General features: G+C 48.1%; 58 protein-coding genes and 1 other annotated feature (2 of these 59 running past the window's edge). Of the genes, 48 read left to right on the forward strand and 10 right to left on the reverse strand.

All coding sequences use genetic code 11. The annotated features are described in order from the left end of the window. On the forward strand, positions 1 to 166 hold the 3' portion of the coding sequence (locus ASG16_RS21725) for an RsfA family transcriptional regulator (protein ID WP_056485981.1). It extends 476 nt beyond the left edge of the window; the window shows 166 of its 642 coding nt (coding positions 477-642); the start codon falls outside the window, past its left edge; the stop codon is at positions 164 to 166. 86 nt (positions 167 to 252) lie between these two features. On the opposite strand, the gene ASG16_RS21730 is transcribed toward ASG16_RS21725, so the two are convergent. Further along, positions 253 to 720: an N-acetyltransferase gene (locus ASG16_RS21730; protein WP_048033769.1), complete on the reverse strand. Its 468-nt coding sequence runs from the start codon at positions 718 to 720 to the stop codon at positions 253 to 255. Between the two features lie 277 nt (positions 721 to 997). Here ASG16_RS21730 and ASG16_RS21735 point away from each other — a divergent pair, with 277 nt between their 5' ends. The 10 genes from ASG16_RS21735 to ASG16_RS21780 all read left to right on the forward strand — a co-directional run bounded on the left by ASG16_RS21735 (position 998) and on the right by ASG16_RS21780 (position 11,022). Then, complete coding sequence (locus ASG16_RS21735; RefSeq protein ID WP_056485984.1) at positions 998 to 2,353, forward strand: acetyl-CoA carboxylase biotin carboxylase subunit; 1,356 nt, start codon at positions 998 to 1,000, stop codon at positions 2,351 to 2,353. A 34-nt stretch (positions 2,354 to 2,387) separates the two neighbouring features. Further along, entirely contained in the window at positions 2,388 to 2,600 is a 213-nt protein-coding gene (locus tag ASG16_RS21740) for a biotin/lipoyl-containing protein (RefSeq protein WP_056485987.1), read from the forward strand. 51 nt (positions 2,601 to 2,651) lie between these two features. After that, positions 2,652 to 3,551 carry a hydroxymethylglutaryl-CoA lyase gene (locus ASG16_RS21745; RefSeq protein ID WP_056485990.1) on the forward strand — a complete coding sequence of 300 codons (900 nt, stop codon included), beginning with the start codon at positions 2,652 to 2,654 and terminating at the stop codon, positions 3,549 to 3,551. A 38-nt stretch (positions 3,552 to 3,589) separates the two neighbouring features. Beyond that, positions 3,590 to 4,363: an enoyl-CoA hydratase-related protein gene (locus ASG16_RS21750; RefSeq protein ID WP_056485993.1), complete on the forward strand. Its 774-nt coding sequence runs from the start codon at positions 3,590 to 3,592 to the stop codon at positions 4,361 to 4,363. Between the two features lie 17 nt (positions 4,364 to 4,380). Further along, positions 4,381 to 5,919, forward strand: a complete 1,539-nt coding sequence (locus ASG16_RS21755) for an acyl-CoA carboxylase subunit beta (RefSeq protein ID WP_056485996.1) — start codon at positions 4,381 to 4,383, stop codon at positions 5,917 to 5,919. Positions 5,920 to 6,091: 172 nt separating this feature from the next. Then, entirely contained in the window at positions 6,092 to 7,057 is a 966-nt protein-coding gene (locus ASG16_RS21760; RefSeq protein WP_056485999.1) for a ketopantoate reductase family protein, read from the forward strand. Continuing rightward, a complete protein-coding gene (locus tag ASG16_RS21765; protein ID WP_056486002.1) occupies positions 7,054 to 7,452 on the forward strand; it encodes a DUF3397 domain-containing protein in 399 nt (132 codons plus the stop codon). The genes ASG16_RS21760 and ASG16_RS21765 overlap by 4 nt, the downstream gene beginning before the upstream one ends. A 52-nt stretch (positions 7,453 to 7,504) precedes the next feature. Continuing rightward, a complete protein-coding gene (locus ASG16_RS21770; protein ID WP_007717657.1) occupies positions 7,505 to 8,062 on the forward strand; it encodes a helix-turn-helix domain-containing protein in 558 nt (185 codons plus the stop codon). Positions 8,063 to 8,185: 123 nt separating this feature from the next. Further along, positions 8,186 to 9,808, forward strand: a complete 1,623-nt coding sequence (gene bshC, locus ASG16_RS21775; RefSeq protein WP_056486004.1) for a bacillithiol biosynthesis cysteine-adding enzyme BshC — start codon at positions 8,186 to 8,188, stop codon at positions 9,806 to 9,808. 161 nt (positions 9,809 to 9,969) lie between these two features. Beyond that, positions 9,970 to 11,022 carry an S-layer homology domain-containing protein gene (locus ASG16_RS21780; protein ID WP_056486006.1) on the forward strand — a complete coding sequence of 351 codons (1,053 nt, stop codon included), beginning with the start codon at positions 9,970 to 9,972 and terminating at the stop codon, positions 11,020 to 11,022. Positions 11,023 to 11,060: 38 nt separating this feature from the next. Here the strand turns inward: ASG16_RS21780 and ASG16_RS21785 are convergent, their stop codons facing one another. Next, a complete protein-coding gene (locus tag ASG16_RS21785) occupies positions 11,061 to 12,323 on the reverse strand; it encodes an APC family permease (protein ID WP_056486008.1) in 1,263 nt (420 codons plus the stop codon). 129 nt (positions 12,324 to 12,452) lie between these two features. On the opposite strand from ASG16_RS21785, the gene ASG16_RS21790 reads away from it, so the two are divergent. The 34 genes from ASG16_RS21790 (at position 12,453) to ASG16_RS21955 (ending at position 49,082) form a co-directional block, all read left to right on the forward strand. Then, on the forward strand, positions 12,453 to 13,343 hold the full coding sequence (locus tag ASG16_RS21790) for a LysR family transcriptional regulator (protein ID WP_082517159.1): 891 nt from the start codon (positions 12,453 to 12,455) through the stop codon (positions 13,341 to 13,343). A 94-nt stretch (positions 13,344 to 13,437) separates the two neighbouring features. Next, positions 13,438 to 14,697 carry an adenosylhomocysteinase gene (locus ASG16_RS21795; protein ID WP_056486015.1) on the forward strand — a complete coding sequence of 420 codons (1,260 nt, stop codon included), beginning with the start codon at positions 13,438 to 13,440 and terminating at the stop codon, positions 14,695 to 14,697. A 151-nt stretch (positions 14,698 to 14,848) separates the two neighbouring features. Beyond that, positions 14,849 to 15,280: a division/cell wall cluster transcriptional repressor MraZ gene (gene mraZ, locus ASG16_RS21800; RefSeq protein ID WP_056486018.1), complete on the forward strand. Its 432-nt coding sequence runs from the start codon at positions 14,849 to 14,851 to the stop codon at positions 15,278 to 15,280. A gap of 17 nt (positions 15,281 to 15,297) precedes the next feature. After that, entirely contained in the window at positions 15,298 to 16,242 is a 945-nt protein-coding gene (gene rsmH / locus ASG16_RS21805; RefSeq protein ID WP_056486021.1) for a 16S rRNA (cytosine(1402)-N(4))-methyltransferase RsmH, read from the forward strand. Positions 16,243 to 16,274: 32 nt separating this feature from the next. Beyond that, positions 16,275 to 16,688: a cell division protein FtsL gene (ftsL, locus tag ASG16_RS21810; RefSeq protein WP_056486024.1), complete on the forward strand. Its 414-nt coding sequence runs from the start codon at positions 16,275 to 16,277 to the stop codon at positions 16,686 to 16,688. Between the two features lie 140 nt (positions 16,689 to 16,828). Next, positions 16,829 to 19,318 (forward strand): penicillin-binding protein, encoded by a 2,490-nt coding sequence (locus ASG16_RS21815; protein ID WP_056486027.1) that lies wholly within the window; start codon positions 16,829 to 16,831, stop codon positions 19,316 to 19,318. A gap of 64 nt (positions 19,319 to 19,382) precedes the next feature. Next, complete coding sequence (locus ASG16_RS21820; RefSeq protein ID WP_056486030.1) at positions 19,383 to 21,311, forward strand: stage V sporulation protein D; 1,929 nt, start codon at positions 19,383 to 19,385, stop codon at positions 21,309 to 21,311. 152 nt (positions 21,312 to 21,463) lie between these two features. After that, complete coding sequence (locus ASG16_RS21825) at positions 21,464 to 22,942, forward strand: UDP-N-acetylmuramoyl-L-alanyl-D-glutamate--2,6-diaminopimelate ligase (RefSeq protein ID WP_056486033.1); 1,479 nt, start codon at positions 21,464 to 21,466, stop codon at positions 22,940 to 22,942. Between the two features lie 42 nt (positions 22,943 to 22,984). Beyond that, positions 22,985 to 23,956 carry a phospho-N-acetylmuramoyl-pentapeptide-transferase gene (gene mraY / locus ASG16_RS21830; protein ID WP_007717699.1) on the forward strand — a complete coding sequence of 324 codons (972 nt, stop codon included), beginning with the start codon at positions 22,985 to 22,987 and terminating at the stop codon, positions 23,954 to 23,956. Beyond that, positions 23,953 to 25,317 carry a UDP-N-acetylmuramoyl-L-alanine--D-glutamate ligase gene (murD, locus tag ASG16_RS21835; RefSeq protein ID WP_056486036.1) on the forward strand — a complete coding sequence of 455 codons (1,365 nt, stop codon included), beginning with the start codon at positions 23,953 to 23,955 and terminating at the stop codon, positions 25,315 to 25,317. Before mraY ends, murD begins: the two co-directional genes overlap by 4 nt. Positions 25,318 to 25,382: 65 nt before the next feature. Next, positions 25,383 to 26,477: a stage V sporulation protein E gene (spoVE, locus tag ASG16_RS21840; RefSeq protein ID WP_056486039.1), complete on the forward strand. Its 1,095-nt coding sequence runs from the start codon at positions 25,383 to 25,385 to the stop codon at positions 26,475 to 26,477. Between the two features lie 81 nt (positions 26,478 to 26,558). Further along, positions 26,559 to 27,662, forward strand: coding sequence for an undecaprenyldiphospho-muramoylpentapeptide beta-N-acetylglucosaminyltransferase (gene murG / locus ASG16_RS21845; RefSeq protein ID WP_056486040.1), 1,104 nt, complete (start codon positions 26,559 to 26,561; stop codon positions 27,660 to 27,662). 102 nt (positions 27,663 to 27,764) lie between these two features. Beyond that, the gene (murB, locus tag ASG16_RS21850) at positions 27,765 to 28,670 is read left to right on the forward strand and encodes a UDP-N-acetylmuramate dehydrogenase (protein WP_056486044.1); all 906 of its coding nucleotides are present in this window, start codon (positions 27,765 to 27,767) and stop codon (positions 28,668 to 28,670) included. Between the two features lie 15 nt (positions 28,671 to 28,685). Further along, positions 28,686 to 29,942 (forward strand): UDP-N-acetylglucosamine 1-carboxyvinyltransferase, encoded by a 1,257-nt coding sequence (gene murA, locus ASG16_RS21855; RefSeq protein ID WP_056486047.1) that lies wholly within the window; start codon positions 28,686 to 28,688, stop codon positions 29,940 to 29,942. A gap of 134 nt (positions 29,943 to 30,076) precedes the next feature. Continuing rightward, positions 30,077 to 30,862: a cell division protein FtsQ/DivIB gene (locus ASG16_RS21860; RefSeq protein ID WP_056486049.1), complete on the forward strand. Its 786-nt coding sequence runs from the start codon at positions 30,077 to 30,079 to the stop codon at positions 30,860 to 30,862. A gap of 22 nt (positions 30,863 to 30,884) precedes the next feature. Next, positions 30,885 to 31,595: a DUF881 domain-containing protein gene (locus ASG16_RS21865; RefSeq protein WP_056486056.1), complete on the forward strand. Its 711-nt coding sequence runs from the start codon at positions 30,885 to 30,887 to the stop codon at positions 31,593 to 31,595. Positions 31,596 to 31,615: 20 nt separating this feature from the next. Continuing rightward, positions 31,616 to 32,362 (forward strand): DUF881 domain-containing protein, encoded by a 747-nt coding sequence (locus tag ASG16_RS21870; protein WP_048033744.1) that lies wholly within the window; start codon positions 31,616 to 31,618, stop codon positions 32,360 to 32,362. A 2-nt stretch (positions 32,363 to 32,364) separates the two neighbouring features. Further along, positions 32,365 to 32,712 (forward strand): small basic family protein, encoded by a 348-nt coding sequence (locus ASG16_RS21875; protein ID WP_007717721.1) that lies wholly within the window; start codon positions 32,365 to 32,367, stop codon positions 32,710 to 32,712. 142 nt (positions 32,713 to 32,854) lie between these two features. Further along, positions 32,855 to 34,108: a cell division protein FtsA gene (gene ftsA, locus ASG16_RS21880; RefSeq protein ID WP_007717723.1), complete on the forward strand. Its 1,254-nt coding sequence runs from the start codon at positions 32,855 to 32,857 to the stop codon at positions 34,106 to 34,108. Positions 34,109 to 34,233: 125 nt separating this feature from the next. Next, positions 34,234 to 35,382, forward strand: coding sequence for a cell division protein FtsZ (ftsZ, locus tag ASG16_RS21885; protein WP_048033743.1), 1,149 nt, complete (start codon positions 34,234 to 34,236; stop codon positions 35,380 to 35,382). 236 nt (positions 35,383 to 35,618) lie between these two features. Then, positions 35,619 to 36,581 (forward strand): sigma-E processing peptidase SpoIIGA, encoded by a 963-nt coding sequence (gene spoIIGA, locus ASG16_RS21890; protein ID WP_056486057.1) that lies wholly within the window; start codon positions 35,619 to 35,621, stop codon positions 36,579 to 36,581. Positions 36,582 to 36,583: 2 nt separating this feature from the next. Continuing rightward, positions 36,584 to 37,306, forward strand: coding sequence for an RNA polymerase sporulation sigma factor SigE (sigE, locus tag ASG16_RS21895; RefSeq protein WP_007717727.1), 723 nt, complete (start codon positions 36,584 to 36,586; stop codon positions 37,304 to 37,306). Positions 37,307 to 37,455: 149 nt separating this feature from the next. Beyond that, positions 37,456 to 38,235 (forward strand): RNA polymerase sporulation sigma factor SigG, encoded by a 780-nt coding sequence (gene sigG / locus ASG16_RS21900; RefSeq protein WP_007717728.1) that lies wholly within the window; start codon positions 37,456 to 37,458, stop codon positions 38,233 to 38,235. A gap of 161 nt (positions 38,236 to 38,396) precedes the next feature. Continuing rightward, the gene (locus tag ASG16_RS21905; protein WP_048033741.1) at positions 38,397 to 38,675 is read left to right on the forward strand and encodes a YlmC/YmxH family sporulation protein; all 279 of its coding nucleotides are present in this window, start codon (positions 38,397 to 38,399) and stop codon (positions 38,673 to 38,675) included. A gap of 81 nt (positions 38,676 to 38,756) precedes the next feature. Continuing rightward, positions 38,757 to 39,587, forward strand: coding sequence for a peptidoglycan editing factor PgeF (pgeF, locus tag ASG16_RS21910; RefSeq protein WP_056486060.1), 831 nt, complete (start codon positions 38,757 to 38,759; stop codon positions 39,585 to 39,587). A 20-nt stretch (positions 39,588 to 39,607) separates the two neighbouring features. After that, positions 39,608 to 40,306: a YggS family pyridoxal phosphate-dependent enzyme gene (locus tag ASG16_RS21915; RefSeq protein WP_056486063.1), complete on the forward strand. Its 699-nt coding sequence runs from the start codon at positions 39,608 to 39,610 to the stop codon at positions 40,304 to 40,306. Positions 40,307 to 40,348: 42 nt separating this feature from the next. Continuing rightward, positions 40,349 to 40,777, forward strand: a complete 429-nt coding sequence (locus ASG16_RS21920) for a cell division protein SepF (protein ID WP_048033738.1) — start codon at positions 40,349 to 40,351, stop codon at positions 40,775 to 40,777. Positions 40,778 to 40,808: 31 nt separating this feature from the next. Continuing rightward, positions 40,809 to 41,072, forward strand: a complete 264-nt coding sequence (locus tag ASG16_RS21925) for a YggT family protein (protein WP_048033737.1) — start codon at positions 40,809 to 40,811, stop codon at positions 41,070 to 41,072. 12 nt (positions 41,073 to 41,084) lie between these two features. Further along, positions 41,085 to 41,858, forward strand: coding sequence for a YlmH family RNA-binding protein (locus ASG16_RS21930; RefSeq protein ID WP_056486068.1), 774 nt, complete (start codon positions 41,085 to 41,087; stop codon positions 41,856 to 41,858). A gap of 100 nt (positions 41,859 to 41,958) precedes the next feature. After that, positions 41,959 to 42,450, forward strand: coding sequence for a DivIVA domain-containing protein (locus ASG16_RS21935; RefSeq protein ID WP_007717747.1), 492 nt, complete (start codon positions 41,959 to 41,961; stop codon positions 42,448 to 42,450). A gap of 90 nt (positions 42,451 to 42,540) precedes the next feature. After that, positions 42,541 to 42,808 (forward strand) — a binding site (T-box leader). 46 nt (positions 42,809 to 42,854) lie between these two features. After that, complete coding sequence (gene ileS / locus ASG16_RS21940; RefSeq protein ID WP_056486071.1) at positions 42,855 to 45,632, forward strand: isoleucine--tRNA ligase; 2,778 nt, start codon at positions 42,855 to 42,857, stop codon at positions 45,630 to 45,632. Positions 45,633 to 45,784: 152 nt separating this feature from the next. Next, on the forward strand, positions 45,785 to 46,558 hold the full coding sequence (locus ASG16_RS21945; RefSeq protein ID WP_048033734.1) for a TraR/DksA C4-type zinc finger protein: 774 nt from the start codon (positions 45,785 to 45,787) through the stop codon (positions 46,556 to 46,558). Next, positions 46,545 to 47,696: a mandelate racemase/muconate lactonizing enzyme family protein gene (locus tag ASG16_RS21950; protein ID WP_056486075.1), complete on the forward strand. Its 1,152-nt coding sequence runs from the start codon at positions 46,545 to 46,547 to the stop codon at positions 47,694 to 47,696. Before ASG16_RS21945 ends, ASG16_RS21950 begins: the two co-directional genes overlap by 14 nt. Before the next feature lie 15 nt (positions 47,697 to 47,711). Beyond that, positions 47,712 to 49,082, forward strand: a complete 1,371-nt coding sequence (locus ASG16_RS21955; protein ID WP_056486078.1) for an MFS transporter — start codon at positions 47,712 to 47,714, stop codon at positions 49,080 to 49,082. Positions 49,083 to 49,159: 77 nt separating this feature from the next. On the opposite strand, the gene ASG16_RS21960 is transcribed toward ASG16_RS21955, so the two are convergent. Beyond that, entirely contained in the window at positions 49,160 to 49,633 is a 474-nt protein-coding gene (locus ASG16_RS21960; protein ID WP_056486082.1) for an NUDIX domain-containing protein, read from the reverse strand. A gap of 14 nt (positions 49,634 to 49,647) precedes the next feature. Then, positions 49,648 to 50,577 carry an NAD(P)/FAD-dependent oxidoreductase gene (locus ASG16_RS21965; protein WP_056486086.1) on the reverse strand — a complete coding sequence of 310 codons (930 nt, stop codon included), beginning with the start codon at positions 50,575 to 50,577 and terminating at the stop codon, positions 49,648 to 49,650. Positions 50,578 to 50,813: 236 nt separating this feature from the next. On the opposite strand from ASG16_RS21965, the gene ASG16_RS21970 reads away from it, so the two are divergent. The 3 genes from ASG16_RS21970 to ppsA all read left to right on the forward strand — a co-directional run bounded on the left by ASG16_RS21970 (position 50,814) and on the right by ppsA (position 55,678). Beyond that, the gene (locus ASG16_RS21970; RefSeq protein WP_056486089.1) at positions 50,814 to 52,169 is read left to right on the forward strand and encodes an LCP family protein; all 1,356 of its coding nucleotides are present in this window, start codon (positions 50,814 to 50,816) and stop codon (positions 52,167 to 52,169) included. Positions 52,170 to 52,254: 85 nt separating this feature from the next. Continuing rightward, on the forward strand, positions 52,255 to 52,851 hold the full coding sequence (locus ASG16_RS21975; RefSeq protein ID WP_056486090.1) for an Hsp20/alpha crystallin family protein: 597 nt from the start codon (positions 52,255 to 52,257) through the stop codon (positions 52,849 to 52,851). Between the two features lie 211 nt (positions 52,852 to 53,062). After that, positions 53,063 to 55,678, forward strand: a complete 2,616-nt coding sequence (gene ppsA / locus ASG16_RS21980; protein ID WP_056486091.1) for a phosphoenolpyruvate synthase — start codon at positions 53,063 to 53,065, stop codon at positions 55,676 to 55,678. Positions 55,679 to 55,763: 85 nt separating this feature from the next. On the opposite strand, the gene ASG16_RS21985 is transcribed toward ppsA, so the two are convergent. The 6 genes in view from ASG16_RS21985 to ASG16_RS22010 are tightly spaced (at most 15 nt apart) and all read right to left on the reverse strand, a layout consistent with a single transcriptional unit that may run on beyond the window. Continuing rightward, complete coding sequence (locus tag ASG16_RS21985; protein WP_007717765.1) at positions 55,764 to 55,979, reverse strand: spore germination protein; 216 nt, start codon at positions 55,977 to 55,979, stop codon at positions 55,764 to 55,766. Between the two features lie 3 nt (positions 55,980 to 55,982). Continuing rightward, positions 55,983 to 56,375, reverse strand: coding sequence for a spore germination protein GerPE (locus tag ASG16_RS21990; protein ID WP_048033726.1), 393 nt, complete (start codon positions 56,373 to 56,375; stop codon positions 55,983 to 55,985). A gap of 14 nt (positions 56,376 to 56,389) precedes the next feature. Further along, entirely contained in the window at positions 56,390 to 56,581 is a 192-nt protein-coding gene (locus tag ASG16_RS21995; protein WP_056486092.1) for a spore germination protein GerPD, read from the reverse strand. Beyond that, positions 56,578 to 57,192, reverse strand: coding sequence for a spore germination protein GerPC (locus ASG16_RS22000; protein WP_056486093.1), 615 nt, complete (start codon positions 57,190 to 57,192; stop codon positions 56,578 to 56,580). Before ASG16_RS22000 ends, ASG16_RS21995 begins: the two co-directional genes overlap by 4 nt. A 15-nt stretch (positions 57,193 to 57,207) precedes the next feature. Next, positions 57,208 to 57,453, reverse strand: coding sequence for a spore germination protein GerPB (locus ASG16_RS22005; protein ID WP_048033724.1), 246 nt, complete (start codon positions 57,451 to 57,453; stop codon positions 57,208 to 57,210). After that, on the reverse strand, positions 57,450 to 57,671 hold the 3' portion of the coding sequence (locus tag ASG16_RS22010) for a spore germination protein (protein ID WP_016740748.1). 30 nt of this gene lie beyond the right edge of the window; 222 of the gene's 252 nt are visible here — the last part of the coding sequence; its start codon lies off the right edge, out of view; its stop codon occupies positions 57,450 to 57,452. Before ASG16_RS22010 ends, ASG16_RS22005 begins: the two co-directional genes overlap by 4 nt.

The following is a 57,671-nucleotide window of genomic DNA, read 5'->3' on the forward strand; positions in this document are numbered from 1 at the left end:
CGCTAGAAAAGAGCTGGATCAGGTTCAGGGTGTCAATGATGACTACCGTGCCTTGGTACAGATCATGGAACGTGCACGCAAGCTTGCTTTTTTACAGGAAGAGGATTCCAACAAAGCGATCTTCAAAATGGATGAAAACGGAAACTTGGAGCGCGTAGAAAAATAAGCAGAAAGCATGAAAAAAGAAGCGGACAATAATCCGCTTCTTTTTGTTTACGCATTCATTTGTCATTCGTGTTGAGAAAGGGAGAGCTAGTCTTGCAGCTCTACGCTCTCTGGCAACCATACGTACGGGTTTTCACCACGGTCACGCATGAGGTTGTATTTCACAGGCGTGAAGCCCATTTTCAACCAAAAATCGTCTGCGCGACAGCGGGAGTTGGTTTTAATAGGAGCTCCAAAGCTCTTCGCGTGGTTGACCAAAGCAGTTCCGTAATCTTTGTGACGGTAGTCGGGCAGGACTTCGAGCTTCCACAGCTCATAATAGTCTTGCGCAGGTTGGAAGTAACGGTCGTATTTCCCGTCAATTTTGTAGAGGCTCATACGTGCTACCAGAAGATCGTTATCATAAATACCGTAAAATGGAGATTCCGAATCGTTTTCCACGATGTTCGCCTCCAGGTCTTCCTTCATAGAAAGCTCCTCCAGGCCAAATTCGCGAAACTTCTGGAATTCCTCCAGTGTCTTATAGTTGATTTGCAAACGTCTTACTTCAAACATGGTTAGCCACTCCTCTCACAGCTCTTTGCCTTGGCCACCTTTTGGCCCCGCCCCTTTATTATACACGATGATTGGCTTTTCCGAAGTGTTTTTCTTTTTTTCTTGGAGGGTTTGTCAGGAAATGATTTCGCTTCCTTGGAAAAATTTAAAATTTCATCCTAGAACTATGATCATTCTCGTGGCAAAATAGAAAGTAGCATCACATGATACAAACCAGGCAAACAATTTGGAAGCGCTTACGGTTGTGGTCGGTTTGTCTAAAGAGGGGAGCGTTGCCATGAATAAGGTATTAATCGCAAACCGTGGTGAAATTGCCAGACGAATTATCCGTACATGCAAGGCAAGAGGAGTGGCTACGGTTGCTGTCTATTCGGATGCAGACAAGGATCTGCCGTTTGTTCGTGAAGCAGATGAGTCCGTCCATATTGGTCCACCACCTGTGCCACACAGCTACCTGAACGTAGAGGCCATTCTTGCAGCAGCGAAAAGCACCGGTGCCGATGCCATTCATCCAGGCTACGGTCTTTTGTCAGAAAACGAATCTTTTGCCCGCCGCGTTCTGGAGGAAGGTATTCTATTCATTGGTCCGACCCCTGAGGTCATCGGTCAAATGGGTGACAAGCTGACTGCCCGCCATATTATGGAGGCTGCCGGAGTACCAGTCGTTCCAGGGTGCGAACAGGCAATCGATTCTCCAGATGAAGCAGCGGTCATCGCGATGTCCATCGGATATCCCGTAATGCTCAAGGCCAGTGCTGGCGGCGGAGGAATCGGGATGCACATTTGTCGGGACGAGGCCGAGTTGCGCCAAGCCTACCAATCGGCGAAAGGTCGCGCAAAAGCGTATTTTGGTAACGATGCGATGTACATGGAGAAATACGTAGAACGTCCTCGCCACATCGAAGTGCAGGTCGTTGCCGATCAGCATGGAAACGTCATCCACTTATTAGAACGGGAATGCTCCATACAGCGCAGACATCAAAAGGTGCTCGAAGAAAGCCCTTCGCCCTTTTTGGACACAGCAACGAGAGAGCTTCTGTGCAATGCAGCGGTTACAGCAGCGAAAGCAGTGGGCTACTCGGGAGTTGGAACGGTTGAGTTTATCGTAGATGAGCAAAAAAACTTTTACTTCTTGGAAATGAATACACGCTTGCAAGTAGAGCATCCCGTGACGGAAGAAATGACGGGTATTGACCTCGTATTGCTCCAACTGGACATTGCCGATGGTCACCCGCTGTCGATCAAGCAAGAGGACGTCAAGGCTCTGCGCCACGCGATTGAACTGCGTGTCTATGCGGAAGACCCTGTCACCTTCCTGCCATCTCCAGGGACGATTACGTTGTACCAGCCACCTGCATTCGAACATGTACGAATTGATGATGGGGTAGAGACAGGTACACAGGTGACTCCTTTTTACGACCCGATGATTGCAAAGGTGATTGTATCTGGGGCGACAAGAGAAGAGGCTGTACAGCAGGCGCAGAACGCTATGCATCATTTTCTGATTACTGGCATTAAAACAAACATTCCGTTTTTGCAAGAAGTATTGCAGGACGAACAATTCCGAGCAGGTAACTATACGACATGGTTCGTTACTGAGCGCGGAGCTGCGTCAAGCACGGAAAAACGCTAAGCGAAAAAAATGATATGTAAGGGAGAGACCATCCATGAAACAAGTAGTAGCCAATATGGCAGGAACTGTTATTAATGTCCTGGTGCAGCCAGGTGACGAGATCACGGAAGGACAAGACGTCCTTGTACTGGAATCGATGAAAATGGAAGTTCCTGTACAGGCTCAAGCCTCAGGAAAAGTTGTGGAAGTAAAGGCGAACATTGGCGATTTTGTCAACGATGGCGATATCATTGTCGTTTTGGAATAGGATTAGAATACTTCTAAACTGAGCGACCGCTAGGTGAGGAGGTGACTTGTTGTGCGTGTGCAAATCGTGGAGGTCGGTCCTCGTGACGGGCTGCAAAATGAGAGCGCGATCGTTCCGGCAGCAGCAAAAATCGCGTTGATTCATAAGCTGATGGCAGCAGGCTTGAAGCGAATAGAAGCAAGTTCGTTTGTGAATCCGAAATGGATACCGCAATTGGCGGATGCAGATGAGGTCTTGCAGGGGATCAATCGCAGTCAAGAGGTAACGCTTAGCGCATTGGTTCCAAATATTCGCGGTCTGGAGCGGGCGCGCCAATGCGGACTGACAGAGATTGCCCTGTTCATGTCTGCCTCTGAAACGCATAATCAAAAAAACATCAATAAACGGATAGAAGACACATTTCCAATCCTGCGGGAGGTTGCCCAGGAAGCGCTGGCTCTCGGGATGAAAGTTCGCGGATATATCTCAGCTGTGTTCGGTTGTCCGTACGAGGGAAACGTACCGCTGGACAATAGCCGCAGGGTGACAGAGGCTCTTTTGGAAATGGGAGTGTACGAGATTTCTCTCGGGGATACGATAGGGGTTGCAACGCCGAAGCAGGTTCATGAGGTTTTTAGAGAGCTTGTGAAAGATGTTACGAACGAGCGCTTAGCCGCCCATTTCCACGATACGAGAGGAACTGGATTGGCGAACGTAGCAGCAGCGCTAGATGAAGGAATCCGGATCTTTGACAGCTCAATCGGCGGCCTTGGCGGATGCCCGTATGCCCCAGGAGCTGCAGGCAACATTTCGACTGAAGATTTGGTCTACATGTTGCATGGAATGGACTATGAAACGGGCGTCGATCTCGAGAAGTTGATTGAGGCTGGTGCGTATATTGGGCAGCAGTTGGGCAAAGAGCTCCCCTCAAAAGTGCTGCGGGCATCACTCGCAAGCAAACCAGATGGATGATCTGTATGTCCCACACATTCGCAAAGAGGGGGTAGAAGATGACGGTTTCCCTGCAAAGAGAGGGTGCAATTGGCGTACTAACGCTGCAACGGCCAGAAGTTTTTAACTGCCTCAATCTTGAAACGCTCGTGACACTGCGGGGCTTGATCAGTGAAATCAGCCATGATCGTGACCTTAGGACGGTTATTGTTACAGGTGCTGGTGACAAGGCGTTTTGCTCTGGGGCGGATTTAAGAGAGCGGCGCTCCATGTCACCACAACAGGTTGATGTCTATATCCAAACGATTCGGGATACGTTCACAGAGCTGGAAAAGTTACCAAAACCAGTCATCGCGGCGATTAACGGGCTGGCACTGGGGGGCGGTACAGAATTGGCGTTGGCATGCGATCTGAGGATCATGAGTGAACACGCCCAGATGGGTTTAACGGAGACATCGCTCGGGATTATTCCGGGTGCTGGCGGAACACAGCGTTTGCCTCGACTGGTTGGAAAAGGCGTCGCCAAGGAACTGATTTTTACGGCAAGGCGTGTATTTCCGGAAGAGGCACTGTCTATTGGGTTGATCAATCGGATTGTTCCCGCTGATCAGCTCATGGCGACAGCCATTTCTATGGCCGAGCAAATTTCAGCGAATGCTCCACTTGCCCTAGCCCAAGCCAAGTTTGCCATCGATTGTGGAGTGGAAGTCGAGCTAGCTAGTGGACTTCAAATTGAGAGCAACGCGTACAAACTGCTCATCCCGACGAAAGACCGCCTAGAAGGACTCGCAGCCTTTCAAGAAAAACGAAAACCGATATACCGCGGAGAGTGACGAGGGGGATTACGCTGATGACCAAACATTTGGAAGACACATTGCACGAAAAAATTGCCCAAGTAGTGCAAGGGGGCGATGCCAAGTATCATGACAAGCTCAAGGAGCAAAGCAAGCTATTCGTCCGCGATCGCCTCAAGCTATTGTTCGATGACGAGTTCATGGTTGAGGATGGTTTGTTCGCGAATGTCATGGCAGGTGATCTGCCAGCGGATGGAGTCGTGACCGCAATCGGCAAGGTAAATGGTCAAACTGTCTGCGTGATGGCCAATGATTCGACAGTGAAAGCAGGGTCTTGGGGATCGCGAACCGTCGAAAAAATCATTCGCATTCAAGAGACGGCTGAAAAAATGCGTGTTCCTCTTCTCTATCTTGTCGATTCAGCAGGAGCCCGTATCACTGATCAATTGGAGATGTTCCCAGGCCGACGGGGGGCTGGGCGAATCTTTTACAATCAAGTGAAGCTTTCCGGCAAAATTCCACAAGTGTGCATTTTGTTTGGACCATCTGCTGCTGGTGGCGCTTATATCCCGGCTTTTTGTGACATTGTCATCATGGTCGACAAGAACGCGAGCATGTACTTGGGCTCTCCGCGTATGGCGGAAATGGTGATTGGAGAAAAAGTGAGCCTGGAAGAGTTGGGCGGCGCACGCATGCATTGCTCCGTCAGCGGATGCGGCGACGTGCTGGCTGCCAATGAAGAAGAAGCGATTCAAGCAGCTCGTAGCTATCTGCGTTTCTTCCCGGCGAACTATACGTTGACGCCGCCGACTACACTGGCGAAGGCCCCTGTGCCTACAGCAAAGGAAATCACGAGCATCGTGCCAGAGAACCAAAATGCGGCTTTCAATATGCATGATGTGATTGCAGCATTGGTCGACGAGGATTCGTTCTTTGAAATCAAAAAATTATTTGCCCAAGAGCTGATTACAGGCTTGGCGAGACTAGATGGCAAGCCTGTCGGTATCATTGCCAACCAACCGCGTGTGAAGGGAGGAGTCCTGTTTGTCGATTCGGCTGACAAGGCGGCTCGATTCATCACGTTGTGCGATGCGTTTTCGATCCCACTTCTGTTCCTTGCTGATGTTCCTGGCTTTATGATCGGGACAGCAGTAGAGCGGGCAGGTATCATCAGACACGGGGCCAAAATGATCTCCGCCATGGCGGAAGCCACGGTACCGAAAATATCTGTAATCGTCCGCAAAGCGTATGGGGCCGGCTTATATGCAATGGCCAGCGCTGCGTTTGAACCAGATGCTTGCCTCGCACTGCCTGGTGCCCAAATCGCCGTAATGGGTCCAGAAGCAGCGGTCAACGCCGTCTACAGCAACAAAATTCAGGCGATTGAGGACCCGGCAGAGCGTCAAGCGTTTATTCAGGAAAAACGCAGAGAGTATCAGGAAGATATCGATCTGTACTTACTGGCATCCAACTTGATTGTTGATGCTGTTGTGCCTCCAAGTGAGCTGAGAAGAGAATTAATCCAGCGCTACGAGGTTTACAAGGAAAAGCGTCACGTTTTTTCAGACAGAAAGCATGCAGTTTATCCCGTATAAATCAGGGTTCAGGCTGTCGTCAAAAGGCGATAGCCTGATTTTTTTTACAGAAAATGTGTAAGAACCAAGGAATATTTCGATAATTTCGATCTTTTTTTGTGGCAATCAATTGAACAATCCCGAAAACTCTGTTATTCTTGAAAAATAAGCATTGATTAATGTGGGTGAACAAATGCTGCTAGAACAAAGGACGTGTCAGGTGGTAGTCATAGGTGGAGGGTCTGTCGGGCTGCTGTATGCAGCAAGGCTCGCACTTGCTGGACAACCTGTTACGATTGTTACACGCAGTTCACTCCAGGCGAATCAGCTAAATGAACGCGGGCTCAGCTTTCAAAAGCTGAATGGCGAAACAGTCACTGTTCCCGTCACCGCCAGCTCCATTGAAGAAGGATTGCCTGAAGGGAATCTGTATCTGTTAACTGTAAAGCAGCCAGATTTGCACAGCTTGCTCCCAGCCTTACAAAGGGTAGACCTTGGGGCAAGAGTGATCGCTTTGCAAAATGGCATGGGTCATTACGAATTGCTTCGAACCGTTTTAACGGAGACACAGTGCTTCTTTGCGATTAATACGGAAGGAGCAAGGAGATTGTCGCCTACAGAAGTCGTGCATACCGGTACAGGTACTTTGCGCGTAGGTTCTTGGGAGACTTCTGATTGCAGTGATCCACTGATTCGCTCATTTGTCGAGTGGGCGTTATCAACAGGCATGGAGGCTGTCTATGAAAAGACAATACAGCCCTTCGCTTGGCGCAAGCTCATCGCAAATGCGCTGATCAATCCGTTAACCGCGCTTTTTGAAATCCCAAATGGTGCTCTCCTCGAAAATTCACATACGCAACAGCTCATGCGTGCTTTATTTGTGGAAGCAGCTACAGTGGCTGCGTATGCCGGACAAAAAATCGAGGATGCAGACTTGCAGGAAATTGTCTCCATTTGCCGAAATACTTCCCGTAATCTTTCCTCCATGCTGCAGGATATAAAGAAGCGCAGACCGACGGAAGTGCAGTCTATCAACGGCTATCTCGTCCAAGTAGGACAAATGGCCGGGATCCCCACTCCGCTGCACGAAACCTTGCTTCGCGTTATCCTTCTTAAGTCAGACATGGGAATACGGAAGGAGGGAGGCGACAGTAGATGACCTTTTTGGCGAATGTCTGGGCCTATTTGTGGGGGACGCTGACGGTTGTGCCGTTTCTCGGATTTCCGATCGTTTATTTCATCTTGTATGGAATGACGCGGAACAAGAAATTGGCAGGCCGCTTCGCGATAAATATCACGAATCTTTTGGTGATTCGTTCTGCCGTTTCCGCTTACGAACTGATCTGGCCAGAGGCTTTTTCCGCTTGGTGGTGGGTATTCTGCTTTTACCTGGTGGTAATCGTGCTCCTTGGGTGGGTACAGATGAAGTGGAAGGGACGGCTCTCCCTCAAAAAGGTAGGATTTTCGGCTTGGCGGTTGTCGTTTCTCTGGTTTGGAATCGTCTACATAGTGCTGTTTACGACCGGAATTATCAAAACGATGGGTGTCGTGTAAAGCACTGTTGATACATATCGTATTTATTCCGATAAGAAAGAAGGTTGGAACTATGCGACTTCCCATCGAGACCATCGGTCATAAGATTCGAATGATTCGGAAAGAACGTGGCTTTACCTTGGAAATTATGGCAGGCAAGACAGGGTTAAGCAAAGGTCTGCTGAGCCAGGTAGAGCGTGGAATTTCGCAGCCGTCGCTGGATTCGCTGTGGAAAATCACCAAAGCTCTGGAGTCACCGATTATTCATTTTTTCGAAGATATTGATCAAAAGCAGGTGCATGTGACTCGCTTGCAAAAACGCAGACAACTGGTCTTTCCTGAATCGACGGGCACTTATTCGCTACTCTCGATGGGAGGTAGTGCCAAGCTGGGGATGCTAGAAGTGCGACTGATGCCTGGAGAAATGGCTGTCGACAAGTTCGTGCAGTCAGAGGGAGAAGAGTGCTTCACGGTCATTACTGGTAGTGTGACAGCGCGCTTCAACGATGAAGAGCATGTATTGGAAGCAGGAGACAGTATTTCATTTGACAGCAGCAAAACACACTCAATCGAAAATACAGGAGAAACGGAAGCTTTGTTAATCTGGTCCGTCACCCCTCCGCAATTTTAATGCAAGCGCGAACAAGCCTGTATTACACTTTGACAACCCATTAAAGTGGGTTGTCTTGTTTTTTGTGGCTGTGGAGCATGTTATAATTTTGGTTGACCATGGCCCTAAGAAAGGTGAGCTAGCATGAATGTTGAATGTCTCGCGCTTCCATTGGCGAATCCGCTGGCACAGGAGTACCAGCAGCAAAATGCCTCTGCATTACAGTTTTTTGCACATAATCCCTACCGTGAACAGTCCTACCGAGAACGCGTGGAATGGCTTCAAAGTCAATCCTATCCTCACCGGAACCAGCTCGTGGAAGGCTTATATCATTTTAATAAAGAGATGGGTACTCACCCTGAAGCACTGAATAATATCGAGTTGCTCAAACAGCCAGACACCTATGTGGTTATCGGCGGTCAGCAAGCAGGAGTTCTGGGTGGACCACTCTATACGATCAACAAAGCTGTTCATCTGATTCAGGCAGCGAAGAGGCTGTCTGCCGAGCTTCAGGCGAACGTCATTCCGGTGTTTTGGATTGCTGGTGAAGACCATGACATCGATGAGATCGATCATGTGTACTGGGCAGCGGACGATGGGAAGCGCCTGCAAAAAGAGCGACTGGCTCTGAACAAAAAGGGCCGCCAATCGGCAAGTACGCTCCCCTTGGACCCTGAGCTGTGTATGCAGTTCCTGGAAAAGTTTTTCCAGGGACAGACAGAGACTGCCGAAACCAAACAGATTCGTGAGTTGCTGACGCAGACTGCGGCAGATTCGCGTACAGTCGCAGAGTGGTTTGCCCGCTTGATAGCAAAACTGTTTGGCAAGCACGGTCTTGTTCTGGTTGAATCCTCGTTGCCGTTTGTTCGTGAACTACAGCAACCCATCTTTTCCCAGATCATTGAAAACAATGAGCAAATAGCAAAGGTGTTGCTACGGGCAGCGGATCGAATTTCAACGGCTGGCTATCCGCTTCAATTGCAGGTGGAAGAGCATCAAGCCAATCTTTTCGTCTATGAGGGCGATGATCGATTGCTGCTAGAACGTCACGGGGAGCGCTTTATCAATCGGAGACGTTCTTACAGTCGCGATGAATTGCTCAAGCAGGTTGCGGATTCCCCGGAGCGTTTTAGCACAAATGTCGTTACCCGTGGGTTGATGCAGGAGCATCTGTTTCCTACGCTTGCCTTCATTGGAGGTCCGGGCGAGATTGCTTATTGGGCATTTTATCGGGAGGTATTCGAGCTATTCGGGATGCAGATGCCGATCGTATTGCCTCGTATGTCCATTACCCTTGTAGAAGGTGCTCAACAGAGACTGCTGGATAGCTTGGGGCTTTCTATTGAGCAAGTCTTGACTGATTTCACGGCTTGGAAAACCGAGTGGTCCAAAAACCAGGGGCCACATCCGTTGGAACAGCAATTCGCTTCGGCAAGGGAGTCGATCATGTCGATTTATCGTCCGCTGGTTGAGGAGGTCGTTTCTCTGGATAGCGGATTGCGTGGCCTGGCTGAGAAAAATAGTAAGCTGCTGCTAGAGCAAGTATCCTTTTTGGAAGAGCGTCTGATTCGTTCGCTACAGCAAAAAGACGACGTAGAGCATGTGCGCGTCCAGCGAATTGAGACTGCTTTGTTGCCTGAAGGTGGGTTGCAAGAAAGAAAGCATTCGTTTTTCCCGTTTGCAAATAAGTATGGTCTTGGCTTGGTTGACCGATTGGTAGATGCGCCATTCGCGCATGATGGTACTCATCAACTTTATTACCTGTAAAATGCAGCGCAAAATAGTCGGATCGTCCTAGAAGAGGACCCGGCTATTTTTTTGTTGTTTAAGCTGATGGAAAACTTTTCTTCCAATTATGCCGAAACTTTTCCGACAAATTCTGCGTCTTAGTAGTAATGGATTGTTTTAGGGGAAAGGTGGTACTCGGGATGCAGATTACATTACAACAAATCGGGAAAAAAGCCACTCTATTAGTTGTTAGCTTGTCGGTTTTATTGACGGGCATTGCAACTGCAGGATTGAAAACGGCCGACGCACGGGAAGAATACGTAGCCAATTCCTCTGCATTTATCGACACAAATGGACATTGGGCAGCAAAAGAAATAGGGATTGCGACCAAAAAAGGATTGATTAAAGGCTTTCCCGACGGAACCTTTAAGCCAGAACAAACAGTGACGCAAGAGCAGTTTTTATCCCTGATTGAACGCGTCATTCCTCCCTTTACAGGTCATGAGCCTGATAGCTTTATCAAAGAGACCTACTTGCAGGCTGCTGCGGGACGTTGGTCGGAAAAAACCTATCATCATTTGGCTTCAGCGGGTATCATGCCATCTGGGAAACCGACGGAAAGCATGACGCGGTTGGAAGCAGCAAGGACCTTGCTGGCAGCTATCGGGCATCAATCAGAAGGGGAAAAATATCGGGGAACGACAGCGAAGTTTTTCACGGATCTTTCGGTCGAAAATGAAATACAGGTAATGACGGTCTACCCTGCCTATAAAATGGGGATTTTGGCTGGCTTTCCAGATGGAAGCTTCCGTCCTGATGACAAAATCAACAGAGCACAGGCAGTCGTCCTGTTAAATCGTTTGGAAACAAAAATTGATGAGCTGTACCCTGGCAATGTATCGGAAAGCGAGAAAAAGGCAATGACACAAGCGGTCTCGTCATTTGTAGGAGACGTGATGGATCAGCAGAAGATTCGTCGTTTTGATGACTTGGTCGCGTATGTAAAGAAAAACAATCTGCCTGTCAGCGAATCGTTTTTACGTGAGCATTTCTCGTTTATGCAGTATGAAGTGTATGATTATGTCCGGTTTCCGCAATTTAATGAGCTGATGTACTTTGCAAAAATCGGAATGAATAAATACAGAATGACTGTACAATATTACGCTGGAGATTTGGGAGGAAGTGTCGATCGCACGTTTTACCTTTCCTCGAGCGATGGCAAAACGTTTCGACTGATTGGAAAAGATGAATAAGAAAAGAGGCTGGGACATATCCCCAGCCTTTTTTCGTGTCAGGCATGACGTTTTTGCCAGATAAAAAGGACGAGTGCAATCACGAGCGGATAGAGAGCGGACCACCCCAAAAAAGGATAGAGTCCTACTGTACAAACGAGAGAAGTCCAGGAAGCGATACGTCCTACGCGACTATTGCGCAAGAGTCGGACCCCAGCCAGACACCCGCCGATGTAAGTCGCAAAAAAGGTAGCATTGGGCAGTTCGATGAGTCTCGACAAGTTGATTACGTTGAAATAGAGTACGCCAAGAACGACGACAAAACAAAGAGAGAGAAACAGAAGCCCTCCGGTTGGTGTCCGGTATTTGGCGTGAAGAGTACCAAACCAGCGAGGAGCGATCTTTTCTTGCGCTAACGAATAGGCGATGCGGGAAGCAGCACCAATGTAAGCGTTGGCTGTTGCGATACAAATGAACAAGGCAGTTACGGCTACAATCCATCCACCGATCGGACCCAGGGAGAATTGAACCATAACACTGAGCGAGGCAGCGGAGATGCCGACCCCGTAGCTATGCGTAGCGACTGTCATAAAGGCAACGGCAAAATACAAGAGAGCGACGATTCCTGCACTCCACAAAACCCCGCGAATCGCGTTTTTCGCAGGATCGACGAATTCCTCTGAGAGATGCGTCACGGCTTCCCACCCAATGAAGCACCAGAACATCAAACCTGCTGCTTGCACGACACTCAACCAACCGTTTGGCATAAAAGGGGTAAAGTGAGTGACAGATGCATGCGGAATGCTTGCGACGACAGCCAAAATCAAAATCGTGATAATCAGCGAGACAACAATCGTTTGGACACGTGCAGCTACATGCAAACCTACAACATTCATCATAAGGACAGCGAGAAGAAGCAGTGCAGCCGCCACATATACTTGCGACTCACTCCAGTTCAGCAGGATCGCAATGTAGTTGGCCCCTGTCACACTCAGGATCGGTGCGCCAATCGGGACAGACAAGAGAAAGAACCAGCCAACCATGTTTCCGAATTGATCTCCGTACGCTGTCCGTACAAATGTGGAGACGCCACCTGAGCTCGGATAACGAGCAGATAACAGCCCCATCGTAATGGCCATGGGCAGGACGAGAATAGACATGACGATCCAAGCTAAAATGGAAGCAGGACCAGCCTTCTCGGCTGCGAGTCCGGGGATGAGCAGTACGCCGGAACCGATCACCGCCCCGATGTATAAGGCGACGATCTGTGGAAGTCGCAGTGTTTTGGCTAGACCGGGGGCTGGCGTGGATAATTTCCCCATGGGTAGATCCCTCACTTTTTTTACTTATCATGTCGTTGGTAACTGAAGTGTAGCATAGACTTAATCATCGGAGTTATCTATAATATTAGATAATTCGAATCGATTTTTTCGATGAAAAGAGGGGGAAATCTGGATACTCGTTATTTGCAAACATTCCGTGAAGTAGCAAAATGCCAGAGCTTTACACGAGCAGCAGAAATGTTAGGCTACGCGCAGTCGAGTGTAACAGCCCAAATTCAAAATCTGGAATCGGAGTTCGGTGTCAGCCTATTCGAGCGTTGGGGCAAAAAAATCAGGCTTACCCACGCAGGTGAAGTGTTGCTCGGCTACAGTGAACAGCTACAAGCCGTATTAGATGAGGCAAAAGCGAATCTGTCAGAGCAAGCACATCTGGCGGGAACATTGAGTATCGGAACAGTGGAGTCATTGGCAGCCTTTTATTTACCCCCTTATTTGCAGAAATTTCGTCTGGAGCAGCCACGTATGCGGATCATACTTGCGCCGGGCATCTGCCAAGACTTGAGACAAGGGGTAAAGGAAGGGAAGTTCGATTTCGCCTTTGTCCTCGATTGGCTCCAAGATCAATCTGAGCTGACAAATGTCGTTTTAGGTGAGGAAAAACTAGTTGTTGTTGCTGCACCTACCCATCCGCTGGCGAAAAAAGAGAAGGTAGAAACTCACGACTTCACAGGAGAAACCTGGATTTTTACAGAAAAGGGATGCAGTTACCGAGGGATGATGGAATCGGTGCTGCGGGAAACAGGGGCCACTGTAGAGTCTTCTTTTGAATTCGGCAGTCTGGAAGCGATTAAACAGTGTGTTGCTTATGATTTAGGAATTGCATTACTTCCGAAAATTGCCGTACAAGAAGAAGTGAAAAATGGTACACTTGCGATACTCCCCTTTTTCCATCCGGATATCCGTGTTTTCCGACAGTTGGTCTACCATAAAAAGAAGTGGATGCCACAGGCTTTGCTGCGCTTTTTGGAGCTGCTTACGGTAGAAACCGCAGTGCCGTAAACTGCCGATAATAGGAAAAACAGGTGATGGTTGAACTTGCGTATGATATGATAGATAAGGTTGCTTTATGAGATAAAAGGAGGTCCATCCATACATGAACACAGTGTCTGAAAGCATCGTAAAAGATATGTCGTTGGCACACAACGGCCACCTGAAAATTGATTGGGTAAAAGAACACATGCCTGTCCTTAACCGCATTCGTGAGCGCTTTGAAAAAGAGCAGCCGTTTGCAGGCCTGAAAGTTGCGATCTCCTTGCACTTGGAAGCGAAAACGGCTTATCTGGCAAAAGTAGTTCAAGCTGGTGGCGCTGAAGTAACCATTACTGGTTCCAACCCGCTGTCCACGCAAGATGACATTTGCGCAGCATTGGTGGAAGACGGTATTCGCGTATTTGCGAAATACAACCCAGATCCTGCTGAATACAAAGAGCATCTGATCAAAACACTGGAAACTCGTCCTGACCTGATCATTGACGACGGTGGAGACCTGATCACGATTTTGCACAGCGAGCGCCGTGATCTGTTGTCTCAAGTACGTGGTGGTGCAGAAGAAACGACAACAGGTATTCTGCGTCTGAAAGCGTTGGAGAAAGAAGGCAAGCTGGAATTCCCGATGGTTGCCGTAAACGATGCATTCTGCAAATACTTGTTCGATAACCGCTATGGTACGGGTCAATCCGTATGGGATGGTATCAACCGTACAACAAACCTCGTAGTAGCTGGTAAAACGGTTGTGGTAGCTGGCTATGGCTGGTGCGGTAAAGGTGTAGCGATGCGTGCAAAAGGTTTGGGCGCAAAAGTAATCGTAACCGAAATCGACCCAATCAAAGCGGTAGAAGCTTACATGGATGGATTTGAAGTAATGCCAATGCTCGAAGCTGCGAAGCATGGTGACTACTTCGTAACAGTGACAGGTAACCGCGATATCATCAGCAAAGAGCATTTTGCAGTGATGAAAGATGGCGCAATCTTGTCCAACGCGGGTCACTTCGATGTCGAAGTAAACAAGGTCGATCTGACTGCAATGTCGACATCTTCCCGTATTGTGCGTAAAGATATTGAAGAATTTGTCTTGGCTGATGGTCGAAAAGTGTATCTGCTCGCAGAAGGCCGCCTCGTGAACCTGGCTGCTGGCGATGGACATCCGGCTGAAATCATGGATATGACCTTTGCTCTGCAAGCGGTATCCTTGGCTTATGTCAATGAACAGTACAAAAACATTGGCAAACAAGTGCTGAACGTACCATTCGAGTTGGATCAAATGGTGGCTCAGTACAAGTTGGAAGCTCTGAACATCGGAATCGACAAATTGACAGATGAGCAAAAATCCTACCTGGAAAGCTGGGTCGAATAGTCCCTCGAATCCCGTCTTTTCCCGGCAAAAAAATAAGCGAAAAAATCCTGCTTACAAACGCAGGATTTTTTTTTATAATAACAAATAGGTACCAGGTGGGGAAAAGTGGGGGAAAGTGGAGCCAAGCGACAGGAAAGTGGGGGACCAGGGCGTGTTCATGGGGGAATATCAGCACAGCATCGACGAAAAAGGCCGCCTGACGATCCCAGCCAAATTCCGCGAAGGGCTAGGCACTTCCTTTGTAATTACCCGCGGGCTGGACCAATGTTTGTTTGCTTATCCGCAAGATGAGTGGAAACAACTAGAGGAAAGACTCAAGTCTCTCCCATTTACAAAAGCAGATGCTCGCGCATTTACACGATTTTTCTTTTCAGGTGCCACCGAATGCGAGTGGGACAGGCAGGGAAGGGTAAACATACCACCCAATTTACGTGAGCATGCAGGCATGCAAAAAGAATGTGTGATCATCGGGGTGTCAAACCGTGTAGAGGTATGGAGCAAGGAACGCTGGGAAGATTATTTTGCCCAGTCAGAAGGCTCTTTTGGAGAAATTGCCGAAAAACTGGTTGATTTTAATTTGTAGCAGCGAGAAGAACAGGAGTGACGACATTGTCGTTTCATCACGTAACGGTTTTGATGGATGAGGCTGTCGCAGGGCTAAACATTCGTCCTGGCGGCATTTATGTAGACTGTACACTCGGTGGAGCTGGGCATAGCAGCTTGATTGCTTCCAAGCTGACGGAGGGCGGTCGACTTATCGCCATCGATCAGGACGACTGGGCACTGGATAATGCCCGCGAAAGACTCGCTTCCTATATGGATCGAGTCACGCTGGTAAAGAGCAACTTCCGCCATATCAAAGACATTGTGAGAGATTTAGGCTTGGCTGGTGTAGACGGGGTGTTGTTTGACCTTGGGGTATCCTCTCCGCAATTGGACGAGGGAGAGCGGGGGTTCAGCTACAATGCAGATGCGCCCTTGGATATGAGAATGGACCAACAAGCGCCATTGTCCGCCTATGACATTATCAATGAGTGGGATGAAGAAGAGATTGCCAAGATCATTTGGCTGTACGGAGAAGAGAAATTTTCCCGGAGAATTGCCCGGCAAATCGTACAACAACGCAAGAAGCAGCCGATCCAAACAACAGGTGAACTCGTTGAGTTGATCAAGGAAGGAATTCCTGCTGCTGCGCGTCGCACCGGACCCCATCCGGCGAAACGTACCTTTCAGGCAATTCGGATCGCAGTTAATGATGAACTGGATGCATTCAAAGAGGCCGTCGTCGATGCTATTGAGGTTTTGAATCCAGAAGGTCGCGTAAGTGTCATCACGTTTCATTCATTAGAGGACAGAATCTGCAAACAAATTTATCAAGACTTTTCAAAAGGGTGCACGTGCCCGCCAGCTTTTCCGATTTGCACATGCGGAAATAAAGCGGTAGTCAAAGTCATTACAAAGAAGCCGATTTTGCCATCAGAAGAAGAATTAGAAGCAAACAAGCGTGCACGATCAGCTAAACTACGGGTAGCGGAGAAGCTGTAGACCGGGATCGACGAGAAGGGGAGGGAGAAGCGATGAGTTATTACTACCGAGGAAATCTAGCTATGGAGTTGGAACAAAAATCCCGCTCTGTAACGAAAACAACAAAGCGCACGGTTCGAATCAAGCCAACGATTCCGACCGGAGAAAAATTGCTGTATCTCTTATTTATCTCGTTAACCGTTGTCGGCTTGGGTCTAGTGGGTGTCCGCTACTCGCAAATTTCTCAGTTGAATTACGAAATCCAAAGCACCAAACATGAAAATCGTGTGACGGCAGAAAAAAATTCAACCTTGAAATTGCAAATTGAACAAATGACCAACCGAGATCGCCTGCAAAAAGAAGCAGAGAAGCAGGGGATGGTATACAATCCAGCAGCTGTACATACGATTGGGAAACCAGGAGTACAAGCGAGTTCTCTGCCTCAAACACAACCCAAAAAACCTTAAATGTTACTGCTCTTACGTGCGGTAACATTTTTTCTTAGATGAACCCGAGTCTACTCCTGACTCGGCTAGGTTGCGTTCGTCTCCCCTATCAGCCTTTCTTGGGAGCCGGACGATCTTTGATGCGACGGAGTTGAATGGAGATGGAATGGAAACGAAAAGTAAATTGGCGAATTCTCGTGGTAGCCTTATGCCTGATCTTGACCTTTTCGACGTTGAGCTTTCGAATTTATTGGATCCAAACGGCAGAGGCTGCCAGAATTATGGAAACTGCACAAAAGCAGTGGGACAGAGAACATGTTTTGAAGCCAAAGCGCGGAGCGATCTATGATCGAAACGGAGAGATTTTGGCGTATGAGGGTAAGGCATATACGGTAAATGCGAGGCTGAAGCCACTTGATGCGAGAGATGAAGATGTGGTGAAAGACCCTTACTACACAGCGAATATGCTGGCTCCGATTTTGAATGCGCCTGTTCAAGAATTGGTGAAGAATTTGACCAAGCAGAACAAAGTAGTGGAATTGGGGCGCTACGGTCAAAAGATCAGTGAAGAGCAAAAGAATCGCATTCTGGAATTGCAATATCCGAAGCTTCCTAGTGGAGAGCAAGTCAAAAAGAACCAGCTCCCAGGCATCTATTTGACTGAAACGACTCGCCGAATTTATCCGAATAACGCCTTCGCTTCCCATGTGATCGGTTATCTTGATTTGTATGATGAACCGAAAATGGGGATCGAGCTGCAATTGAACCCACAATTAGCTGGCGAAAAGGGACATATTTCCTACCAGAGGGATCGTGCAGGCTATCAGCTCCCAGACGGAGAAGGGGAGTACATTCCTGCAAAAGATGGCTTAGATGTTTATCTCACCATTGATCGCCAAATACAGGATTATGTTGAACAAGCGCTTGACAAGGTGGAGCAGCAGTACAAGCCACAGGGCATGACGGTTATTGTAGCCGACCCGCAAACGGGTGAGGTTTTGGCGATGGGCAACCGCTCGCAGTTTAATCCGAATACGTACTACAACGGGATTGCTAATTACAATAACCATGCTGTCACCACGATGTTTGAGCCGGGATCTACGTTTAAGATTATTACGCTTGCGGCAGCGATTGAAGAAAAAATGTTTAATCAGAATGAAACCTATCAATCAGGTGCTTATACCATCAAGGGGCAGATTCCGATCCGTGACCACAACAATGGTGCCGGTTGGGGAACCATCACCTTTTTGGAAGGGGTTCAGCGATCCAGTAACGTATTGTTCGCTAAGTTGGGTTATGAACGGTTGAAGCTGGAAGGTCTGAAGAAATACTTCAAAAAATTCGGGATGGGTGAAAAAACCGGAATTGAGCTTCCCTACGAGAAAGAAGGAAGTTTGATCAACCTGGAAAAACCTCGGTCACCACGTGACTGGGCCGCAACAACGTATGGACAAGCAGCGACGGTCACGGCGATCCAGCAGGTTGCCGCTGTAGGGGCGATCGCGAATGGAGGAGAGCTTCTAAAGCCTCATATTGTAAAAGAAATGCGCGACCCTCACACGGGAGCAGTTGTCAATCGCACACAACGCGAGGTTGTGGAGCGGGTTGTAAGTGAAGCGACTGCGAAACAGACACGAGACATATTGGGTAAAGTTGTTTCAGAGAAACCTGGGACAGGTACACTATATCAGATCGAAGGGTACCAAGTAGCAGGAAAGACGGGAACTGCACAAAAATATGATCCCAACACCGGGAAAATTATGGATGGCCGTTACGTTGGTTCTTTCATCGGTTTTGCGCCAAAAGACAACCCGAAGCTGTTGGTTTATGTCGTCATTGACGATCCGCAAACAGATGCATGGTACGCGTTGTGGGGGCAGATGATGCTCGCTCCCATGTTTACATCCATTATGGAACGCAGCCTTCAATATTTGCAGCAGCAGCCTGATCTGTCCTTAGTCAAGAATAAACAGATTGATAAGGCGAAGCCGAAAAAAGAAGCGCAGGCAGCACTGGCATCCTCGCCTGCTACACCGAAGACATTGCCTAAGTTTGAAGGGATGTCCACGACAGCTGCGCAATTGCGAGCGAAGCAGGACAATTTGACGGTAACAGTAGCCGGGACAGGTACGAAAATCGTCAAACAGTATCCGGAAGCCTATGATCAGGTCGTTCCAGGTGAACAGATCATCCTCGTAACTGACAGGGTAAAAGGAACGAAGATGCCTGATTTCAAAGGAAAATCATTACGGGACGTCATGGAGTTCAGCTCTTTGATCAATCTCGAAATGAAATCGACTGGAACTGGCTTCGTCACCCAACAAAGTATTCCTCCGGGAACGGTACTCCAGGGCACAGAGCTGCTTCAGGTGACGCTGCAATCCGTGTCGGAACCACCTGTGCCGACCACGCCTCCTTCAGGTCAGGAGGGCAGCACAGTGCCTGCTACAACAACACCAAACAATCCAGGCCAGAATGCTACTACAAATCCAACAGGTGGAAATAATCCGGCTCCACCATCTTCCGGTCAGCAAACTGGTTCTGGTCAACAAACTGGGCAAGGTGGAGCAGCACAGCCGCCAGCATCTGGACAGGCACCTCCTCCAGACAAACCAGGAGACCAGGCAACGCAAACACCGACAACTCCATAGTTCTAACTAGTCCCCCCTGCGAATAAGGTTAAGAAGAGACAACCTATTTGAGGGGGGACTCGCTTTGCGGGTATCCAATGCTACTGTACGCCGTCGCATTTTTATCATCTTGATTGTAGGAGTCGTTTTGTATTCGGCACTTGTCACCCGTTTGGGTTATGTCCAATTGATAGAAGGACCGAAACTCTCGCAAATGTCAGATGAACTGCTCAAGCGGGAAATTAAATTTCAACCCAATCGCGGTCGCATTCTAGACAGAAGCGGCAATGAGCTCGTGACGAACATGACCGTCCCCACTTTGGTATCGGTAGGGGCGCAAATCAAAGACCCTAGAGAAACAGCGAGACAGCTCGCCGTCATTTTGGAGCAAAAAGAAGAAGATGTATTTCGCGCCATTACGAAAAAAGAAATGAGTAACAACCAGATTCCAGGTGGAAGAAAACTGTCTGTTGAAAAGGCGAGAAAAATACAAGAACTCAATTTGCCAGGTATATACTTGGCAGGGGATACGAAGCGTTTTTACCCGAACGGTAATATGGCAGCCCATATTCTTGGTTTCACAGGCATTGACAATCAAGGGCTGACAGGGCTTGAAAAAATTTACGATCCCTTTTTGATGGGGACTGAGGGGCATATCTCATTTCCGTCAGATGCCAAAGGGCGCGTACTGCCAGGTGGAACCGAAGACTACGTAGCACCCGTGAACGGCATGGACATGTATTTAACACTCGACAGTACCATCCAATCGTTTATCGAACGCGAGCTGGATCAGGCGGTCGTCGCGTATCAGCCAGATGATGTTCTGGCGATCGCTATGAATCCAAAGACAGGAGAAATATTGGGGATGGGAAGTCGCCCGACTTTTCAACCGGATGCGTACAGAGACTATCCTTCCGAGGTGTACAATAGAAATCTCCCTATCTGGAAAACATACGAGCCTGGTTCCACATTCAAGATTGTGACATTGGCAGCTGCTTTAAACGAAGGTGTCATCAATTTGAACGAGGGCTTTTACGATCCGGGATTCATAAACGTGGCCGGGAAGCGATTGCGTTGCTGGAAGCGGCAGGGGCATGGACAGGAAACGATGCTGGAAGTGGTAGAGAATTCTTGTAACCCTGGCTTCGTTACGATGGGCCAGCGACTGCAAAAAGAACGACTTTTTGACTACATCAAAAAATTTGGCTTCGGACAAAAGACAGGGATCGATTTGATCGGCGAAGAAAACGGGCTGTTATTCAACTTGAATAAAGTGGGACCGGTAGAGCTGGGTACGACTTCTTTCGGTCAAGGGGTATCAGTAACGCCGATTCAACAAATGGCTGCGGTCTCGGCTGCTATCAATGGGGGCAAACTTATGAAGCCGTTTGTCGCCAAAGAATGGCGGGATAGTGTGACACACGATGTCGTAGCCAGGACATTGCCAACGGAAGTTCGACAGGTGATTACGGAGGAGACCTCCGCCAAAGTTCGGCATGCCTTGGAAAGTGTAGTCGCTCAAGGAACGGGTAATAAGGCATATATTGAAGGATATCGGGTAGGAGGAAAGACGGGAACCGCGCAAAAAGTAAAAAATGGCCGTTACGTCGATGGGGAATACATCGTGTCCTTTATCGGCTTTGCGCCAGCTGATGATCCGCAGATCGTCGTATATTTCGCCGTAGACAATCCGAAAGCACTGGCGTTTGGTGGATTGATTGCCGCTCCGAGTGTGAAAAGTATCATGGAATCCTCCCTTCAACATTTGAATGTATCGAAACGAAAAGATGGCATCCCCAAGGAAATTAACAAAGCACTTGGAGAAAGGGCGCCAATCGAAGTACCAAACATGGTCGGACAATCCATGAGAGACGTAGTGACAACGTATGATACTCTGCCGCTAGTCGTTTCGGGTAAAGGTCAGTACGTCATCCAGCAGTCCCCTGCACCCGGAGTAAAAATTGATGAGGGCGGAAAAATTCGCATATACCTTGGTGACAAATTGACCAATTAGCTATAAAATGAGATTTCGAAGGCGGAGGGGAGTAGGCTTGTCTACGTTCGCTCTGCCTTTGTTCGTCAAGACTGCGCCTAAATGATCGGCGTAGCCAAGTACAAATGTTCAAATTTCTGTCTATACTAGTTGGAGAATGGGGTGCCTGTTTCATGTTTCTACGGGATCTGCTCATGCCTTTGTTGCCAGTAACGGTTTCGGGGGATGACAGCATGGAGATTACGGGTTTGACAGCAGACTCGCGCCAGGTAAAGCCCGGCTACTTGTTTGTCTGTCTGTCTGGATATACCGTGGATGGACATACGTTCGCGGCCCAGGCGGTGAAGGATGGTGCCGTTGCCGTGTTATCCGAACAAGATCTGGACGTGCCAGCGACTATTGTCAAAGTACCGGATACCCGGCGGGCAATGGCTATGCTGGCTGATCGTATTTTCGGATCTCCTACGAAAGAAGTAAAAGTCATTGGCGTAACGGGGACAAATGGCAAGACGACCACTACGCATCTGATCGACAAAATTTTGAGCGATCAAAGCAAGCAAACAGGCTTAATCGGAACGATCCATATGAGAATTGGAGACGTAACGGAGGAAGTCAAAAATACGACTCCGGATGCCATAGATTTGCAAAGAAGCTTTCGTCGCATGTGCGATGTAAACACAGACTATGCGATTATTGAGGTTTCCTCTCATGCATTGGAGCTGGGAAGAGTCCGCGGTTGCGAAATCCATACAGCAGTTTTCACCAACCTGACGCAGGATCACCTCGACTATCATAAAACGATGGAAAACTATCGCTACGCCAAATCATTGTTGTTTTCCCAGCTGGGCAACAGCTATGACACAGACCGTTTAAAAACGGCTGTACTGAATGCGGATGATGAGGCGTCCGAATTATATGCTACCGTAACACCGGCGCGAGTCATTACATACGGCATTGATCAACCAGCAGATGTAAGGGCAAAGCAAATCGAAATCACCAGTAAAGGAACTTCTTTTACAGTCGAAAGCTTCGCTGGCAGTGCGCGTCTGAACTTGAAGCTGATGGGAAAGTTCAATGTGTATAACGCTTTGGCAGCCATCGCGGTTACACTCGCAGAAGGTATTCCACTAGAAGAAATCAAAGCGAGCCTGGAAGCAGTAGCGGGCGTAAATGGGCGATTTGAAGCAGTAGATGCCGGTCAGCCGTTTGCCGTACTCGTCGACTATTCCCACACGCCAGACAGCTTGGAAAATGCGTTGATGACAGTCAAAGAATTTGCGCGTGGCAACGTATTTTGCATCGTTGGCTGCGGAGGCGACAGGGATCGAACCAAACGCCCAATCATGGCGCAAATTGCAACGAAATATGCTGATCTGACCGTCTTAACATCAGATAATCCGCGCTCAGAGGAGCCGCAGGCGATTCTCGATGACATGCTGGCTGGCTTATCAGAAGTGGCACCTGATCGTTATACGGCACTGGCAGACCGACGCGAAGCAATTGCGCATGCAGTTTCGCTTGCAAAGCCGGACGATGTGATCTTGATCGCCGGAAAAGGACACGAAACGTATCAAATTATAAAAGACCAGGTATTGCCCTTCGATGACCGTGAAGTTGCGCGCGAAGCGATTGCCCGGTACAACCAAGAATAAAACAGATGCCACACACTGCATCGAAAGAAAGGAGGCTCGGGCATGTTCGTTGACAACGTCCTAATCGTCACGATCGTCGCTGCGTTTCTCATCGCCGTACTCATTGGCCCATTGTTTATTCCATTCCTTCGCCGCCTGAAATTTGGGCAGGCAATTCGTGAGGAAGGACCGCAATCCCATTATAAGAAGGCTGGAACTCCCACCATGGGAGGCACCATCATTCTTTTGGCACTCATATTTACCGTGTTGAAGTTTGCCAATGCGAAAATGGAAATTTACTTCCTGTTATTGGTTACTCTCGGATACGGTTTAATCGGGTTTCTGGATGATTTCATCAAAATCAAGAAAAAACGCAACCTCGGGTTGACCGCTAAACAGAAGTTTGCTGGTCAGATTGTCTTGGCAATCGGCGCTTATATTTTGCTGCTCATGATGGGGCATGACACGTCTATCCATCTGCCAGGTACACCGTGGAAGCTGGAGCTCGGCTATTTCTACTTCCCATTCCTCTTGTTCCTCTTGGTAGGTACAACGAATGCCGTTAACATCACAGATGGCGTGGATGGGCTTTTAGCAGGGACGGGAGCGATTGCTTTTGGTGCTTATGCGATCATCGCATGGTTTGGTCAAGATTATGACACCGCAATTTTTAGTGCGGCTGTTGTAGGTGCGCTACTTGGCTTCCTCGTCTTCAATGCACATCCGGCACGCGTGTTCATGGGTGATACTGGTTCACTTGGACTTGGTGGAGCGCTGGCGGGAATTGCAATCATGACCAAGACGGAATTGCTCTTGGCTATTATTGGTGGGGTATTTGTTGTCGAGACGCTCTCTGTTATTATGCAGGTAGTCTCCTTTAAGACACGTGGAAAGCGCATTTTCCGTATGAGTCCCCTGCATCATCATTTTGAATTAACAGGCTGGTCAGAGTGGCGCGTGGTTGTCACGTTCTGGCTCGTCGGTATGTTCTTTGCTGGATTGGGTGTATACCTTGAGGTGGTGACAATCAGATGATGCGTTTTCAAGATAAGCATGTCGTCGTTATTGGTATGGCAAAGAGCGGTGTCGCAGTGGCAAAACTGCTACACCGCTTTGGTGCTCATGTCGTCGTAAATGATAAAAAGCCACGTGAAGAAGCGGTGGGGATAGAAGAGCTGGAATCGTTGGGGATTCCGGTCATTTGCGGCTATCACCCAGATGATCTGATTCATGAAGGCGTAGCGCTTGTGGTTAAAAATCCGGGGATTCCGTATGAAGCGGCACCCGTCAAGCAGGCGCAGGCACTTGGTATTCCTGTGGTGACGGAAGTGGAGCTGGCCTCCCAGATTGCCAAGGCACCGATTATCGGCATTACAGGCTCCAATGGCAAGACCACGACCACTACGCTCGTCGGACTGATTTTTAAAGAAGCGGGTCTGGATGCGAAGGTAGGAGGCAACATTGGTACCGTGTTGTGCGGCCTGGCGGAGGAAGCTGGTCCCGACGAATGGCTCGTTGCTGAATTGAGTAGCTTCCAACTGATGGGGACAAGGGAATTCCGCCCGCATATCGGTGTTTTGCTCAATCTGTATCCTGCACATCTGGATTACCATCACACAATGGAAGAGTACTTGGCAGCCAAACTGAAAATGTTTGCGAACCAAACCTCAGATGACGCAGCTATCTTGCCATATGACCAACCCGAGATCGTAGAAAAATGTAAAGACCTCCCGGCAGATATCTACTACTTTAGCAAGAGTCAAGAGGTACCAAAGGGAGCTTTTGTCAAGGATGGTTTGATCCTGCTTGCGGATGGGAATGGGAATACAGAGCCAATCGTAGCGATAGCGGACATTTCCGTTCCTCATCTGGACAACGCTCTGGCGGCGATTCTAGTTGCGAAGCTCGCGGGCGCGGACAAGCAATCGATTATACAAGTTCTTACTACCTTCCCAGGGGTAGAGCACCGGATGGAGTTCGTAGATTCGATTCGCGGTGTCAAATACTTCAATGATTCAAAAGCGACCAACCCGGAAGCGGCATCGCGCGCCTTGCAAGCATGCAAGGAGCCGGTTGTATGGATTTGCGGCGGGCTCGATCGTGGTGTTGATTTTCGGGAACTGCTACCTGTGATCCAAGGTCGGGTAAAAGCAGTCATCGCTCTCGGGCAAACGGCTCCGATTTTACTGGAACGTGCTCAGGAAGCAGGGATTAATGAGCGTATCCATGTCGATACTGTGGAAAAAGCCGTTCTTGCTGCTTCCCGGTTGGCCGAATCAGGCGATGTGGTCTTACTGAGCCCTGCTTGTGCGAGTTGGGACATGTTTCCTTCGTTTGAGACAAGGGGGAGCATGTTTAAGGACGGCGTGCATAGACTTAAAACAAGCCTAGCATAACGTCCCACTGTACCATCAAGAATATGACAAAAGCGGGACGGCATGAGAAAGGATGACCTGGCACAATGAGCAAGGTACGCTCTGCCCCCGACTTCGTAATTATTTTTGCAACACTTTTTTTATTGGGAATTGGCATCGTGATGGTGTACAGCGCCAGCGCGATCGTGGCGCAAAAGCCGCCATTTTCTGATCCGTATTTTTTTGCCAAGCGGCAACTGATCTTCGCTCTGTTAGGGATTACATCCATGTACATTACGATGAATATCGACTACTGGGTGTGGAAGCAATGGGCCAAGCCAGGGTATTTGATGAGCATCGGTTTGTTGATTCTGGTTTTGATCATCGGGATTGAAGTAAATGGCTCGAAAAGCTGGCTTGGTTTTGGAGCTTTTGGAATTCAACCGGGTGAATTTGCGAAGCTTGGCGTCGTTGCATTCTTGGCGAGGTGGCTCGCAGATAATCAGAAGCAAATTGTCTTGTTCCGAAAAGGTCTTATGCCTGCCTTGGGAATCCCAGTTCTTTGTTTTGGCTTGATCATGCTACAACCGGATTTGGGCACAGGAACGGTTTTGATGGGAACAGCAGTTGTCATGATTTTTGCTTCAGGTGCACGGATCAGTCATTTTGTTGGATTAGGAATGATCGGAGTTGTTGGCTTCATCGGCTTGGTTTTGTCAGCACCTTACCGAATCAAAAGGATTACGTCCTTCCTCGATCCGTGGTCTGACCCTCTCAATACCGGCTATCAAATCATCCAATCCCTTTACGCAATAGGTCCCGGCGGTTTGTTGGGTCTTGGTCTGGGGCAAAGCAGACAGAAACACTTGTATCTTCCTGAGCCATACAATGATTTTATATTCTCGATTGTCGCGGAGGAGCTTGGCTTTATCGGAGGTACGCTCATACTCCTGCTTTTCCTCCTCTTGTTGTGGAGGGGAATGCGGACGGCGATTACGGCTCCAGATTTATTCGGAAGCATGCTTGCTCTAGGGATCATCGGCATGATTGCCATCCAGGTGGTCATCAATATTGGCGTGGTGACAGGGATGTTTCCGGTGACAGGGATCACGTTGCCGTTCTTAAGCTACGGTGGTTCATCATTGACACTGATGCTCACTGGTGTAGGTGTCTTGTTGAACATCTCTCGTTTTTCTCGATAAATAGAAACCTCAACAAGGAGTACGCAATAAGCAAGAAAATCGGCCTATTGCTACTCCTTCTCAAAAAAAGGGTGTGAACGTATGCGTGTCGTCTTAACAGGCGGTGGCACAGGTGGACATATTTATCCGGCGCTTGCGGTGGCGAGGGAAGTTTCCCGCCAAAATCCGCAGGCTGCCTTTTTGTATATTGGCAGTAAAAAAGGCTTGGAAGCAGGTTTGGTTCCAAAATCAAATATTCCTTTCCAATCCGTGGAAATTAGCGGGTTGAAGCGCAAGCTGTCGTTGGACAACCTGAAGACTTTGTGGAAATTCGTCCGGGCAGTTGGCGATGCCAAGAAAATGCTGCGGGAGTTCAAACCGGATGTCGTAATTGGGACGGGTGGCTACGTTTGTGGTCCAGTCGTATATGCAGCTTCGCAATTGGGGATTCCGACTCTCATCCATGAGCAAAACGTAGTGCCGGGCTTGACCAACAAGTTTCTTTCTCGTTCCGCTACTCGGGTGGCCGTCTCGTTCAAAGAATCGCTTGCCCATTTCCCCCCTTCTAAAACAGTACTGACCGGCAACCCTCGTGCAACGGAAGTCATGCACGGTAATGCAGAGGCGGGACGTAAATTTTTGGGCTTGGACAACAGCAAAAAAATCGTGCTGATCTTTGGGGGGAGTAGAGGAGCGCGGGCAATCAATGAGGCCGTGCTTTCGGTTGTTACGCAGCTGGGCAATTATACCGATATTCATTTTGTATATGTGACGGGCGACGTTCATTTTGAAACGATTTCGGCACAGCTTCGTGAACTGGGAACACTTCCAAGTAACATTTCTGTGCTTCCTTTCGTCCATAATATGCCGGATGTTTTGGCGGCAACGCATGTATTGGTTGGTCGTGCAGGGGCATCGACCTTGGCAGAAATAACAGCACTAGGTGTGCCTTCGATCTTGATTCCGTCCCCGTATGTCACGAACAACCATCAAGAGAAAAATGCAAGGGGACTGGAACGCGCAGGGGCAGCTCATGTCATTGTAGAGCGGGAGCTTACCGGAGAGAGCTTGCTCCTTTCCTTGGAAAATATCCTTGCCAATCCAGCGAAATGGGAAGAAATGAAAAACAGTTCTCTCTCCTTGGGGATGCCGCAGGCTGCGACGGAAATTGTCCGTCAATTAGAGGCGATTACACGAAAAAAATGATCAGATGGGCGATTGTCACGCCGATCTGGGCGAACGCATAGTATGGAGCAAACACGTGAGAAGACTAGGTCCGACCTAGCAAACGTATCAGGAGGTTCACAAATGAAAAAGATCGCAGATGAACTCATGCAAGCAGGAATCGAAAAAGTGTGGACCGATGAACCCCTTGCTAATCATACAACGTGGCGGATCGGGGGTCCTGCTGATTTGTTAATCCAACCCAAGGATAAAGCATCCTTGCAAAAAGCCTTGCAGATCATCCATCGTCATGAAATTCCTTGGAGTGTAATCGGGCGCGGTTCAAACCTTCTGGTGAGGGACAGAGGGATACGTGGAGCCGTGCTTAAAGTGGCCGAGGGCTTGAGCCACTGTGAGTTCAAGGGCGAAGAGGTGTGTGTGGGTGCCGGATATTCCATGATCCGCCTGGCGGTGGAGACAGGCAAGATGGGATTAACAGGTATGGAGTTTGCAGGAGGGATTCCTGGTACGGTAGGCGGCGCCGTCTATATGAATGCGGGGGCACACGGATCTGATCTTTCACGTATTCTTATTGATGCCGAGATCCTTTTCGAAAACGGCGAAAGTAAAGTGTTGAGTAACGAGGAACTGAGCTTTAGTTATCGGACTTCTCTTTTGCAAAAGCAAAAAGGGATCGTGCTAGAGGCCCGTTTTCAATTGAGGACGGGAGATCGCAAGGAGATTGCGGGCACGCTCGCTGCCAATAAGGAACGACGGCGCAATACGCAGCCACTGCAGATGCCGTGTGCCGGCAGCGTGTTCCGAAATCCGCCAAATGACCACGCAGGTCGCCTGATTGAGGCGGCTGGGCTGAAGGGCTATCGGATCGGAGGAGCTCAGGTTTCAGAAAAACACTCCAACTTCATCGTGAATTGTGGAGGAGCAACGGCTGCCGACGTCCTCACCTTGATTGATCACGTTCGGAGCACCATTCTCGAGAAAAATGGGATTGACCTGCATCCGGAAGTCCTGGTGGTGGGCGAGGGGTAACACGGAGGTGAAAGTTTGGAGACTTTTGCGATCGAAGGAGGAAGACCTCTGTCCGGTTCGCTTCGGATCCAAGGTGCTAAGAACGCTGCTCTTCCCATTCTTGCCGCTGCTGTGCTCGCGGAAGGGCAATTCTATATCTATGACGTCCCCCATCTAAAAGACATTAAAGTCATGCTCGAAATCTTGACGTTGCTTGGGGCGAATACGAAGCATGAGGACGGATGTGTCGATCTGGATACAACGTCTGTCTGTGTCCCGCAGGTGCCGGATGATTTAATGAGCCAAATGCGTTCTTCGATTTTTTTGGCGGGACCACTCCTGGCACGTCTGGGTGAGGTCACAATTTCTAGGCCAGGTGGATGTGACATTGGAGAGCGCAGGATTGACTTGCACTTGGCTGGATTGACTGCGCTAGGAGCCAAAATCGAAGAAACGGAAGGCTACATTACATTTCGGGCCAAACAATTACGTGGGTCCAATATCTTTCTTTCCTTCCCTAGTGTGGGCGCGACGGAAAATATCATGATGGCGGCTGTGCTGGCAAAAGGCACGACCCGAATTTGTAATGCAGCACGAGAACCGGAAATCATCGACCTCCAAAATTTCCTGAATGCAATGGGGGCGCGGATCAGAGGGGCAGGCACCGATACGATTGAGATCAGTGGTGTACCTCGCTTGCGTTCCGTTAGTTACCGGATCATACCGGACAGAATTGTAACAGGAACCTATCTGCTGGCTGTCGGTATTTCACAGGGACACATTGAACTGACCAATACTCTGCCTGAGCAATTGACAGCATTGATTGAGGTCGCCCGTAGCTGCGGTGTTGAAATCAAGACCCGCCATGATATAATGGAAATCAAGAGCACCTCCCGTCCACGTGCCTACGACCGGATCATCACCTCGCCATATCCCGGGTTTCCAACCGATTTGCAGGCGCAGCTAATGGTGTTTCTGTCACAGGCTAGGGGAACAAGTGTCATCAAAGAGACCATTTTTGAAGGAAGATTCAAACATGTGAATGAATTGGCGCGAATGGGCGCCTCTATATACGTAGATCTTGGCTCCGCAATCATTCGGGGTGTCAACAAATTGACCGCTACGAATGTCGAAGCTACTGATCTTCGAGCAGGTGCTGCCTTAGTCCTCGCAGGGCTTGCTGCAGAAGGTATTACCACGGTGAACCAGATCCATCATATCGATCGCGGATACGATCGGCTGGAAGAGCAGTTGCGCCAATTAGGGGCCGATATATCACGCGTATCGATTTAACCGGGGGAGAGTGGGCGGCATAATGTTATGCCGCTTTCCCTGTTTTGTTGAATGACATTTATTCGAAAGACATCCAGTAATTTACTTTTTTGCTCTGGGCAATGAGCCTAAAAAACATGAGGAAGGGTACGGCCATGGCGGTATACGAGGAACGCATTCCGCAAGTCAAGCAACAACGCCCCAGAAGAAGGGGCAACCGCAAGCTGGTCATTCTGCTAGTGTTGTTTTTTCTTACCATTCTCATCATCGTTTTTATCCGTTCCCCTTACAGTAAGGTGCAAGAGATTCGAGTGATTGGTAATGATATTTATACGACGGAGCAAATCATTGCACAATCCGGCTTAACAAAGGACATGCAGTTTCTAAACGTATGGGAGAACAGTGTACAAAATAACTTGAAACCATTAGAGGCCATTAAAGATGTGACGGTGAGCCGGTCTTTCCCCGGATTGATCACGCTACATATAACTGAACAAAAGCGCGTCGCTTTTTGGAGTGGGCAGGACGGAAGCCGCTATGCTTTACTGGACAATGGCTATGTGCTCAAACAGGTTAATTTTGCCAAGCGCGTAGTGGACAGGCCATTGATTAGCTCGTGGGCCTCACCTGAGCTCCTTCCCCATCTCGCCAAGTCGCTATCGAAATTATCGCCAGATGTACTCGCGGAGATTTCGGATATTACACTGACGCCAACGGTTTACGACAAGCAACGCGTCACGCTGTACATGCGAGACGGGAATGAAGTACGAAGCGTTATCTACAAGCTGGACAAGATGATGAACTGGTATCCGACGATCGTGAAAGAATTGCCGCCAGATACGAAAGGGGTGCTCTCTTTGTTTGAGCAGCCATGGTTTATTCCGTACGGGGCTCAAGGGGCTATTCCTATTCAGGAAGGGCAAGAGCAACCACAGCAGTAAATGAAAAAGGGGAAAGTAGACAATGAGTCGTCGTCGCAAATTTCATTTGTATTTAACCATCGTGACGTTTTCTACCGGCTTTCTAGTGGCCACTTCCTTCGAAACGAACAAGCTTACGCGCAAAGAGCGGATGAATGATCAGCTGTTCCAACAGGAAACGCAATTGAATGACCGAATTTTGGCTGAGAAGGAGCAAAATCGGCATCTGGAAAATCAACTGCTCGATTTGCAGCGTCAGGTGGGAAAAGTGGAAGAAGCGATGGCGGAGCGTAAATCGGAGGCTGCAGAGACACTCAGTCAACTGGATGCAGCGCGGATGCTGGCAGGGGTAGTCGCTGTCCAAGGGCCGGGTATCGTCATAACGATGCAGGATAGCCAGAATGCAGCGAACAGCGCAGACATCGCGAACTACATCGTACATGAGCAGGATGTGCGCCTGGTCGTCAATGAACTGCGTGCAGCAGGAGCAGAGGCGATCAGCATTAACGGACAGCGAGTGGTGAGTAATTCCGAGATCCGTTGCATTGGACCCACGATCATCGTAAACGGCATCAAGTCGGCAGCTCCATTCGTTGTAACAGCGATCGGAAATCCCGACACACTAGACAGTGCGTTGAACTTGCCGGGAGGTGTTTTGCACTCCTTGCAAGACTTTGTCCAAATCAGCGTAGCCAAAAAAGAGCGGGTCGAGCTGCCTGCCTTTGTCGGTGATGCGAAAACGAAACACTCCTAAATAAAAGGATGCGTTTACCTATGTTACAAAAAAGCCGTAAAATCACATTTATTCTTGCCATTATTAGTGCTATCATAGGTGTGATGTTGACTGTGCAATTACGAAGCAGTCTTCATCCTGTTCATAAAGAGTCTCGCAGCATCGCGGAACTTCGGACCACGTTGCAAAAAGAACTGGAGAAACACAAAAACCTGCTCGCAGACATTTCAAAGTATAATCAACTGTACTACCAATACGAAACCTCACTCAGTGAAGATGAAAGTATCTCCGTTATGAAAGAGGAGTTGGCACGGACTCGCCGAATGGCTGGTATGGTAGGGATGGAGGGAGAAGGCATCGTTATTGATGTTGTCGATGCCCATACGCCTGCAGAACCAGCTATGGATGAACATATGCCTGTGCCAGTTGTAGGAGACTATACGATTGACGATGAAGATTTGCGCTGGTTGGTAAATATCCTGTTTGCAAACGGAGCACAAGCTGTTTCCATTAATGGTCATCGACTGATTGCTACCACTGCGATTCGCAATGTGGGAGACGTCATCCAAATCGATACCAGGACGATCAGGGCTCCGTATGAGATAAAAGCATTGGGGGAACCTGAAGTATTGTTGTCCGCATTGAAGCTGGAGGGCGTAGAGGAGAACTTTCAGCTGGCGAATAAGAAGGTGCTGGCCGAAAAACGGGACAAGCTGATGATCTCAGCGAATAACGAAACGCGTGTCATTCAATTTATGAAACCTGTGAAAGAAAAAGGAGATTCGTAACCATGTGGCTCCCGCTTATCGGACTGATTGTCGGTCTTGTTGTCGGCTTCCTGCTGGATTGGCGTGTGCCCCAGGAGTATAGCAGCTATCTGTCAATAGCCCTCCTGGCTGGATTGGATACGATCTTTGGGGGGATTCGTTCGTTTTTAGAACGTACTTTTAACGTTCGTATTTTCATGTCTGGATTCTTTTTCAACACACTTTTTGCAGCAGGCTTGGCTTTCATCGGAGGGTTCTTGGGGATTGATCTGTATTTGGCTGCGATCGTGGCTTTCGGGGTTCGCTTGTTCAACAATCTCGCTGTCATTAGGAGAATTGTTCTATCCAAATGGATCAATCAGCAAGAATAACGCGAAGAAAAATGGGAAGATGGTCATTTTTTTACAAAAAATCAATAAGAAAAAAAGGGAATGGTTGTCCTGTGTGGAATAATTTATGCAGGTGTTCTCACTTTAGCAAGAAAAAAGACGTAGCAGGGGAGGTGTCACAGGTTTGGTAAGCAATGAATTCATCGTCAGCCTAGACATTGGAACATCCAAAGTACGCGTCATGATCGGCGAGATCAACAACGGTTCCATCAACATCATCGGCGTCGGACAATCACACTCAGAAGGCATCAAGAAGGGCGTGATTGTAGACATCGACCAAACCGTGCATGCCATCCGAGAAGCGGTTGATCATGCGGAGCGCATGGTTGGCGTTTCAATCGAAGAAGTGTATGTGGGGATCACTGGAAACCATATCGATCTGCATGAAACCCAAGGGGTTGTCGCTGTATCCAGCGAAGACCGTGAGATACGAGAAGAAGATATTCAACGCGTAATTCAGGCAGCGAAGGTCGTGGCTATTCCTCCAGACCGTGAAATCATCGAGGTAGTCCCGAAGGAGTACATCGTTGATGGACAAGGGAGCATTAAGGACCCGCGTGGGATGATTGGTGTCCGACTGGAAATGGAAGGGACCATTGTGACCGGGTTGAAAACGGTCGTACATAACATCGTTCGCTGTGCTCAACGAACCAATCTGCGTGTAGCTGGAATATTCTTGCAACCGCTTGCGGCTAGCACTGTTGCACTTTCCAAAGATGACAAAAATATGGGTGTCGTTCTTGTCGACATCGGTGCGGGTTCTACCACGATCGGTGTATTCGAACAGGGGAAACTGGCAGCGACCACCGTGATCGGCATCGGTGGCGACCACATTACGAGCGATATCTCACTGGGACTGCGTACGCATACAGATGTGGCAGATCGTGTGAAAACCAAGAACGGCTGTGCCCTTATTGACGAAGCATCTGAAGATGTGAAGTTCAAGGTGAACCGGATTGGCAGTGAAGTCGAGAAGCAATTTACGCAAGTGGATTTGGCCAATATTATCGAGCCGCGCGCTGCGGAAATATTCCAATTAGTCGAGGATGCTGTATACAAATTGGGCTACCGCGACGAAATTGCAGGGGGCTATGTTCTTACGGGTGGTACCGTAGCCATGCCGGGCATGTTGGAATTGGCAAAAGAAGAATTGGACGCACCTGTTCGAATTGCGATTCCTGATTACATCGGAGTGCGAGATCCTGCCTACACCACTGGGGTAGGTTTGATTCAATATGCCTTGCAGTTGATGGAGCGCCGCAGCATTCGCGTGACCCCCTCATTCAAGGGCACTCAGAAGCAAACCGTCTCGTCTAAGCCAAAAGAAGGCGGCGGTTTGATGGAAAAAGTAAAAAACTGGTTTAGCGAATTTATTTAATGGAGTTCGCTTTACCGAGCTTAACTACAATGACGAAGATGAGGTCGATTCGTTCCATTGTGTTTAGTTGACAGGCTTCTGTAGCCACGAAGTTTTCTTATGTTGAATTGGGGAGGACTAGCAATATGCTGGAATTTGATATGGACTTGGAATCCTTTGCACGAATTAAAGTCATTGGTTGCGGGGGCGGAGGTAGTAATGCAGTAAACCGCATGATCGCAGGTGGAGTAAAGGGTGTAGAATTCATCACCTTGAACACCGACGCTCAAGCACTTCAGCTCTCTAGTGCAGATATCAAGCTGCAAATCGGGGAAAAGCTGACACGTGGACTTGGAGCAGGTGCGAATCCCGAGATCGGTAAAAAAGCGGCGGAAGAAAGCCGTGATTTGATTGAAAACGCTCTGCGTGGAGCTGACATGGTATTCGTAACTGCCGGTATGGGTGGTGGTACGGGTACAGGTGCAGCGCCTGTTGTTGCAGAGATCGCGAAGGAAATGGGTGCTCTTACAGTTGGTGTAGTAACCCGTCCATTCTCTTTCGAGGGTCGTAGACGTTCTCAGCACGGTGAGATCGGTATCGCTGCTCTGAAAGAAAAAGTAGATACACTGATCGTGATTCCTAACGACCGTCTTTTGGAAATCGTTGATAAAAATACGCCAATGCTCGAAGCGTTCCGCGAAGTTGACAACGTACTGCGTCAAGGTGTTCAAGGTATTTCCGACCTGATTGCGGTACCTGGACTGATCAACTTGGACTTCGCTGACGTGAAGACAATCATGACTGAGCGCGGTTCTGCTCTCATGGGGATCGGTGTAAGCAGCGGCGAAAATCGTGCAGCTGAAGCAGCTCGTCGCGCTATTTCCAGCCCACTGCTCGAGACTGCGATTGATGGTGCACGCGGTGTTCTCATGAACATCACAGGCGGTACCAACCTGAGCTTGTACGAAGTCAACGAAGCAGCCGATATCGTATCTTCTGCATCGGACCCAGATGTAAACATGATTTTCGGTGCGGTAATTAACGAGGATCTGAAAAATGAATTGGTAGTGACCGTAATTGCTACAGGCTTCGAGCATAGTCAACGCGCGGCGGAAGCTCCACGCCGTCAACAACAGCCGATCAATACGCCTGGCAATCGTCCGACACCAGTTTCCAATACGAATAACAGCCGTCCGAAGGAAGAAGAGGAAGACAAGTCTTTCTTCTCCATGGGCAACCTGGATAATCTGGATATTCCAGCATTCCTGCGCAATCGCCGCCGCAACAAAAACTAAAGCGAAAAAACGACTGTCAAAAGCCTTGTTCCCGTCAGTGGGGACAAGGCTTTTTTTCGTTGATTGGATGAAAAATGTTAGACAAAAAAACCAAAAAAACACCGTCAAGAATTGACAGACTTTACATACACATTGATATATACTGCTTTTACTGAAAGAAGTCGTCCTACTATTTACCATTTTTGCTAGGACACATGCTTGCTGCCAAGTCGGTTAAAAGATGAGGAGGAAAGCAAGTGGTTGTGTATCTTGATATCATTCTACTCCTGAATGTGGCTATTGATACCTTGTTACTCTGGTTTACTGCTTATTTTCGCAAAGAGCGCATGGTGTGGTGGAGAATGATACTTGCCTCTCTGTTTGGCTCCGTGTATCTGGTTTTTTTCTTTTTTCCTGTATTTTCTTCCATGTATCAATGGTGGGTCAAACTGCTCTTTTCTGTCATCATGCTGTGGATTGCTTTTGGGAACAGGAGGTTGTTGTCCTTTGCGCAAAACGTGATCATTTTTTACTTCGTCGCATTTGTGTTCGGAGGGGGAGTGCTTGGGCTACAGTATTTTTTGGCACCGCAGAGTGAGATTGTCAATGGACTGGTTGTCACGCATAATGATGGGTTTGGCGTTGGGTTCAAGCCTACTTTGGGGATTGTCCTGATTGGTTTTATCCTGATCTTTTTCCTCGGGAAAAAGAGCTACCGCGCAATCCAGGAGCCGCGAAGAATCGAAACCTTTCTCGTCGATGTCGTCGTTACATTGGCAGGGGAAAAAGTCATTTGCCGTGGACTTGTGGATACAGGAAACCAGCTCCACGAACCGATTACACGCATACCCGTCATGATTATGGAGAATCGCATGTTCGCACATTTGCTTCCGCCGTCGCTTCTCCGACAAGCCGATGAAAACGGTGGAGTGTGGGAGAAGCTGGACGGATCTTGGGACCATCTGCCGCTGGAATGGCAGTCTCGGGTACGCTTGATCCCGTATCGCAGTGTGTCAAGAGGTATGGATTTTTTGCTCGCAATCAAACCAGACCATGTCATGGTCGTGCAAGACGGGATTCGTTTTGAAACAGAACGGGTGTTAATCGGGCTTAACCCAATCCCATTGGCCGCTGACGGCAAGTATCAGGCCATCGTGCACCCAGCGATGATGGAAAATGATACAAATGAAACAACCTTTATTCTCAAACAGGAGGGCTAATCATGTATGTAAAACTTCGCCTACAACTCCAATTGACCTGGTACCGAATCTTGCTCTGGCTTGGTGTACGCGCCGAAGAAGTCTATTATATTGGCGGGAGTGAAGCATTACCTCCACCGTTGACCAGAGAAGAAGAGGAGCTGCTGCTCGGACGACTGCCGTCTGGTGATCCGGCTGTCCGCGGAATGCTAATTGAACGCAATCTCCGTCTGGTCGTATACATCGCCCGCAAGTTTGAGAATACGGGAATTAACATTGAGGACTTGGTCAGCATTGGCACCATCGGTTTGATCAAGGCAGTGAACACCTTTGATCCAGACAAGAACATCAAGCTGGCAACGTATGCTTCTCGTTGTATCGAAAACGAAATCCTCATGTACCTTCGTCGCAATAATAAAATTCGTTCAGAGGTATCTTTTGATGAACCGCTTAACATTGATTGGGATGGCAATGAGCTGTTGCTGTCAGATGTTTTGGGTACGGAGAATGACACGATCTATAAAAATATCGAGGACCAAGTGGATCGAAAGCTGCTGAAAAAAGCACTGGATAAGCTGTCTGACCGGGAGAGAATTATCATGGAGCTGCGCTTCGGCTTAGCGGGAGAAGAGGAGAAGACACAGAAGGATGTAGCGGATTTGTTGGGTATCTCGCAGTCGTATATATCGCGTTTGGAAAAGCGAATTATAAAACGGTTGCGAAAAGAATTCAACAAGATGGTCTAACGCATATTTTCCCAGCTTGGGGGGATACTGTTCCTAAACCGAAACAGATGGTGGTTTTTGCCACCTTCTTGGTCGGCTACGCGTCAGTTACGCGGCCTTTCAAGACAACCGGGTTAGGGACTTTTTTCTTGCTTCGAGGAGGGAAAGACGTGACGCGCAATAAGGTAGAGATATGCGGGGTAGATACCTCCAAGCTTCCGGTGTTGACAAACAAAGAGATGCGGGAATTGTTTGAGCGCCTGCAAAGTGGGGAGCTGGCTGCTCGCGAGAAGCTGGTCAACGGCAACTTGCGACTGGTGCTTAGCGTAATCCAACGGTTCAACAATCGCGGAGAGTTCGTGGATGACTTGTTTCAAGTGGGCTGCATCGGATTGATGAAAGCGATCGACAACTTTGATCTCGGACAAAATGTGAAGTTTTCTACGTATGCCGTACCGATGATCATCGGAGAAATTCGACGCTATTTACGGGACAACAATCCGATTCGCGTTTCCCGCTCTTTGCGAGACATCGCGTACAAGGCCTTGCAGGTGCGTGACAATCTGACCAACAAACATTCGCGAGAGCCTACCATTATCGAGATTTCTCAGGAATTGAACGTAGCCAAAGAAGACGTCGTGTTTGCACTCGATGCGATCCAAGATCCCGTTTCATTATTTGAACCGATTTATCAGGATGGCGGCGATCCGATTTACGTCATGGATCAGATTAGTGACGAGAAGAACAAAGATGTCACATGGGTAGAGGAAATTGCGCTTCGTGAGGGAATGCAGCGGCTAGGTGACCGAGAAAAAATGATATTATCCATGCGCTTTTATGAAGGAAAAACGCAGATGGAAGTAGCAGAGGAAATCGGTATCTCACAGGCACAGGTCTCTCGATTAGAAAAAGCGGCAATTGCCCATATGCAAAAGCACGTTCAATCGTAAGGAGAAACCACATAGGCGACCCGGCGGTCTTGTACCGTTCGGGTTTTTTGTACGAGTAGAAAAGTTAGTTTTCCTTCGCCTTTACTTTTTGGCAAAGAAGCGGACATATTCCTCTTTGGACTCATATACTGAAAGTAACGGAGAAAAGAAGGTGAGGAAGAATGGTAAAAATCTCTGACTTCCAGACCAAAGAAGTGGTAAATATTCTCGATGGGAAACGTCTTGGGCAAGTTTCAGATTTGGAGATCGATCTGCGTCACGGTCGTGTAGAGGCAATCGTCGTACCGGGACCAGGCAAGTTTCTCGGCTTCTTTTCTGCCGGGAACGATTACGTTATACCCTGGCGTAATATTGTGAAGATCGGGAAAGATGTGGTGCTTGTTCGGATGGAAGAAGCACTTAAAGTTGAATCGAAAACTTCTGGTGGAGATGAATACTAACGCGTAAAGGGAGAAAGGCACGGATAGCCTTTCTTTTCTTTTCGGCTATGGTATGATTAGCCATATGAGGAAGGTGACAACATGAGAGAACCATTTGTCAGGGTAGAGGATAAGTCAATCTTATCGTTAACAGAGTGGGAGCAACAATTTCCTGGATTAGTGGCGGGGTTTACGATTCGCTCAGGCGGGGAAAGTGAACAACCGTACGGGTCTTTTAATATGGGACTGCACGTGGGTGATGAATCTGCGAACGTAGTAGCCAATAGACGCAAGCTGGCAGAACAAGTCGGGATGTCTTTTACGGCGTGGACATGCGCCGATCAAGTGCACGGGAATCGGGTTTGTCAGGTCACAGCAGGCGGTGCGGGAAAAGAAAGTCTGGAGGATGTCATATCTGCAACGGATGGTTTGTTTACCCTTGAAAAAGGAGTCATGCTAACCTCGTTTTATGCAGATTGTGTTCCCCTCTATTTTCTAGATCCCCAATCGGGAGCAATCGGACTTGCGCACGCAGGCTGGAAAGGGACAGTAGGCCGTATTGCCGAGGAAATGGTGAAGGCCATGACGAAGCACTATCAAGCAAAGCCAGAAGATATCCGCGTCGCAATTGGCCCGTCCATTGGCGGCTGTTGCTATGAAGTCGATGAGCGAATCATGACGCAGGTACGCACTTGTGCAGGCGAATGGAAAAAAGCAGTCATCTCCTCCACAGGGGAGCGGTATATGCTGGATCTTCGTCAGCTAAACACAGCGATAATGCTCGAAGCAGGAATTTCATCAGGGAATATTTTATCCACAGATTGGTGTACAAGCTGCAGAACAGACTTGTTTTTCTCTCATCGCAAGGAAGCCGGAATACAAGGGACGACTGGACGCATGGCTTCCTATATCGGCTGGAAGGAAAACCTGTAGAAGAAAGGGAAGGGTTCGTTATGACCAAGGAACAAGAATTGTTAAAAGAACGACTGCAATCCATCGAAGCAAGAATTCAGGCTGCTTGCGATCGGGCGAACCGCAAACGTGAGGAAGTAAAAATTATTGCCGTGACCAAGTATGTCGATGCTGATGCCATTGGGGACTTGCTCGCTGTAGGCGTAGAGAATATCGGGGAAAATCGCGTACAGGATGCCTTGCCCAAGCACCAGCTACACGGCGATAAAGGGATCTGGCATTTTATCGGGCACCTCCAGACGAACAAGGCAAAAGAAGTCGTAGGACGATTCCCGTACATCCATTCTCTGGACCGACTTTCTTTGGCACAAGAGCTGAATCGACGCGGTGAAGCGTTGGATCATGTCGTAAAATGCTTTTTGCAGATCAATATATCCGGCGAAGAGACAAAATTTGGGCTTAGTCCCAATGACGTATTGGCTTTTTTGCGCGAAACCAGTAATATGAAACATATAAGTATCGTCGGATTAATGACGATGGCGCCTGTTGTCGAAAACCAAGAGGAAGCCAGACAGGTGTTCCGTGGCCTCAATGAGTGGAAGCAACGGATTAACGAAATGGCATTCCCGCACGCACAGGTGGAAGAGCTGTCCATGGGCATGTCTAGTGATTTTGAAGTGGCCATTGAAGAGGGAGCTACATATATTCGTTTGGGATCGGTATTGGTCAAGCCAGAGTAAAGGAAAACAGACCAAACCACGGAGTAAGAGAGGAGGAAGAGTATGGGTGTTATGAATAAATTGATGGGGTTTTTGGGGTTAGAGAACGAGGAATACATCGAAGAGACAACAACGGTGGAAGAGGAAAGAGAAGAGCAAGAGTCCTCGCAAAAACGCCAGCCAGCGATCGGCCGATCTAACAACGTGGTACCGTTTCAAGCACGGGAAAAGGAGGGAATCCGTTTGATTCTCTGTGAACCCCGTCATTACAGCGATGCACAGGATATCGCTGACAACCTGCGTCATCGTAGACCGGTTGTGGTCAACCTCCATCGCGTGGAAAAAGACCAAGCTAAAAGAATTATCGACTTTTTGAGCGGGACGGTCTACGCACTAAACGGAGATATCCAAAAGGTCGGAGACACGATCTTCGTGTGCACGCCTGACCATGTAGATATTCAGGGTACGATCTCCAGCGTATTGGAAGAGTAGCCAATTAAGACGAATTTAAAAGGGTGAGCAAATGTTTGCTGTCTTTTCGGTTTTAAACTTTGTTTTTACGGTATATCAATACATGATTATTGCTTACATTTTGATGTCATGGGTTCCTCAAATGAGAGGTACAGGTATCGGACAGTTACTGGAAAAACTGGTTGAGCCTTATTTGGCTCCATTTCGCCGGTTTATCCCACCGCTCGGCTTCATCGATATCTCCCCCATTGTCGCATTGATTGCACTGCGCTTTGCCCAATCTGGCCTGTTCGCCATTTTGCAACAAATCATGTAGGCGAGTGAAACGATGAGCATATTTGACCATTTTTCAAAAGAAGAACGTCCCTTTGTTGAACGGGCGCTGGAAATGCTGACGCAAGTAGAGCGGAAGCAGGCCATGCGCCTTACTGATTTTGTAGACCCGAGGCAGTTGATGATTTTTCAGAGTCTATCTTCCCAAGTAAGCGATGTGAAGGTTTCTCCTTATGGCGGCTACGAGGGTGCCGAGCGTGTTCGGATTATCGTCCATCCGGAGTACCTTCCTGTCGAGCCTGAGGATTATCGCCTTACCTTATTGGCAATCAAGGCTGATCAGCGCTTTCATGTGCTTGAGCATCGAGATGTGATGGGGGCAATGCTGGGTGTCGGGATGAAGCGGGAGAAATTCGGAGATATGCTGACAGATTCAACTGGGAGCTACGCGATTGTAGCAGAGGAAGTCGCTGATTTTGTCTGTGCGCAGGTGACCCAAATTCATCGGACATCTGTTCAGTTTGAGCGGGTAGCATGGGAGGCGTTCACACCACCTGCACCCAAGTTTGTAGAGAAAACGATCACCGTGCCTTCACCGCGAATTGACGCGATCATCGGAGAAGTACACAATATGTCTCGCGCAAAAGCATTGGTGCCAATTCGAGCGGGAAAAGTAAAAATCAACTGGAAAGTAATCGAAGACCCATCTTATCAACTTCAGATGGGTGATATGGTGTCTCTAGCGGGCTATGGTCGGTTCAAAATTCTTGAGGTAGCAGGTCCAACACGCAGTGGAAGACTTCGCATGATTGTCGGACTGGTTACATAAGATGGACCATGGCGCAAAAAATTGTAAAATACGGCAGGAAACACTGCTAATCCTGTCGAAATGATTGAGTACGAATTATCGGGAAAAGTGGGGGGTTCATGTGCCATTAACGCCGTTGGATATACACAATAAGGAATTCAGCACAGGCTTTCGTGGGTATAACATTGACGAAGTGAATGAATTTCTCGATCAGGTGATCAAAGATTTTGAGCTCTTGATAAAAGAGAAAAAAGAACAGGAAGAACGCGTAGCCATTTTGAATGAGCGCGTAGATTACTATAAGAGCTTGGAAGAAAATTTGAGCAAGTCGATTCTGGTGGCGCAGGAGACAGCGGAAGACGTGAAGTCGAATGCCCGCAAAGAAGCGCAGCTCATCTTAAAAGAAGCCGAGAAAAATGCAGACCGAATTGTCAATGAAGCACTGGCGAAGTCGCGCAAAATCGCAATCGAAATCGAAGAATTAAAAAAACGTGCTTCGGTTTACCGTATGCGCTTTCGGACACTTTTGGAAGCACAGTTGGAAATGCTGGAGAATGGCGATTGGGATAGCATTGAACAGCCACAAGTTGATTCGCCTGTAACAGTTGAATAAATCATTGACGTTCGAGCAATGATGGTATTATAATGAAAGACAACTTTTTCGAAACAAAGCACTTATCGTAGTTAAACAGGCTTATCCAAATCATAGACGATGAACGGGAAGAGTACGTGAGCCAGCACTGCCTAGAGAGCCGGGAAAAGGTGAGAACCCGGCCAGTTGCTTTCGCAGAAAATCACCCGGGAGTTCAATATCCGAAAGCCCAGAAAACCTTGATGGTGAAACAGGTGAGTAAGTGAGCGCGTCATTCCCGTTACGAATGAGTGAAGTGGAACAAATCCGATGAAGGCTTTTTGTCGTACGGGTTTGTTCAAGCAGGGTGGTACCACGGGAGCTTTCTCTCGTCCCTTTTATGGGATGAGTGAAGGCTTTTATTTATTTAAGGAGTGAATCAGGCCATGGATTACAGCAAAACCTTAGCGCTACCAAAAACAGATTTCCCCATGCGCGGAAATTTGCCAAGCCGCGAGCCACAGATGCAAGCGGTATGGGAAGAGCAAAATATTTATCAACAAGTGTTAGATCGTACGAAAGACCGCCCGTCTTTTGTCTTGCATGATGGCCCTCCGTATGCGAATGGAGACATCCATATCGGTCACGCACTAAACAAAATCCTCAAGGACTTCATCGTTCGCTACAAATCCATGGCAGGCTTTTATGCGCCGTACATCCCAGGCTGGGATACACATGGTTTGCCGATTGAGCAAGCGATTATCAATGCACAAGGGCTGGATCGTCGCAGCATCGAAGTGAACGATTTCCGCCAGCGCTGTGAAGAGTATGCTTGGTCCTACATCGACAAGCAACGCGACCAATTCAAGCGTCTGGGCGTTCGTGGAGATTGGGAAAACCCTTATGTAACTCTCCTGCCTGAGTATGAAGCCAACCAAATTCGCGTATTCGGCGAAATGGCGAAAAAGGGTTATATTTACAAAGGTTTGCGTTGTGTGTACTGGTCTCCGTCCTCTGAGACGGCTCTGGCTGACGCAGAAATCGAATACAAAGACAAGCGCTCTCCTTCTATTTACGTCAGCTTCCAGGTAGCAGATGGAAAAGGCAAGCTGGATACAGAAACAGGCGTTGTTATCTGGACAACGACTCCGTGGACATTGCCAGCAAACCTTGCAATCAGCCTGAACCCTGAACTCGAGTACAACGTAGTGAAGGTAGATGGCCGCAAATTCGTGGTAGCCAACGGTCTGATTGAAGCCGCGAGCAAAGAAATTGGCTGGGAAGGCGTAGAGATTCTCGCGACCTTTAAAGGTCAAGATCTGGAAGGTGTAGAAACGCAGCATCCGTTCTACGATCGGAAGTCTCCACTCATCCTGGGTGAGCATGTAACCTTGGATGCTGGTACTGGTTGCGTTCATACTGCTCCAGGACATGGGGAAGATGACTTTAACGTTGGTCAAAAATACAATTTGGGCGTCCTTTGCCCAGTAGATCACGAAGGTAAAATGACCAACGAGGCACCAGGCTTTGAAGGTCTGTTCTACGAAGATGCCAACAAAGTGATTACAGAAAAGCTGAAAGAAAACGGAGCACTCCTGAAGCTCAATTTCTTCACGCACTCCTACCCACATGACTGGCGTACGAAAAAACCGGTTATCTATCGCGCAACAGAGCAATGGTTCGCGTCTATCGACGGATTCCGTGCACAAATGCTCGAAGCGATTAAAAATGTAAAATGGATTCCGCATTGGGGAGAAACTCGTCTGGCAAACATGATTGCGGATCGTGGCGACTGGTGCATTTCCCGTCAACGTGTATGGGGTGTTCCGATTCCAATCTTCTATTGCAAATCGTGTAACGAACCGATCATTAACGACACGACGATCAACCATGTTGCTGATCTGTTCCGCAAAGAAGGATCGAAAGTATGGTTCTCCCGTGAAGCAAATGAACTGGTTCCAGAAGGGCTTTCTTGCACCAAATGCGATTGCAAGGATTTCCGTAAAGAAACGGATATTATGGACGTTTGGTTCGACTCCGGTTCCAGCCACCAGGCTGTTTTGCGCGAAAGAGGCATTGCTTGGCCAGCCGACATGTATCTGGAAGGCTCTGACCAGTATCGTGGCTGGTTTAACTCTTCTCTCTCGACGGGTGTTGCCGTGTATGGCACAGCTCCTTACAAATCCGTCCTGAGCCACGGCTTTGCATTGGACGGAGAAGGACGGAAAATGTCCAAATCCCTCGGTAACGTCATCGTACCTCAACAAGTTATTGACAAGATGGGCGCAGACATCTTGCGTCTGTGGGTAGCTTCTGTTGATTATCAGGCTGATGTGCGCATTTCCGATGCGATTCTGAACCAGATCGCTGAGGTGTACCGCAAAATCCGCAATACGTTCCGCTTCCTGTTGGGTAACCTGGATGGATTTAATCCAGCAACAGACCGCGTAGCGTACGAAGAGCTGGGAGAGCTGGACCGTTATGTTCTGGCGAAAGCGGCAAAAGTCGCGAAGCGTACACGCAAAGCGTACGATGAATATCAGTTCCATACTGTTTTCCATGCTGTTCACAACTTCTGCGTCATTGATTTGTCCGCGTTCTATCTGGACATTTGCAAGGACCGCCTGTATGTAGAAGCGCCAGATAGTCTGAAACGACGCGCTGCACAGACAGTGATGTACGATTGCTTGCTCAATCTGGTCAAGCTGGTTGCTCCACTGTTGCCGCACACAGCCGATGAGGTGTGGGCGTTCATTCCAGGCGTGGAAGAGAAGAGTGTGCAGTTGACGGACATGCCAGAAGGCGATGAACAACATCTCAGCTTTGCATCAGAAGCAGAGAGCAAATGGGATGCGTTCCTGGCGATTCGTGACGAGGTTCTCAAAGCCATGGAAGAAGCGCGCCGCAACAAGGTGTTCGGTAACTCCGTTGATGCGAAGCTGGCTCTGTACCCACAAACGGACGAGGTTGCGAAAACATTGGCAGCAATGGACGATCTCGCTGACCTGTTCATCGTGGCTCACGTGGATGTACACAGCGGTTCTGCTCCGGCAGAAGCGGTACAACTCGAAGGAATTGCTACTGTGGTTTCGGCCGCAGACGGTGGTAAATGTGAGCGTTGCCGTGTAGTGAAACCGGATGTTGGCACTCGCGAGTCGCACCCGTCGCTCTGCGTGCGTTGCGCAGATGTCGTAGAACAACACTACGCACATGTAACAGAATAAAAATCGGTTGATTAACCTGTCATTCCCTTTGGGGGTGGCGGGTTTTTTGCTGTGATAGGCCAGATGCGAACCACCAAAACGGCCATGACCGTTTCGTGGTCATATTTCCTACGGGACCAAGACATACTACCTGTTGAGGAAACCAAACAAAGGTGGTGTACAGCGTGGACCAAAAGATGGTGGCCAGCTTCCGGGAAAAGCTGCTGGAACAGAAAAAAGAACTGGAAGACCGCGTACAGGACCATTATGGCATGAGAGAACCGATGACAACCTCTTTGCAAGAGTTTGCCATGTACGATAATCATCCGGCAGATATCGGCAGTGAGATGTTTGAACGGGAAAAAGATTTGGCCCTAGACAGTCTCGATCGTGAGACATTAAAAGAGATTGATCAGGCGCTACTGCGTATGGAGGAAGGCACCTACGGCCTCTGTACGGTCTGTGGAGAGCAAATACCGGTGGAGCGACTGGAAGCACTGCCTCAGGCACAAACGTGCAAGGAGCATGCACCAGCGCCGTCAATCAACGAGTCACGTCCGATCGAGGAACAGTTTTTGCAACCGCCGTTCGGACGTACATCTCTGGATGAAAAAGAAGGACAGAACGGATTCGATGGTGAGGATGCTTGGCAAATTGTCGAGTCATGGGGGACATCCAGCACGCCTTTTTCGTACCAGGAACCCGATAAAACGGATTACGACGAAATGTATATCGAGAGCAATGAGCCGGATGGCTTTGTAGAAGCTGTAGAGGAAATCGGTTATACCGATATTGAGGGCTATCACGGACCGGACAGTGTGCATTTTATGAGAAGCGGGACGTATGAGGAGTACATGAGAAAAGGGGAAGGGAAAGGAAATTTCCTCTCGTATGACGATTACGAGGGAGAGCAAGCAGAACGAGAGGGCATGGATGACTACTCATGATCAGGTAGCGGTCTTTGACCTGCAAATTGAGCGCGTGGAAACGTATCCGCTTCTACAACGTCTATCGCAAGCTTATGGCGATGCAAATGGGTATAAGCGTTATCGAACCAGTTATCTCATTCGGATAATCACGAGGGCTGGAATAGATGGCTGGGGAGAAATTATCGATTGGCTGCCGACGCTCCATAAGGGCTTTTGTGAGCGCATCATCCCGTACTTGTTGGGTAAGCAGGTGGATAACAGAGTAGCCATAGTCGATGTCATAGGAAAGTGGCATCAGCGATCAGCTTCAGGCGTCAGTATGGCACTTACGGAAATTTTGGCGAAAGCAGCGGGGCTATCTGTGTGTCAACTGTGGGGAGGCCAGATTCATTCTGGCATCCCGGTATATGCCTCCCTCCAATCTTACCGTGAAACAGAAGACTGGATGCAGCAGTCATGGAAGCAAGTCAGCCAGCAAGTCGACGATGGATTCAAGATGGTGAAAGTAAAGATTGGCGGGCGCTCTGTTCAAGAGGATCAAACGCATATCGAGAAACTGATGAATTTGCTTCCGGAACAAGTTCACGTAGCGGTAGATGCCAATCAAAGCTACGACTGCGCGACTGCAAGGAAGTGGGAAGGGCTTTTTTCCCGTTATGGCAATTGGCTTTGGCTGGAGGAGCCGATGCCCATGGATCGCACAAACGAATATGTCAAGCTTCGTGCAGCTATATCTATTCCGCTTGCTGGAGGAGAAAACATGATTCGCTGCGCACAGTTTTTGCCTTTGTATGAGGGGGGCGCCATCGATATTGCTCAGCCTGACCTGATGCATACGGGGAGCATTGAAGATTATCGAACGCATCTGCAAATGGCCCGTCAGTTTGGCTATCGCGTATCTCCACATTCCTTTGACGGATCACTGGCACGATTGTATACGTTATTTGCACAGGCGTGCTTGCTGGCATGGACCAAGATGGATAGTCATCCGATTGAGCCTGTCGAATGGGACGTTATGGAGAACCCGTTTACACAATTGTTTCCGCTGCGACCCATAAATGGCGAAGTGACGCTTCCTACTGGCGTGGGAATAGGCATTGAACCTGACTGGGAGATTATTAACGCGTCGCGCTGGGACGGTAGCGCTTATGCGTAAGACAAGGAGTTTCGTATGGCACAAAATGCGAAAAACCTGATTGGGCTCGTCGGGGTTCCACTCGTTATGGTGCTGGGCAACTCGATGCTGATCCCTGTACTGCCTACAATGAAAACAGAAATGAAGCTCACCGCCTTACAGTCGAGCTTGTTGATCACCGCTTTTTCGATTGCAGCAGGTATTGTGATCCCTTTTGCCGGCTATTTGTCGGATCGATTTGGGAGAAAAATCGTCATTATCATCTCCCTCGCCCTGTATGGTCTGGGGGGGTTGGTCGCAGGGCTTGCCGCGTTGTGGATAGATCAACCTTATATGGCCATCATGGGAGGGCGTGTTTTGCAGGGGATCGGGGCCGCCGGGACAGCGCCCATCGCAATGGCATTGGTAGGGGATCTGTTCGATGGCGCTTCGGAGAGTAGGGCATTGGGACTCTTGGAGACATCCAACGGGATGGGAAAAGTATTAAGCCCGATTTTTGGCTCCTTGCTTGCTCTCATTTCTTGGTACATGGTCTTTTTAGCTTTTCCAATTATTTGCGGTGTCGTCCTCCTGATGTTTTTATTTCTGACCAAGGAAAAGAAACAGGATAAGAAGCCGCTCCCCGTCAAGCAGTACATGCATTCGATCGCGCAGGTATTTAAACAGCATGGAAAATGGCTTGTCCCCGCGTTTTTTATTGGGAGCATCTGCTTGTTCACGTTGTTTGGTGTACTGTTTTACCTGTCTGATTTACTGGAGGAAAAATACAAGATCGATGGTGTCATCAAAGGCTTCTTTTTGGCGATTCCCTTGCTCGTGATGAGTATAGCGGCCTATGTGACAGGAATCATTATCAAAAAGAAGCTGAAGCTGATGCGTCTGTTTGTGATAATCGGCATGTTTTTGCTGGCTACGTCTTACATTCTGGCCAGCTTTGTCAAAGGGGCTTATATCCTGATAGGAATTTTGGTCATCGGTAGCGTAGGGACGGGGATGATTTTACCATGCTTGAACTCCATGATTGTTGGGGCCGTACAAAAAACAGAGCGGGGTATGATTACTTCTTTGTATAGCGGTGTCCGTTTTATCGGTGTTGCGATTGGCCCACCTATATTTACCTGGCTGCTCGGAATTTCTCGGACAGTCATGTTTCTATCAATCGCAGGTTTATCGCTCGTTTTCGCTGTGCTTGCGATCTTTTTCTTGAAGCCCAAGCAGGTCGAGCAGCAAGGGCAAGGGGCAAAAGACAGCGAGACGAAAGGTTGGCGGCAAATATCAGAGGTACTGGGAATTGAACCAGAAACGGTACACGAGGTACAACGGGAGAGCGCCATCGAAAAGTACGGCTTTGATCCAAATGAGCTGGTCAAGCGTGTGTTATCGGGAAAGAAGGAAAAGGAAAAATAATAAACAGGCTGTCTCTGTCGGTCATTCTCACCGAATACAATATCGGGGAGCGACAGGGACGAGCCTGTTTATGATGGTTAGGACTCCGCAAAGGGATGACGTAAAGCTCGTTCAAGTGCGAGCGGGTACACATCATCTTGGAGAATACGGCTAAATTCCTGATTGCCTTTTACGTTTCGCGGAATATCCGCAAACACAATGGTGGCAAGCACGTCTGAGCCGTTTGGCTGGTTTGTATAATGCGCTACCTTCGCGATATAAATATCTTTTCGCATCGAATCGTCGATGGTGTACTGTCCGATGCGCTCAATCCCTTCCAGAATGGCGCCGGTTTCTTCATAGACCTCACGAACTGCTGCCGCCAGGCTGTTTTCACCCGCTTCTACTTTTCCCCCTGGTAGCTCCACGCCGCGTGTACGATGGCGAGTAAATAACAGCTTTCCTTGATAAAAAGCGAAGATCAGCACGTGACCTGCTTGGTGGTTACGATACTCTTCGGGGGAAAAGGTTAGCTTGACAGGTAAGCCAAAATCGTCGTAAAAAGCGTACATGCAAAGCTCTCCTTCTACAGGCTCATTGATCTGTTGTTTTGAATTTGCAAGGAAATATGCTTGACCGCCTTCATCGCTTGACCAGTTGCCAGTGACAAACTCGCATAAGCGGCTCCGTTGCTCACATCTCCGACTGCGTAAATCCATGGAGAGTTGACGCGTTGATACGAATCCGTTTGCAAATAGTCATCGCCAAACGTGTCCAAGCCCTCGAGACCCGCTGTGTTTCCATGAACACCAATTCGCGGCAGAATCCAATCGACTACGATCGTCTCTGGATTACCTGGGCGCGTAGAGGTGAGTGTCAGAACCGTCCGTGCCTCTTCGTCCTGATAGTCACTTACTTGTGTTTCCCACAGGACTTGGATGTTGGGGAGTCCTGTTATTTTCTTTTGCCATTCGCGACGAGCACGCCACTCATTGCTCCGAACCAACAGATAGACTTGTCGGGCATGAAAGCTCAAATTTGCTGCACTCTCTAATGCACGATCTCCTCCGCCAATCACGGCGATGTCTTGTCCGGCGATGGTGTGCGCTTGGGCAGTTGTAGAAAACCAAGGCGACAGGACGCTCGGACAATCAGCGAGGGCTGGTATTTCATTCCAGCCGACTCCTGTGGCGATGAGTAGATAGTCGACACGATAAACGGATTTCGAAGTGATTACCTGTTTCGTTTCCCGATCAATGGAAAGAATGGCTTCGTTCAATCGTATGTTTGGCTGCTGGATGAAAGGATGTGCGATCAGTACCTTTACAAGTGCAGCTCCCTGGTCATATACAAGGGGCGGAAAGTCGGTAATCTCGTTGTAAATGTGATGCAGTTGGCCGCCGAGTCGATCCGTTTTTTCGATAAGAAGACAAGAAAGACCTAATCGTTGGCACCATATTGCTGCGGACAACCCTGCGATGCCGCCACCTACGATCAGCACCTGTATGTGTTCCACTCTCAAGTCCCTCCGATTCCCTTATTCATCTATCTGATTTTCCTCATTTTTAGACTACCTGTTTCGATTCGCAAGTGCAAGAACTCAGAGGGAAAACCGATCGAGTTGAATCGGCAGGATTCTACATTTTGACGGCATTTTGTGGTAAAATGGGACGAAAGTTTTCCAGAATATATTGAAAATGAAAAGCCCAAAGCACTATGGACCCTGTGATTTAAAAAAGGAGTGAACCGAACGTGCAAGCCAAGAATGACAAGCCTCAAGCTCCTGCAAAACAGCCGCGTAAACGGATGAAGCGTGGCCAGCGAAGCAAGCGGATGTATCTGCTCTTGGCGGGGTGCTTATTCCTCTGTTTGTTGGCCGTAGGAGCAGGCTTAGCCCTCAACCAGTTAGACAAGACACTCGACGTTGTAACGGTAGACCCTTACAAGCTACCGGATCAACCCGTGGTGGAGAAGCCGTACGAACAAAAGAAATCAATCGCCTTTGTCATCGTCGGGGTGGACACGCGCAAAAACATCGGCATGTTAAACACGGATGTTCTGGTCGTCGCAGTCGCCAATCCGGTTACGCAAAAGCTGAGCATGGTATCGTTGCCCCGTGATACCCGGGTTCAAATCCCTGGCTATCCTGGCTATCACAAGGTCAATGAAGTATTTGCATTAGGGGAAAATATCAGGAAAGATGCGGAAATCAAAGGGAAGCCTGTCACAGAAAATGGCATGACGATGCTCAAGAAAACATTGAATCACATGCTGGGAATCTCGGTTGAGCATTACGTGCAGCTTGACTTTGAGGGCTTCACAGCGGTCATTGACAAGCTGGGCGGGATTACGGTTGACGTAGATCGCGATCTCGTATATGAACTGCCGAAGCAAGGTGTATACCGTAATTTGAAAAAAGGGAAACAAGTATTGAACGGAGAGCAGGCACTCGGCTTCGTCCGTCATCGCATCGACAGACGTGGAGACGCTTACAACTCGAGCGACTTCGATCGCAATCGCAGACAGCAGCAGGTGATTCGTGCTGTAGCAGAAAAGAGCATGTCCATGGATGGATTATCGAGTTTGACAGCCGTACTGGATACCGTTGGGCAGCATATCAAAACCGATCTGTCGAAAGACCAAATAAAAGGATTGGCCCTCGATTTTGCCAGCTTTTCGTCAAGTAACATGGTTACTTTGGACAATGGGGCGATCTGGAGCTCTCCTTATTCCTTGTGGCCGAGGGAGAACATGCAAGCTGTTCGAACTGCCCTGCAAACAGAAGTGGGTGTAGCTGGATCGAGCGAACAGCTCAGCGATGCAGCCGTAGCGGAAGTAGCCAAGGTCGAAATGAAAGCGGAGAAGAGAACGCCAGCTCCGAATCCCAAGCCCACGACAGGTACAAAAGAGCAGCCAAAAACACAAAAACCAGCCACACCATCACAAAATCCGGCTCCAGAACCAACACAGGCGCCTGTAACATCGCCGACTGTACCAGATGGAGGCGAATCCCATCCAGAGCCAACGGACAGCAACATGCCACCACCAGATATTTTGGCTCCGCCTGCACCAGCGACAGATAGTGCTGATGTAGGGCAAACTGGATGATCATTGAGCACACCCCCCAGGCAAAAGCACATATTCTATTGTACATAGACAGTCTTGCCTTTGCTGGGAAGGGAGTGCGGAAGTGATGAAAAACCTGCAAGAGACCATGAAGCAGTTGCAAAAAGCATCCGAAAGTTTGTCCAAGCTCGGCTTTGACCCAGATCATCCATGGAAAGCATTGAGCCAGATGGGACAAATGCTGGATACAAATTTTTGGGAGAATATCGCGACGCTAAACAAGCAAGCAGCACAAAAGACGGCCGCCGCCGCCGCGCCAACTGTACCACCCGTGAAAAAGGGGAAAAAGAAGACGAAGGAAAAACCGATGAGTTTCGTGCAGGTAGACGATTCGCATTTTTCCCCCGTCTCGGATATCTTCCAATCAGAGCAAATGGTCATTGTTTCCTGTGAACTGCCGGGCTTCGATCGCGATAGTTTGGAGATTACCCTCTCCGACCAACGGTTGCTGGAGATCAAAGGGATCATCAAAGAAAGTGAGCACCAGGGGCTTCGTACGCAAGGGGAACGAAGCTACGGCCCCTTTTATCGCAAGCTGGCTCTACCGGTTTCCGTTCGTTCAAAAGGGATGAGGGCCCAGTATCAGGATGGGGTGTTAGAAATTTATTTGATGCGTGATGGAGCTGCGAACGAACGAAAAACAACATTTAAAGCAAGCTTGTAAAAGCAGGGTGATACTGGAAAAATCAAAAAAGAACCTGAGTATTTCTACCAGGTTCTTTTTTATTGCACATAAACAGACGCGATGATATAATCAAATCACGACTGTTTTATATATGTAGTCATAAATATCGCATCTTACACTTTAATCGTATCATGCTGACGAACTCTTGTCAAATGTTTTTTCTCAATTTAATGGTTAGGAGAGATATTGAATGAGTTCATTGGTTCTCGGTTTTCAGGAAATGGATAGAACGCAGCTTTTGCTCGTTGGAGGAAAAGGGTTACATTTGGGGGAATTGTCAAAAATTCAAGGAATACAAGTGCCGGAAGGATTTTGTGTGACAACAGTAGGTTATCAAAAAGCCATCGAACAAAACGAAGCGTATCATGCTTTGTTGGCGCAACTAACCATGCTAAACGTACAAGATCGAGATCAAATTGGTGAAATCAGCAGGAAGATTCGACAAATCATTATGGAAGTAGAAATTCCATCCGATGTTGTGAAAGCCGTTACGCATTATCTCTCCCAATTCGGAGAGGAGCATGCTTATGCAGTGCGTTCTAGTGCCACTGCTGAAGATTTACCACATGCCTCTTTCGCAGGTCAACAAGACACCTATTTAAATATCATCGGCAAAGAAGCAATTTTGCAGCACATCAGCCAATGTTGGGCTTCCCTATTTACGGATCGCGCGGTAATCTACCGGATGCAAAATGGATTTGACCACAGTCACGTTTATTTATCGGTTATCGTTCAAAAAATGGTTTTCTCACAGGCTTCCGGGATTTTATTTACCGCTGATCCCATTACATCTAATCGGAAGTTGCTATCCATCAACGCCAGTTATGGACTTGGAGAGGCACTGGTTTCTGGCCTGGTATCTGCTGATTGTTATAAAGTGCAGGATGGGGAAATCGTCGATAAGAGGATAGCAACCAAAAGTTTGGCTATCTATGGACGAAAAGAAGGCGGAACGAAGACACAGCAGATCGATCCTGATCAGCAAAAGACCCAAACACTTACTGATCAACAAATTTTACAACTGGAACGCATTGGAAGACAGATCGAAGCTTATTTTGGTTGCCCACAAGATATCGAATGGTGTTTGGTTGATGACACTTTTTATATTGTCCAGAGTCGTCCAATCACGACTTTATACCCCATCCCTGAAGCGAATGATCCAGATAATCACGTCTATGTATCTGTTGGCCATCAACAAATGATGACTGACCCCATGAAACCATTGGGACTGTCTTTTTTCCTGTTAACGACTCCTGCACCTATGCACAAAGCGGGTGGAAGGTTGTTTGTTGATGTTACAAATATGCTCGCTTCACCTGACAGCAGACAACTCATATTAGATACTTTGGGACAATCCGATCCGCTTATAAAAGACGCACTTATGACCGTAATAGAGCGAGGAGATTTTATACAATTGTTACCAAACGATAAAAAAGAACAGAGTCCCGGTCAAAGCAAGCCAGGTATGTCAGCTTTGGGTTTTCAAGAACAATTCGAAAACGATCCGACAATTGTTTCTGATTTGATTAAACGTATGCAAATATCGATCGAAGAGTTGAAGCATAACATCCAAACGAAATCAGGCCCGGATTTGTTTGATTTTATTCGAGAAGACATCCAGCAATTAAAGAAGATTTTATTTGATCCACAAAACATCGGTGTAATAACGGCTGCTATGAATGCTTCAAAATGGATCAATGAAAGAATGAATGAGTGGTTGGGGGAAAAAAACGTAGCAGACACGCTTTCTCAATCTGTGCCAAACAATATTACTTCGGAAATGGGGCTGGCGCTAATGGATGTTGCAGATGTCATTCGTCCTTATCCAGAAGTAATTGATTTTTTACAGCATGTAAAAGAAGATAACTTTTTGGATGAACTGGTTCAGCTTGAAGGTGGACAGGAAACACAAGACGCAATCTATGCTTATCTAACGAAATACGGTATGAGATGTGCCGGAGAAATCGATATAACGAAAACGCGTTGGAGTGAAAAGCCAATGACACTTGTCCCCATGATTCTAGGTAACATCAAAAACTTTGAGCCGAATGCTGGCAATCGGAAATTTGAGCATGGGCGACAGGAAGCCTTGGAAAAAGAACAAGAGTTAGTAGAGCGATTGAAGCAATTACCGGATGGTGAACAAAAAGCAAAAGAAACAAAACAAATGATCGACCTCATCCGGAATTTCAGTGGGTTTAGGGAATATCCAAAATACGGCATGGTGAATCGCTACTTCGCTTATAAGCAGGCTTTACTAAAAGAAGCCGAACAACTCGTACAAGATCGCGTTATTCATGACAAAGAAGATATATACTATCTCACTTTTGAAGAACTTCACGAGGTCGTACGCACAAACAAATTGGATGATGAGATCATCAGCAAACGAAAAGACGATTACAAGTTTTTTGAAAAATTGACTCCCCCACGTGTAATCACCTCTGATGGTGAAATCATTGCAGGTGAGTACAAACGAGAAAATCTGCCTGCCAATGCGATTGTAGGTCTACCTGTTTCTTCTGGAGTTATAGAGGGGCGAGCACGAGTCATCTTAAACATGGAAGATGCTGATCTTGAAGAAGGAGATATATTAGTCACCTCCTTTACGGACCCTGGCTGGACACCGTTGTTTGTATCCATAAAAGGTCTGGTCACCGAAGTGGGTGGACTGATGACCCATGGGGCAGTTATCGCGCGTGAATATGGCTTGCCAGCAGTTGTCGGTGTGGAAAATGCGACCACTCTGATAAAAGACGGGCAACGAATTCGCGTGCATGGAACAGAGGGGTATATTGAAATATTGTAGTCAGGGGGCCTCGTGCCTCCTTTTTTGTTTCGTTTTCAGCCAAAATAAAAACAGTGTCAATGGAAAGACATTAACACTGCCGGGATTAGATGTTCCCAAACATCGGTTGATCGACGACATTCGGGTCCAGTGTATTCGTTGCGTTGACACCATTGAGTGTGTTGACGACGTTACCTGTGTTGCCGCCTCCTGAACCGGAGAATGTCTTGGCGGCTGTTTTTGGCGATATGTTGAGCGTATCTCCGAAGTTAACTGTACCCGAATTATTATTGATATTGACAGCTCCAATGACAGAAGGCACAGCTTACCCCCTCCCTCCAGTTTTTGGCTCTTCTCGGAAAATATGACGAATATTTACGACTCGTGTTTCGAGTTTTATGGATTCGTTCGAACCAACATGGACAACGGAGGATCCTGCTAAGAAAGGGACTTCCACTTTTCGAATGAAAATGTACGGGCAGTCGTGGAACGTATCGATGCAAATCGGATCTGAGAGACTAGGGGGAGTTAAAGGAACGGAAAAGGCCGAGTAATTCTCAAACATAAATTCATTTTCATAGAAGATGGCCTGCTCGCGTTGGACGGCTAATATGTTTGCGACAGCATCAATCTGCCGGGAATCACCTATTTGCAGAACAGATGAGGTATCGACCGAGAGAACATCCAGCTTACGGACATGACTGGTCCTTCGGTACATGGTGACAATCCTCCTTATGAAGCAGGCAGCGCAGTATCAATCGGGATCGTGGCTCCGACAATCATTTTTTCGGGTGGCGTTTCATAAATCGCTCTGAGGTCTACTGTCTGTGTGTCCCCAATAAACAAGGAAGCGGCAGAAGTGAGAGCTCTGACAGAGACCTTCTTTACACAAATGGCTTCGTTTATCACTTGATACCTCATCATGGTTCGTTCACCTCACGAGGCAAATTTTTCACGAATGTTTCGCAGGTCTTGTTAATATCCCGTTTCACTTTTTGGACCGTATTTTGCACGAAAGCATCGAGCTGCTCTGGTTCTAGTTCATCGGTAGGGAGCTCGCTCAAGTAATACTTAATCCGTTGATCGATCTGCTTTTTAATGTCATCCAAGATAAAGGCACGATAATTGTTATCCAGTGGATAGTTGCACTCTGTTTCGATTCTTTCAAGAACGAGGTAGGCATCTTGCTCTAAGTATTGATAAATTTCTTTCTGGACACGGTCAAAAAGTGGGGCATTGCTTTGGTACGGATTAGGGACATCCATCGATTGATTGATGGAAAAATCACCGATTCCTGCATCATTTCCTTTCGGGTTTAAACCGATATTGAGAGTCCCTTCCAGTCGCTCAACTTTTAGCAGATCGAATTTGTACTCGTTTTTGATGACGGAAGGAATCTGTTTTTCCTTGAGATCATTTACATCTTGCTGTAGCTGTTCAATCATTTGCTTCAATTTCTCGATCTTATCGTTTTGCAATTGTATATAGTCATGTAACTGTTGAATATACTGCATCATTTCGGGATCCATGTACATGACGACCATCCTTCTTCATCTAAGAGTGCCAGAGCGAACAGGTGAAGGCTGAACCAATGGAATGAGGGGCACGAATTCTTCCGCACCGGTTGAGGGCAGAGGCCCCACCTGTGGTGCAGGCTCTGTGAATCCGCCGGTGTTGTACAGCTTGGAAACGGGCTTGATAATTCCTGCGCTTCCTATTTGGCACACCGAAGAGTTGCTTATGCCTTCGATCTTGAGCGAATTGATTACGATATGTTGCGTCACAAAAAAATTCATGCGAAATCTCGTCCCTTTGCCCTGAAATCGTTCGTTTCTTCTACAAAAAGCGGGATATCATTATCGGATTGTTCATTGACGTAGACGACGCTACGTGGAATTTTAAAGGACAGATTGGTACCAGAATTGAATGATCCTCCACCCGCGAAGGTTTTGGCATAAGTGGTAGGTGCGATTTTACGGACGTCTCCGACATTGAAAACGCCGCCCACGTTGTT

This window comes from Brevibacillus sp. Leaf182 (assembly GCF_001423865.2).
Lineage (GTDB): Bacteria > Bacillota > Bacilli > Brevibacillales > Brevibacillaceae > Brevibacillus > Brevibacillus brevis_C.

Excerpts from the sequence above, each read along its gene's own strand:
- ASG16_RS21730 (WP_048033769.1), bottom strand. The coding sequence starts at position 720 with ATGTTTGAAGTAAGACGTTTGCAAATCAACTATAAGACACTGGAGGAA.
- ASG16_RS21735 (WP_056485984.1), top strand. The coding sequence starts at position 998 with ATGAATAAGGTATTAATCGCAAACCGTGGTGAAATTGCCAGACGAATT.
- ASG16_RS21740 (WP_056485987.1), top strand. The coding sequence starts at position 2,388 with ATGAAACAAGTAGTAGCCAATATGGCAGGAACTGTTATTAATGTCCTG.
- ASG16_RS21750 (WP_056485993.1), top strand. The coding sequence starts at position 3,590 with ATGACGGTTTCCCTGCAAAGAGAGGGTGCAATTGGCGTACTAACGCTG.
- ASG16_RS21755 (WP_056485996.1), top strand. The coding sequence starts at position 4,381 with ATGACCAAACATTTGGAAGACACATTGCACGAAAAAATTGCCCAAGTA.
- ASG16_RS21760 (WP_056485999.1), top strand. The coding sequence starts at position 6,092 with ATGCTGCTAGAACAAAGGACGTGTCAGGTGGTAGTCATAGGTGGAGGG.
- ASG16_RS21765 (WP_056486002.1), top strand. The coding sequence starts at position 7,054 with ATGACCTTTTTGGCGAATGTCTGGGCCTATTTGTGGGGGACGCTGACG.
- ASG16_RS21770 (WP_007717657.1), top strand. The coding sequence starts at position 7,505 with ATGCGACTTCCCATCGAGACCATCGGTCATAAGATTCGAATGATTCGG.
- bshC (WP_056486004.1), top strand. The coding sequence starts at position 8,186 with ATGAATGTTGAATGTCTCGCGCTTCCATTGGCGAATCCGCTGGCACAG.
- ASG16_RS21780 (WP_056486006.1), top strand. The coding sequence starts at position 9,970 with ATGCAGATTACATTACAACAAATCGGGAAAAAAGCCACTCTATTAGTT.
- ASG16_RS21785 (WP_056486008.1), bottom strand. The coding sequence starts at position 12,323 with ATGGGGAAATTATCCACGCCAGCCCCCGGTCTAGCCAAAACACTGCGA.
- ASG16_RS21795 (WP_056486015.1), top strand. The coding sequence starts at position 13,438 with ATGAACACAGTGTCTGAAAGCATCGTAAAAGATATGTCGTTGGCACAC.
- ftsL (WP_056486024.1), top strand. The coding sequence starts at position 16,275 with ATGAGTTATTACTACCGAGGAAATCTAGCTATGGAGTTGGAACAAAAA.
- ASG16_RS21815 (WP_056486027.1), top strand. The coding sequence starts at position 16,829 with ATGGAATGGAAACGAAAAGTAAATTGGCGAATTCTCGTGGTAGCCTTA.
- ASG16_RS21825 (WP_056486033.1), top strand. The coding sequence starts at position 21,464 with ATGTTTCTACGGGATCTGCTCATGCCTTTGTTGCCAGTAACGGTTTCG.
- mraY (WP_007717699.1), top strand. The coding sequence starts at position 22,985 with ATGTTCGTTGACAACGTCCTAATCGTCACGATCGTCGCTGCGTTTCTC.
- murD (WP_056486036.1), top strand. The coding sequence starts at position 23,953 with ATGATGCGTTTTCAAGATAAGCATGTCGTCGTTATTGGTATGGCAAAG.
- spoVE (WP_056486039.1), top strand. The coding sequence starts at position 25,383 with ATGAGCAAGGTACGCTCTGCCCCCGACTTCGTAATTATTTTTGCAACA.
- murG (WP_056486040.1), top strand. The coding sequence starts at position 26,559 with ATGCGTGTCGTCTTAACAGGCGGTGGCACAGGTGGACATATTTATCCG.
- murB (WP_056486044.1), top strand. The coding sequence starts at position 27,765 with ATGAAAAAGATCGCAGATGAACTCATGCAAGCAGGAATCGAAAAAGTG.
- ASG16_RS21860 (WP_056486049.1), top strand. The coding sequence starts at position 30,077 with ATGGCGGTATACGAGGAACGCATTCCGCAAGTCAAGCAACAACGCCCC.
- ASG16_RS21865 (WP_056486056.1), top strand. The coding sequence starts at position 30,885 with ATGAGTCGTCGTCGCAAATTTCATTTGTATTTAACCATCGTGACGTTT.
- ASG16_RS21870 (WP_048033744.1), top strand. The coding sequence starts at position 31,616 with ATGTTACAAAAAAGCCGTAAAATCACATTTATTCTTGCCATTATTAGT.
- ASG16_RS21875 (WP_007717721.1), top strand. The coding sequence starts at position 32,365 with ATGTGGCTCCCGCTTATCGGACTGATTGTCGGTCTTGTTGTCGGCTTC.
- ftsZ (WP_048033743.1), top strand. The coding sequence starts at position 34,234 with ATGCTGGAATTTGATATGGACTTGGAATCCTTTGCACGAATTAAAGTC.
- sigE (WP_007717727.1), top strand. The coding sequence starts at position 36,584 with ATGTATGTAAAACTTCGCCTACAACTCCAATTGACCTGGTACCGAATC.
- ASG16_RS21905 (WP_048033741.1), top strand. The coding sequence starts at position 38,397 with ATGGTAAAAATCTCTGACTTCCAGACCAAAGAAGTGGTAAATATTCTC.
- pgeF (WP_056486060.1), top strand. The coding sequence starts at position 38,757 with ATGAGAGAACCATTTGTCAGGGTAGAGGATAAGTCAATCTTATCGTTA.
- ASG16_RS21915 (WP_056486063.1), top strand. The coding sequence starts at position 39,608 with ATGACCAAGGAACAAGAATTGTTAAAAGAACGACTGCAATCCATCGAA.
- ASG16_RS21920 (WP_048033738.1), top strand. The coding sequence starts at position 40,349 with ATGGGTGTTATGAATAAATTGATGGGGTTTTTGGGGTTAGAGAACGAG.
- ASG16_RS21925 (WP_048033737.1), top strand. The coding sequence starts at position 40,809 with ATGTTTGCTGTCTTTTCGGTTTTAAACTTTGTTTTTACGGTATATCAA.
- ASG16_RS21930 (WP_056486068.1), top strand. The coding sequence starts at position 41,085 with ATGAGCATATTTGACCATTTTTCAAAAGAAGAACGTCCCTTTGTTGAA.
- ileS (WP_056486071.1), top strand. The coding sequence starts at position 42,855 with ATGGATTACAGCAAAACCTTAGCGCTACCAAAAACAGATTTCCCCATG.
- ASG16_RS21950 (WP_056486075.1), top strand. The coding sequence starts at position 46,545 with ATGACTACTCATGATCAGGTAGCGGTCTTTGACCTGCAAATTGAGCGC.
- ASG16_RS21955 (WP_056486078.1), top strand. The coding sequence starts at position 47,712 with ATGGCACAAAATGCGAAAAACCTGATTGGGCTCGTCGGGGTTCCACTC.
- ASG16_RS21960 (WP_056486082.1), bottom strand. The coding sequence starts at position 49,633 with ATGTACGCTTTTTACGACGATTTTGGCTTACCTGTCAAGCTAACCTTT.
- ASG16_RS21975 (WP_056486090.1), top strand. The coding sequence starts at position 52,255 with ATGAAAAACCTGCAAGAGACCATGAAGCAGTTGCAAAAAGCATCCGAA.
- ppsA (WP_056486091.1), top strand. The coding sequence starts at position 53,063 with ATGAGTTCATTGGTTCTCGGTTTTCAGGAAATGGATAGAACGCAGCTT.
- ASG16_RS21990 (WP_048033726.1), bottom strand. The coding sequence starts at position 56,375 with ATGTACCGAAGGACCAGTCATGTCCGTAAGCTGGATGTTCTCTCGGTC.
- ASG16_RS21995 (WP_056486092.1), bottom strand. The coding sequence starts at position 56,581 with ATGATGAGGTATCAAGTGATAAACGAAGCCATTTGTGTAAAGAAGGTC.
- ASG16_RS22000 (WP_056486093.1), bottom strand. The coding sequence starts at position 57,192 with ATGTACATGGATCCCGAAATGATGCAGTATATTCAACAGTTACATGAC.
- ASG16_RS22005 (WP_048033724.1), bottom strand. The coding sequence starts at position 57,453 with ATGAATTTTTTTGTGACGCAACATATCGTAATCAATTCGCTCAAGATC.